The following is a 56055-nucleotide window of genomic DNA, read 5'->3' as shown; positions in this document are numbered from 1 at the left end:
CTCGGCCTCGGCGGCGGCCTCGGCGGCGGTCTCGGCGCGCTCCTTGGCCTCGGCCAGGGCGGTCGCGGCGCGTTCGATCTCGTCGTCGGCCGCGGCGGTGCGGCTGCGCAGGGACTCGACGCGGCCGTTGAGCCTGGCGAGGGACTCGCGGCGCTCGGCGGCCGCTTTGACGGCGCCGACGATCCGCTGCTCGGCCTCGGCCAGGGCGGTCTCGGTCTCCTCGCGGGTCTCCACGGCGGCCGACAGCCGCTCGGAGTCCTCGGCGATGCCCTCGCGCAGTTCGATCTCCTGCTCGCGGATGCGCTCGGCCTCGGTCTCGAGCATCTCGGGGTCGCGGCCGGGGCGGTCGTCGGCGGCGTCCTCGGAGAGGTAGCGGCGGCGCTCGGCGGCGAGCTGGGCGGTCGAGCGGAGGCGCTCGGCGACGGCCTGAAGGCGGTACCAGGTCTCCTGGAGGCGGGCCAGGCGCGGCTTGTCGGCGGCGTGGGCACCTTCGAGCTCGGTGATCTGGGCCGACAGCCGCTCGTGCTCCTCGTCGAGCACGTTTCGGCGCTCGCGCAGGGCCTGCTCGTCGGCCAGGTCCTTGGCGATGTCGGCGCGCAGGCCGGTGAGGTCGTCGGCGAGCAGGCGCAGACGGGCCTCGCGGAGATCGGCCTGGATGGTCTGGGCGCGGCGGGCGAGCTCGGCCTGGCGGCCGAGCGGTTTGAGCTGGCGGCGCAGTTCGGCGGTGAGGTCGGAGAGGCGGTCGAGGTTGCCCTGCATGCCGTCGAGTTTGCGGAGGGCCTTCTCTTTGCGCTTGCGGTGCTTGAGGACTCCGGCGGCCTCTTCGATGAAGGCGCGGCGGTCCTCGGGGCGGGCGTGGAGGTAGGAGTCGAGCTTGCCCTGTCCGACCAGGACGTGCATCTCGCGGCCGATGCCGGCGTCGGACAGCAGGTCCTGCACGTCCAGCAGGCGGCAGCGGTCGCCGTTGATCTCGTACTCGCCTTCGCCGGAGCGGAACATGCGGCGGGTGATCGAGACCTCGGAGTAGTCGATGGGGATGGCGCCGTCGGTGTTGTCGATGGTGAGGGTGACCTCGGCGCGGCCGAGCGCGGGGCGGCCGGTGGTGCCGGCGAAGATGACGTCCTCCATCTTGCCGCCGCGCAGCGACTTGGCGCCCTGCTCGCCCAGGACCCAGGCGATGGCGTCGACGACGTTGGACTTACCGGAGCCGTTGGGGCCGACCACGCAGGTGATGCCGGGTTCGAAGCGCAGGGTCGTGGCCGAGGCGAAGGACTTGAAGCCCTTCAGCGTGAGGCTCTTGAGGTACAACGGTCAACTCCGTGGCAGGGTCCGCGCGGTCAGGACTGTCCAAGACTACAAGGCCCGACCGACCGGCACGTGCATATCGACCTCGGACGGGGCCCGCGGTCGCCCGGTTCCCGGGCCCGCCACCGGAAGAGGGCCGCGATCGGTCAGGCGGTTCGGGGCCGCGCGGGGCGGGAACCCGGTCCGTACACGACAATGCGCGCCGGCTGTCGTGCAGCAGGCGCGCTCGTATTTCCATGCGCAGTGACGGCTAAGTCAACGCGGGCTCTTGCAGCCGCATCAACTCCTCGGCTTCATCGTGCTGAACCTCGTTCTCCCGGGCGCGAAGCTCGGCGAGCTCGGTCTCGAGGCTCCGTACCCGCGCACGTAGCTGGACCACTTCTTCGAGGAGGCGCTTGTTCGGGGCCTGCCCGATGTGGCCATAGAGGGCTTTCGCCATAGTTTCTCCTTGCGATCGCGTCGTTTGGTGACGGTGGTGTGCGCACCATGAATAACGTCGCATGTAGCTGAGTGAATTTTTCGCGATCGGGGCCAATTGCCCCGGCCTGGACCAGTGGAGCACTGCTCGTGAACACTGATCGTCTGTGAACATCATCCGCCTGCGCGACGGTTCCCGTCAAGCATTACACAGGCTTTGCCCTCCGGATTCGACAGGGGTCACACCTCGCGATCCGCGTCACCCCGCCTGACCTGATAGAGTGCCCGACAAACCGGAATAACCTTCGTGTAACTCCCCGTAACGAGGTCGCCACCACCGCATGAGCAGACCCAGAGGCGGGCGACACCGCAGCCCCGCCGCAGAGAGCCGACGCCGGATGTTCCTCGCGATACTCCTGGCCTTCGGCCTGAGCGGCGCCTCCACCTCACTATGGGCACTCGACTCGCCACAGGACGACACTTCCGCTCCATCGGATGACCGCGTCACCGCCACCATCGACGGCACGCCCGCCACCGGAGACGTCCCCGAGCTCGACGTCGACGACGCCTCGATCCAGACCCAGGAGGCCGAAGAGGAGCCGACCAGCGCCGAGCCCGAGCAGATCGACTCCAGCCCCGAACCCGACGACGACGGCGATGAGGGCGGCGACGGTGGCGGAGGCGGCGGAGACGACTCCGGCTCCCAGCCGGACCCCGGCCCCGCCGACGAGGTCCGGGCCCTGGTCGACGACGAACGGGCCCAAGCCGGATGCGGCTCGCTCGAATCCCAGTCCCAACTCGACGCCGCGGCCCAGGGCCACGCCGAGGACATGGCCGACAACGACTACTTCGACCACACCTCCCTCGACGGCCGCTCCCCCACCGACCGAGCCCGCGACCAGGGCTACCAGGGCGGCGTCGGCGAGAACATCGCCTACGGCTACCCCAACGCCGAAGAGGTCATGATCGGCTGGATGAACTCCGAGGGCCACCGCGCGAACATCCTCAACTGCGACTACCGGTACCTCGGCATCGGCATCGCCGACCGCGACGGCACCCTGTACTGGGTGCAGAACTTCGGATAGGAAGCCGAGCCCGGACGCGGCGGACAGCCCGGCCCGGCGCCGCATTATCGCAGCCAGACCGGCACCGAGAGGCCTTTTGTCGGCAAGCTGACTCAACTCTGGACGACTCCATTACCAGCAGTCATCCTGGGATAGCCGCCTGAATCGGCGCGCGTCTGGGGAGGCGAGGAGAAATCCGAAGGACGAGGTACCAACCGTGCGTGTCATGCTGTACGACCCCAACCAGGTGTTCTCTGCCAGCATCCGACCCCTGCTCAACCGCCGCGGCGACACCGCCATCGAGGCCAAGACGCTGAAGGCTCTCGCGACCAGCGACGAGAACATCGACTGCTGTCTGGTGGCGTTGGAAGCGGTCTCCAGGAACCGAGTCCTGGCCGACTGCCGCAGACCGGTATTCCTCATCACCGACAGAGAGGACGGCTCGGTCCTCCGCAAGGCCGTCTCGGTCTCGGCCTGCGGCATAGCCAACACCCACATACTGGCCCGCGACCTACTGCACGCCATCGACAGGGGCCTGGCCGATCCCCCCTACTACGATCCGCAGCTGCTCGAGGCCGCACTCCAGCCGGCGCCGCTGCTCGGGCCGCAGGACGCCCACGAACTGGCGCACCACCTCACCCCCCGCGAGGACGACGTGCTGCGCCGCATCGTCCGCGGCGAGCCGACCAGCCAGATGGCCATACAGATGGGGGTGTCGGTCTCCACCGTCCGCTCGCACGTCCAGAACGTGCTCGGCAAGCTCGGAGTGAACTCGCGCCTGGCCGCGATCGCGTTCGCGCTCAACTACGGCCTGGAGACCACCCTCCGGGAGCAGCACCCGCAGCTGTCGTGAGGATAATGGAGCCGTGCCTGAACTCCCCGAAGTCGAGACGGTCCGCCGCGGAGTCGACGCGGCATTCCGCGGCGGCCGCATCACCTCCGTCGAGGTCTACAACCCGCGCACCGTGCGCCGCCACATGCTCGGATCCGAGGACTTCGCCGCGACCCTGACCGGCCTGACCGTCACCGGCAGCGGCAGGCGCGGCAAGTTCATGTGGCTCGAACTCGATGACGGTCGAGCTCTCGTCTGCCACCTCGGCATGAGCGGCCAGTTCCGCGTCATGGACCCCGGCAGCGAGGCGCACCCGCACCTGCGGGCGCGGCTGCGATTCGCCCACGGACCCGAACTGTGGTTCGTCGACCAGCGCACCTTCGGCTTCCTGGAGGTCGCCGACACCGACGACACGCTCCCGAAGTCGCTCGCGCACATCGCCCCCGACCCGTTCGAAGCGGCCTTCGACGCCGACCGCGCCGTCGAACGGCTGCGGGCACGACGCATCGAGGTCAAGAAGGCCCTGCTCGACCAGGGCTGGATCTCCGGGGTCGGCAACATCTACGCCGACGAGGCGCTGTGGCGCGCCCGCATCCACGGCCGCCGCAAAGGCGAGCGGATATCGGAGGGCAAGGCCCACGAGCTACTGGACTGCGTCCGCGCCGTGCTGGCCGAAGCCATAGAAGCCGGAGGCACCTCATTCGACGAGCTGTACGTGCGCGTCAACGGCCAATCCGGGTACTTCTCCCGCGAACTGGCCGCATACGGACGCGCCGGACAGCCGTGCAGACGCTGCGGAACGCCGATCCGCAAAGAGGTCATCGGCGACCGCTCGGCGCACTACTGCCCGAACTGCCAGCACTGAGACCCTAGCGGGGATCGACCCCGAGCCGCTCGGAGAGCACCCGCCAGGCCAGCTCGGCCGCGATCTGCTCGGCGTCCTTCTTCGAACCGCCGGTGCCCTCGCCGAACTCCTCGCCGGCCACCACCGCCCAGGCGGTGAACTCCTTGGCGTGGTCGGGCCCGGACTCGGAGATGCGGTACTCGGGTACGCCCAGGCCGGAATCGGCCGTCAGCTCCTGGAGGCTGGTCTTCCAGTCCAGGGCCGCGCCCTGACCGGCCGCGCGCTCCATGAGGGGATCGAAGAAACGGTGCACCACCCGCTTGGCGGTCTCGACCCCGAACTGGAGGTAGACCGCGCCCAGCAGCGCCTCCACCGCGTCGGCCAGGATCGAGTTCTTGTTTCGCCCGCCCGAGGACTCCTCGCCCTTGCCGAGCAGCAGGTGCGGGCCGATCCCGCCGTCCCCCATGCGGCGGGCCACCTTGGCCAGCGCCTTCATGTTCACCACCGACGCCCGCAGGCGCGCCAGCTGCCCCTCGGGCAGGTCCGGGTGATTGCGGTACAGCGCGGTGGTCACGACCAGGCTGAGCACCGAGTCCCCGAGGAACTCCAGGCGCTCGTTGGTGGGGATGCCGCCGTGCTCGTAGGCGTAGGAACGATGGGTCAGGGCGAGACGCAGCAGTTCGGGGTCGAAATCCCGGACCCCGAACACCGCTTCGAAATGTTCAACTGCCTTGTCGCCCATGGGCAGAGGCTCTTAAGCCTCGAGAACCTGGCGGCCCTTGTAGGTTCCGCAGACCTCGCAGACCTGGTGGCCGCGCTTCATGGCGTGGCACTGCGGGCACTCGACCAGGCGCACCGGGGCAGCCTTCCACTGCGAACGGCGGTGCCGGGTGTTGGAACGCGACGTACGACGCTTCGGAACAGCCACTTCAGAACTCCATACTTATCCGCTGAGCTACTTCGACTCGCCGTCGGTGTCGGCGAACCGCAACTTATCCAATGCTGACCACCGCGGATCGACCGACTCGTGCCGGTGGTCTGCGGGCAGCTCGTCCCAGGGCGCGCCGCATTCGGCGCACAACCCCGGGCAGTCAGGTCGGCACAGCGGGGTGACCGGCATCGCCAGCACCAGCGCGTCCCGAACCGCGGGCTCCAGATCGAGCAGATCCCCCCGAAGCCGCAGAATCTCGTCGGCGTCAGTGGTCTCTTCGGTGACGGAGCCTTCATAAGCGTACAGCTCCTGCACCTCGACCCTGAGAGTGTCCTCGATCGGTGCGAGGCACCTCGCACACTCCCCCTCGACCGGGGCCTCGACCTCGCCGTCGACGAGGACGCCCTCGGAGACGGCCGTCAACCGGACGTCGACCGACAGCGGCGCCGAAGCCGGGACCTTGAACACCTCGATGCCCAGCGCCTCGGGAGCGTCGACCTCGCGCGAGACCTCACGGCTCACGCCGGCGCCACGCCCCATCTCCGCGGTGTCGACCACCAGCGGAGCGGCGGGATCCAGAGCAGTGTTCGTCATGGGTGAAAAGCGGTCCTAACTCAAAGGGAACTGCCTCGATCGAGGCCGACCGACAATGCTACATCAGCCCGATCGGCCAGCCCAAACTCGCCCTAGAACTGCGGAAGCGGCTTCTCGTCCTCGGACTCCCCCTGCGGCGGGGAGAACGAGCCGATCTCGCGCAGCGTGTGCATCTTGTCCCGGCCCCGCTCGACCCCCGACAGCGCGCGGTGCAGGAACTGCTCGAAGTTGGCGAGCGTGGTGTCCACATACTCGTCGACCTCGTCGCGCAGCCGCTGCGCCTCGCCGCGGGCCTCACCGATGATGCGGTTGCCCTCGTGCTCGGCCGAGACGGTCACCTCGTGGCGCGAGACCAGGCGCGCGTGCTCGGTCTCGGCCTCGCCGATGATCCGGTCGGCCTCCCGTTCGCCGGCCTCGATGATCTTGTCGCGCTCTTGCAGCATGGCCTCGGAGCGGCGGATGTCGGCAGGAAGCTCGCTCTGGAGCTCCTCGAGCATGCCGATCAACTCGGCCCGGTCCACCTTGCAGGCGCGGGACATCGGGACGGCCTTCGCCGCCTCCACATAGGCGATGATCTCTTCGATCCTGTCGAGCGGACCCACCGATTTGCTCCCGTCGATTTCTGTCATGGGGTTATTGTCCCTGATCGAGACCGGAATCACGGGTCAATCTTGACGCATGCGTTCCACCAGTCGCCGCTGGACGACCTCGGGGACGTGCGGGGAGATGTCCCCGCCCCACTTGGCCGCGTCCTTGACCATGGAGGACGAAAGAAAAGAGTACAGCGGATTGGTGGGCATCATCACTGTCTCAATACCCGCCAACCCATAGTTCATCTGGGCCATCTGCAGTTCGTAGTCGAAGTCCGATATCGCGCGAACGCCTCTGACGATGACACCGACGCCGTGCTCCTTGCAGAAGTCGACGACGAGCCCCCGGAAGGAGGCGATCTTCACGTTCGGCATGTCCTGGGTGGTCTCTCGCAGCAGCTCCACCCGTTCCTCGACGCTGAACACCGCATTCTTGGAGGCGTTGTGGAAAACCGCGACCCACACCTCATCGTACAGCTGAGAGGTGCGGCTGATGATATCGAGATGACCGTGGGTCACCGGATCGAACGACCCGGGGCACACCGCGTGCCGAGCTTCAGGGTTCACAAGCGGTGACCGTAGCAAAGTGCGGTGGTTCCGTATTTTCGGACACGGTCCTCTGAGACCTCTGCCGGCCACGGCACGGCCGCGTCCCTGCCCGAGCGTTCGATCACCACGTCGGCGTCCTCAGCGAGCCATTCGTTCGCCACCAGGGCCTTGAGCATCGAGGAGACCGCCTCGTCAGTGACCGCGTAAGGCGGGTCGGCGAAGACGATGTCGTACGGCTCACCGGGAGCCGAGGAGAGGACCTTCTCGACCGGGACCGACATCACCTCCGCGTCCTCGACACCGAGAGCGGCGACATTGCGGCGCAGCAGCTTCGCGGTCTGGAAATGAGACTCCACGAACAGGGCGTGCTCGGCGCCGCGCGAGAGCGCCTCGAGCCCGACCGCGCCGGAGCCCGCGTACAGGTCCGCGAAGCGGAAGCCGGTGAGATCCCCGCCGGGGGCGAGCGCGTTGAACAGGGCCTCCCGGACCCGGTCGGAGGTCGGGCGGGTCCGGTCGCCCGGCGGCGTGGCGAGACGGCGGCCCTTGAGCGAGCCGGCGATTATCCTGGTCACCCGACCAGTCTAGTCCAGGACTGCCGCTCAGCCCTTCTCCAGATATTCGCCGCGGTCGGCGGCCAGGTCGTCGACCAGGGCCGCGAAGAGCGGATGGGACGACATGGACGGGTCGGTGCCGACCAGCGCCGTCGCGTCGGCGCGGGCGGCCTCGATGATGTCGACGTCCTTCAGCAGCGAGAGCAGTCTGACGTGCGATTTCGTGCCGGACTGGGCGTCGCCGAGCACGTCGCCCTCGCGGCGCTGCTCGAGGTCGAGCTCGGCCAGCTCGAAGCCGTCGGTGGTGGAGGCGACCGCTTCGAGCCGCTCGCGGGAGGTGGAGCCGTCCGGAGCCTCGCTGACCAGCAGGCACAGTCCGGGGTGGCTGCCGCGTCCGACGCGGCCGCGCAGCTGGTGCAGCTGGGAGATCCCGAAGCGCTCGGCGTCGAGGATGACCATCGCGGTGGCATTGGGGACGTTCACGCCCACCTCGATGACGGTGGTAGCCACCAGGACGTCGATCCGTCCGTCGGCGTAGGCGCGCATGACGCGGTCCTTCTCGTCGGTGTCGAGGCGGCCGTGGAGAAGGCCGACTTCGAGGTCCCGAAGTGGCCCGGCGCGCAGCTCCTCGACCACGTCCACGACCGCCAGCGGTGGTCGGCGGTCGTCACCGGAGCCGTCCTCGGATCCGCTGTCTCCCACCCGCGGGCACACGACGTAGGCCTGACGCCCGGCCGCGACCTCCTCGCGGACCCGGCTCCAGGCGCGGCCCATCCAGCGCTGGTCGCGGTAGGGCACGACGTGGGTGGCGATGGGACTGCGCCCGGCCGGGAGCTCGGTGAGGCGGCTGGTCTCCAGGTCGCCGTAGACGGTCATGGCCACGGTCCTGGGGATCGGCGTGGCGGTCATGACGAGCGTGTGGGGAGGCCGCTCGGCCTTGGAGCGCAGGGCGTCGCGCTGCTCGACGCCGAAGCGGTGCTGCTCGTCGACCACGACCAGGCCCAGATCGGAGAAGTCGACGCCGTCGTAGAGGAGGGCGTGGGTGCCGACGACGATGCCGGCCGCGCCGGTGCGGACCGCTTCGAGGGTCTCGCGCCGCTGCGCGGCGGTGGCCGAACCGGTGAGCAGTGCGACGCGGGTCGCGTCCGGGGGCGAGGTGAGTTCGCCGCCGCGGGCGAGGTCGCCGAGCATTTCGGCGATGGACCGGTGGTGCTGGGCGGCGAGGACCTCGGTGGGTGCGAGCAGGGCGGCCTGGCCGCCGTGGGCGACCACTTGGAGCATCGCGCGCAGCGCGACGAGGGTCTTGCCGGAGCCGACGTCGCCTTGGAGGAGGCGGTGCATCGGGTGCTCGGCGGCGATCTCGGCGGCGATCTCGGCCCCGACCCGGACCTGCCCGGCGGTCAGTTCGAATGGCAGCGCGGCTTCGAAGGCGTCGGCGATCGCGCCGCCGGGCGGGTAGGGGGTGGCCGGTTCGACCGCGGCGGTGGCCTTGCGTCGCACGAGCGCAGCCTGCATGACCAGGGCTTCCTGCCACTTGAGGCGTTTCTTGGCCGCGCCGAGGGATTCGAAGGACTCGGGTCGGTGGATCTGGCGCAGGGCCGCGCCGTAGCCGGTCAGGCCCCTTTCGGCCCGGATCGGTTCGGGGAGCGGGTCGGGCGGGTCGGCGAGCAGGTCGAGGGCGATGCGGACGCTTTTGCCGATCTTCCAGGTGGGCACGTCGGAGGTGGCCGAGTAGACGGGGATGAGGGCCCCGGCGAACTCCTCGACCGCGTCAGGCCCTCCTTCGGCGTCCTCGTCGAGCAGTTGGTACTGGGGCGAGTTGAGCTGGAGACGGCCCCGGAACTGGGCGACCTTCCCGGCGAACAGGCCCCAGCGTCCGGCGGCGAGCTTCTGGGCCTGCCAGGGCTGGTTGAAGTAGGTCAGGGTGAGGGTGCGTCCGGCCTCGTCGGCGACGACGACCTCGGTGAGCTGCCGCCGCTGCGGCCGCCCGCCTCCGCCGGGCTTGCGCGGCAGGTCGCGGGTGGTGGCGGCCCGGACCTGGGCGACGACGGTGGCCTCCTCGCCGATCTGGAGCGAGCCCAGGTCGGTCTGCTCGCCGCGCCTGGCGTAGCGGAAAGGGTAGTGGCCCAGCAGGTCGCCGACGGTCTCGAGGCCCAGTCCCTTGTCGAGGGCAGCGGCGGTCTTGGCGCCCAACACGTCTCGCAGCCGGGTCTCCAGCTCGACTGTCATTCGGCTCCGATCAGGATCAGCGGATCGTCTTGGCCGGCGGGCAGCTGCTGGAGTTCCACCAGCGGCCACGCCTTGTCCACATGATCGCTCAGGGCTGTGACAGTCTCGGGATCCCACTCCGCGCCCGGCAGGAGCGTGATGAGCTCGGCCCCAGCCGAACAGAGGCGGTCGATCAGGTCGAGCGCGGCCACGGCGGGGTCGGTTCCGGTGTGGACGACATCGCCGTCGACCAGGCCGAGGACCTTCCCGGACCGGTAGCGGACCTCGCCGGTCCGGCAGGAGGCGGCGGCCTCGGCCATGGCGATGACGTCGTCGTCGAAGGGCCGGTCGGGGTCGTGGACGGCGAAGGCGGCCAGGCTCTGCATGATCGAGCCGGTGGGGATGGCCGCGACGCGGTAGCCGTGGCCGCGGGCGGCGTGGGCGGCTTCGCGTACGGCGTCGACGGCGTCGGGGTCGTCGACGAGCACGACGGCGTTGGGGCCGCCTCCGGCGCGGATGGCCAGCAGCACGTCCTCGGCGGTCCCGGTCGCGGCCACGCGGCAGCCCTCGGTCTCCAGCAGGCCCCGCAGCAGGGGCAGCGCGGTCACGGCGACCACGGCGCGGTCGAGGTCCTGCGTCTGGACCCTGGAGTAGGCGTCGTCGAAGCGGGTGACCGAGATCCGGTGGACGCGGCCGCTTTCGATCCCGGCCTCGATGGCGGCGCCGATGTCGTTGACGTGGACGTGCACGTTGAAGGTGGTGACGGCCTTGGAGGCGCGGGAGCCGATGATGACCACCGAGTCGCCCAGGGCGGCGAGGCGGTGCCGCAGCTCCGAGACCTGGTCGGCAGAGGATTCGAGCAGGTACTGGACCTCGTAGTCGTATTCCTCGGAGCCGGTCTCGCGCGGGACCTCCTCGAGCGGGGCCGGGCTGCGGGTGCGGTGGCGTTCGAGCAGGTCGAGCGCGCCGCTCGAGGTCGATCCGGTGAGCGTCTCGACCAGGGCCTCCAGCAGCAGCGCCAGGCCCAGCCCGCCGGCGTCGACGACGCCGGCGCGGGCGAGCGCGGGCAACTGCCCGGGGGTGGCGGCCACGGCCTGCGCGGAGGCCTCCGCGGCGGCGCGGGCGGCCGAGACGAGCCCGAACGGGGCGGCTTTGGCGGCCGCGGCGGCGGCGGACTCGGCGACGGTGAGGATGGTGCCGGCCGTGGGCACCGCGACCGCCGCGGTGGCGGCGTCGGTGGCGGAGCGCAGCCCGGCGGCGAAGGCCCTGGCGTCGACGGTCTCGGCGGTCCAGGCGTCGGCCAGTCCGCGCAGCATCTGAGCGAGGATCACCCCGGAGTTCCCGCGGGCCGACAGCAGGGCCCGCCCGGCGGCCTCGTCGAGCAGTCCGGGCAGCGACAGGTCCGCGGAGACGCCTTGGAAGGCGGCATGGAGGGTCGCGACCATGTTGGTCGCGGTGTCGGAGTCGGCCACGGGGAAGACGTTGAGCTCGTCGACTCCTCGTCGGTGGCGGGTCAGCGTGTCGATGCCGCGCGCGGTCCATTCGCGGACCGCGGCGGCGTCGAGGGCCACGGGGCTGGATTCGGGGATGGCTGCCACGGTCCGACAGGATACGCGCTCGGTGGACCGGACGGTTTGGCAGCTACATTTCGGGCTCGCCGAATTGGAGCGTCTGGCGCATGGCCTCGATGGCCTCGGTCTCGTCCTCATTGGTGGCGAATCCGGCGAATCCGGCGTAGGTTCCGTCGCCGAGGTCGATCACGGCGGCGATCACGGTGGTGTCGCCGACGGTGAAGGTGCTGAAGTTCGCCTGCCTGGCGTCGACCCAGTAGCCGACGGTCTCCGTGTCGGCGGCCTCGCCGCCGGCGGTGGCCGCGAGCGAGTCGCCGAACGCGTCGGACACGGCCCCGAGCGGATTGTCCTCGTCAGCGGCGTCTTCGGCTCCGATGGCCCCGAGGTCGATCAGGCCGACGGAGGCCGAGGCGTCTCCGGCCTGCACTCCGGTGCCGTTCGGCAGGGCTTCGGGTAGCTCACCGATCTCCTCTCCGGAGCCACCGGCGACGAAGTACACGCCGGCGTCGGGGTCGCCGACCGCGACGGGCTCCTCCTCGGACTGGTTCTCGATGGTGCCGGTCCGGTCGCCGTCGTTCGGTTCGCTCTGGTCGGAGTCGGGGTTGAACAGGATGAAGCCGCCCAAGCCGAGGGCTCCGGCGATCACGGCGATGCCGATCAGGAGGATCCACAGCGGCCCGCGGCCGCCCTTCTTCTTCTTGCGCTGGATCTGGCCGGGCTGGGCGCCGCCCCACGGCTGCCCGCCCGGTCCGGAGGAGACCGGCACCAGCTGGCCTCCCGGCGGACCGAACTGGCCCTGGCCCGGCGAGACGGGCATTCCCGAGGCGGGGACCGACGAGACCGGCGGCATGCCGGGGCCGTACCCCTGGGCGGGCATGCCGGAGGCCGGGATTCCGGATGCCGGCATCCCCGAGGCGGGGACTCCCGCCGGGGGCGCGTCGAACGGCGAGACCGGGACCCCCGGAGGCGGCCCGAAGGGCGCCTGCGGCTGGCTCGGATGCCCGGGGGGCTGGGTGTACTTGACCGTGCCTTCGTCTTCCATCGGCGGCTGCTGGCTGCCGGGGTGCCCCATCTGCTGGCTCTCCGGGGACCAGGGCGGCGGCTCCTGGCCGGGAGGCTGCTCGTTAGGCCGGTAGACCGGCTGCTCCTCCTGCTGCGGGGGAGAATTCGGCGGCTGCCACCCATCGGCAGGCGGCTGCTGGGGGTTGCTCATGATCGACTCACCAACGGGAATTCGGGCATCGGCACATCACTGTTTGTGGCTAGCCTACGGGATCAGCCCCAATCCTAGAGTGGCCCGAGGTGGGCGTGCGCGGCAGCCGCCACAGTGCACAGGAGTCCTGCTGGGAGAGGGCGTGTGACGCAGGCCCCCCGACCTGGGCGCGTCGCGGCTGCTCAGGTCCGTTAGAATTGCCGGGTTGCCCGCCGTGGGGGCGGGCCGATTCACGTCAATGCAGGAGTTTGGATTATGTCGAGCGTGTGTGAAGTCTGCGGCAAGCGCCCGGGCTTCGGCAACAACGTCCCGTGGTCCCACAAGAAGACCAAGCGTCGTTGGAACCCGAACCTGCAGACCATTCGCGTCGCTACCGGCTCCGGGGACAACAAGCGCCGCGCCAAGGTCTGCACCTCGTGCCTCAAGGCCAACAAGGTGTCCCGTTAGGCGTACAGGCCGGTAACGACAGACTCTGACGCCGCCAGGGCCCGGTCCTGGCGGCGTTTGTCGTGCCCGGCGCACGGCGGGCTCATTCCTGGAAGTGGTCCCATCCGGTCGGTCCGCTCCAGCGCTGGCCGTCGACGGTGACTCCGGTGCCACCGTCGACCGAGCCGATGCGCCTCCAGCCTTCGGGCAGGAGCACGTCCGGAGGAAAAGCCGCCGCGAGGGCATGATCTTCGCCTCCGGTCAGGAGCCATTTGCGGGGGTCGGCCCCGAGCGCTTCGGCGGCGTTGGCCATCGGTTCGGGGACCTCCAGGGCCGCGGAGTCGACGTCGATGGCCGCCCCGGAGGCGGAGGCGAGGTGGCCCAGGTCGGCCAGGAGCCCGTCCGAGACGTCGATCATCGCGTGCGCGCCCATCAGGGCGGCGTCGCGTCCGGCCGCGTACGGCGGCTGCGGGCGCCGGTAGGCGCCGACCAGGGCGCCCGGGGAGCGGAAGCCGCGCGAGAGCACCAGCAGGCCGGCGGCGGCCCAGCCGGTCCGGCCGGCAATGGCGATCACGTCTCCGGGTTCGGCCCCGGAGCGGGTGACCGGTTCTCTGCCCTCGAGGTCGCCGAGGGCGGTGACGGTGACCGTCAGCAGGCCGCCGCGGGTGGTGTCGCCGCCGATGACGGCCGCGCCGACGCTGCCGGCCTCGGCGGCCAGGCCCTGGGCGAGTCCTTCGAGCCATTCGGCGGGCAGGTCCTGCGGGGCCGAGACGGCGGCCAGCAGGGCCGTCGGGCGGGCACCCATCGCGGCGATGTCGGCCATGTTGGCGGCGGCGGCCTTATGGCCGACGTCGGCCGCCGAGGACCAGTCTCGCCGGAAGTGGTTGCCGTCGACGAGCATGTCGGTGCAGGCCACGACCCGGCCGTCGGGGGCGGTGGCGACGGCGGCGTCGTCGCCGGGCCCCAGCACGACGGCCTCGGTGGCGGTGAAGTGCCTGGAGAAGCGCTCGATCAGTCGGAACTCGCCGACCTCGGCCACGGTTTCGCTCACGTTGGATTCCAGTCCCGGAAAGTTGACGCTCGTGTAGTGACTGCGTAATCTTCGCTCAAGTGCGGTCGGGATACCGGTCAGCCCCGCCGGTGTCGCGTTTCGATCGCCCACCCCACGAGTGCCCGCGGGAGAGGGAGGCCTGTCATGGTGCAGGCGTACATTCTGGTTCAGACCGAGGTCGGGATGGCCCAGGACGTGTCCAGTGCGGTCGCCAAGATCGACGGCGTGGTGCGGGTCGACATGGTCACCGGACCCTACGACGTGGTCGTTCTCACCGAGGCAGCCACCGTGGACCAGTTGGGGGCCTTCGTGGTGAGTAGAGTCCAGCGAGTGCAGGGCATCACCCGCACGTTGACCTGTTCGATCCTGGAACTCTGAGGAGCGCCGTGGCCAAGTCGAGGCTTCCGGCCGTGGTCGCCACGGCCGTGGCGGTGCCGGTGGCGGCGGTCGTCGGCGTGCTGGTCTTCAACTTCATCTCCTCGGCCGCCGACGGGGACCGCTTCGAGGCCGACTGGGACCTGTCGCCGGTGGAGGTCGAGGTTCCGACGTTGGGCGACGAGGAGGCCGTGGTGTGTCTGGCGCTGACCTCGTCGGTGCCCGAGGAGGTCGCCGGGCTCCCGGCCCGCCCGGTCGAGGGCGGGGACCACGCCGCGGAGTTCGTGGTGGCCTTCGGCGACCCGGCGGTGGTGGCCACGTGCGGGGCCGAGCCGGTGGAGGTCGAGGACACCGAGGCGGTGTTCGGCCTCAACGGCGTGTGCTGGTACTCCGACGAGGACGGCGACGGCGAGCGCTGGGTGACCCTGGACCGGGAGGTGCCCGTGGGGGTGGACGTGCCCGGTGACTACCAGGCGCTCGATGTGCTCAATGGGCTCTCGCCGGTGGTGGCCGACAAGGTTCCGGCCGCCGAGGACGCCCCGACCGGGTGCTCGTGACGCCGCGGGGGTTCTTCGAGCGCGACCCGGTCGAGGTGGCTCCCGAGCTGCTCGGCCGTCTGGTGGTGTCCGGTGGTGTGACGGTGCGGCTGACCGAGGTGGAGGCGTACCGGCAGGACGATCCGGCTTCGCATTCGTTCCGGGGGCCGACGGCGCGGACGGCGGTCATGTTCGGTCGGGCCGGGCATCTGTACGTCTACTTCACCTATGGGATGCATTTCTGCGGCAATCTGACGTGCGGGCCGGTCGGGTTCGGGGCGGCGGTGCTGCTGCGGGCCGGGGAGGTCGTCGGCGGGGTCGAGGTCGCGCGGGAGCGGCGCGGGGAGCGGGTGGCGTTCCGGGATCTGGCGCGCGGTCCGGCGCGGCTGGCGCAGGCCATGGGCTGGGACCGGTCCGATGACGGCGTCGACATGGTGGGCGCGGTCTCGGACGGGTCGGGGCCGGTGGAGGTTGCTTGCGGGCCTCGGACGGGCATCATGCGGGCCGCGGAGGTGCCGTGGCGGTTCTGGATCGCCGGGGACCGGTTCGTCTCGCCGTACCGGCGGCATCCGAAGGCGTCCTCGTTATTCGAGTTTCACGTCGAACAGTTCCGAGGCCATGAGGTCGCGGTAGGCCTCGAGCGCGTCGGGGTCGGTGTCGACTTCGGAGTCTCTGCCTTCGGCGTCGGGTGAGGAGAAGTAGACGACGGCCTTCAGTCGCGGGTAATAGGCGAACTGCTCGGCGGCGGAGCGGAAGACCGTCTCCTGGTGGTCGGGGTGGCCGTCGGTTTTGAACACGCCCCATTCGGCGAGCATGAGCGGTTTGGTGGGGTGCTGCTGGCCGACCCAGTGGTAGTAGCCGGGCCAGGTGCCGTCGTCCTTGGTCTGGTCGACGATCTCGGTGAAGTCGGAGTGCCCGTCGTCGTTGAGGGATTGGCCGTAGCCGGAGACGCCGATCCAGTCGACGACGTCGTCGCCGGGGTAGAGCTGGTCGTGCCAGGGGACCTCGGTCCATTTGAGGTAGCCCATGTAGTTCATGACGGTGACGAGGTTGTCGGCTCCGGCCGAGCGCAGGAAGTTCACCACGTAGCGGTACATCTCGCGGTAGTCGCCGGGTTGCATGCCCGAGCCGGGCCGGTTGATGACGTCGTTCTCGGGTTCGTGGTGGACGGTGAAGAAGAACGGCTGGTCGAAGTTCTGGTCGATGTGGTCGGCCAGGCGGGTCAGGTAGCGGTCGACGTCGGGGTCTCCGGCGGCGATCTCGGCCCAGGTGGCCATGCGCGGCTTCCAGTTGATGAACAGGGTGCGCGGATTGTCGGGGTCGGTGGCCAGGTCGATCTGCTTTCGGGTGGGGAACAGGCGTCCGTCGGCGCGTTCGTAGGCGTGGTAGATGTGCTGGGTGCGGCCGACGGTCTGCTCGAATTCGAGGAAGGCGTCCTCTTTGGGGCGGCTGGTGTGGGCTCCGGCGGCGGCTCCGGTGAGGGTTCCGCAGGTGGGGATGAGTTTCTCGTCGGTGCGGCAGGTGCCGTAGGTGGTCTCGGCCTGTCCCGCTTCGGGCGCTGCCGGCCGCGGGTCGGGGTCTTGGCCGGGGGTCGGGGACGGGTCGCCGGTCGGGCTGGGGGTCGGGTCGGGGGTGGACTCGGTGAGCAGGGACGGGCCGTCGCCGCCGCCGGTGCCTTCGAATTCGAGGTAGGCGTCTCGGTTGGGGGTGGTGACGGCGAATCCGTAGCGGCCCGGCGAGTCGATCGCGCCGGTGAGGTCGAAGGTGACTTCGGTGGTGGTGGAGTCGGTGAGGGCCGCGTCCCAGACGCGGCCGTAGGGGGGTGCGGTGTCGGCGCTGAGGGCGCACAGGCAGTCGACCGGGCGCACGGAGGCGATTTCGAGCACGACCGCGTCGTCTTGGGGCGGGAGCAGCATCGACAGTCGCAGCCTGGCGGTGTGGTCGGGCGGGACGGTGGATTCGTCGACGACGAATTGGAGGTGGGTGACGGTGATGCCGAGGTCTTCGGAGGTGCCGACGGGGAGCACGGCGGACTGTTCGGGGGCCGGTCCGTTCATGTCGGTGGCGGTGAAGGAGGCGACGGTGGGGGCGTGCTCGTGGCGGGCGTTCTGCTCCCAGGCTTCTGTGGCGGTGCCGGCGCGGCGCTCGTGTTCGGTGCCGACGCCGTAGCCGATGACGAAGCCGGACATGACCAGCGGCACGATCGCCAGAAGGGTGATCAGTCCCCGGCCGGCCCTCAGCGGCAGTCCTCGCCGCGCGTTCGAGTTGCTCATCTGGTCCCACCTCACGGGCGTTCGCGTCCGTCGCGATCAGATACCGCGAATCACGACATTGTCCAACATATTGCTTTTTAATGTCTGGTTGGCTCGAAATCAACCCTCGTTTCAGCGAAGGACGGGTAGGGGCCGTCACCGGATCGTGCGGTGCCTCGTTATTCCAGCGAAAGCCCGTGGACGAGAAAGGCATTCACCTTGAGGACCCCTGCCGCCCGCACGCTCGCCGACTACGGCACCATCGCCCGCCGTTCCTGGTGGCTCATCGTCGGCACCGTGCTCGCCGCCGCGGCGGCCGGCCTCGGCTACACCGCCGTCACCGAGCAGGTCTACCAGTCCACGGCCTCCGTCCTGATCCTGCCGACGGCCGCCGACACGTCCGTGGTCGGGGCCCGCACCTCCGGGCAGGTCAACCTGGACACCGAGGCGCAGCTGGTGAAGTCCACAGAGGTCGCCGAGGTCGCCGCCGAGACGCTGGGGTCCGCCTCGGTCGCCGAACTGGAGGAGCAGGTGTCGGTCTCGGTCCCGCCCAACACCTCGGTGCTGGAGATCAGCTTCCGCGCCGACGGCCCCGAGGCCGCCAGGGAGGGGACGGTCGCCTTCTCCGAGGCGTACCTGGCCCACCGGCGGGACGCCGCCACCTCCTCGATCGAGAGCGCGATCTCGGCTCTGGAGCCGAGCCTGGACGACGGTGGCGAGGCCGCCCGGGAGGCCGAGGCCCGGATCGAGGAGCTGGAGGCCCAACGGGAGTCGGTCGTCCCCGGCCGCGTCATCAACGAGCCGACCGCTCCGGAGTCGCCGGTCTCCCCGAACCCGCTGTTCAATCTCGCCGCCGCGGTCGGGGCGGGGCTGCCGCTGGGCCTGGCCCTGGCTTGGGCGCGCCACCGGCTGGCCCGCCGCATCCACTACCCGGGCGACCTGGTCGAACGCTGCGAGCTCGATGTGCTCGGCTCGGTGCCGAAGGCGGTCAGGTTCCAGCGGCGCGAGGTCTTCGGCGCCTACAGCCCGGGCGGGCGGGTCTTCGCCCAGATGCGCAACGTGGTCTCCTCGCAGTTGACCGGCGGGCAGCGGGTGGTAGTCGTCGCCGGGGTCGCGCCCGGCCCGGCCGCCGGCGTCGTCGCCGCCAACCTGGCCACCGCCATGGCCCGCGCAGGGGACCGGATCACCGCCGTGGAGGCCAACCCGTCGACCACTGTGGGCCTGCCCGAGCTGCTCGGCACCGAGCCCGTCCCGGGCCTGTCCGACGTGTGGTCCGGCCGGGTCGACCTGGCCGAGGCGACGCAGGCGGCGCCGCGGCAGCCGAGCCTGTCGGTGGTCGGCCCGGGGGCCGCCGCCCGCGCGGCCGGTCCCACCAGTGAGGCCACTCTCGACACCTTCACCAAGCTCGCCGAGTCCTGCCGGTTCGTCGTAGTCGACGCCCCGCCGCTGTCGTGCTCGGCCGACGCCCAGCTCCTGGCCGGGCACGCCGACGCGGTCATCCTGGCCGTCCAGTCCGGTCGCGACACGGTCGCCGAGACCGCGGCGGCGGCCGAGGCGATCCGCCAGGTCGACGCCGCGCTGCTGGGCGCGGTGCTGCTGCCGAACGCGCTGGGCCCGATGAACAACGTGCCGATGCCGAGCGCGCGGCACGAGAGCGCCCGCCCGCCGATGCCGTCGATCCCGGCCGACGAGACGCCCACCGACTCCCTGGAGGCGATCCAGGAGCCCAAGCGGGCGGCCGAGACCCGATGACGCTCGCGAGCGCGGTCGGGACCGCCCGGTCCCCCCGCGACGGCCGTGCCGCCTCCAGGGAGGGCGCGGCCCTGACCTGGCTGCTGGCCGCCTATCCGCTGTGGTGGGCGCTCGGCATGGGGGTTCTGGTCATCCCGCTGGTGGCCGCGCTCGCGGCCGTCAGGCTGCTGCGCCGCAGGGCCGTCGCGGTGCCGCCGGCCTTCGGCTGGTGGCTGCTGTTCCTGATCGCGGTAGCCCTCAGCCTGGCCAACCTCGGGGTCGACCCGCCCGGGACCGTCCCCGGGTCGTGGGTCTCCAACCTGCCCGGCGCGACCTTCCGGCTCGGCTTCTACTGCTGCTGCACCCTGATCGCGCTGTGGGCCTTCAACCTCGTCGCCGAGGGCGTGTACCCGAGGCGGCGGCTGCTGCGGCTGCTGGCCTGGCTGTTCGTCGTCACCGTCGCCGGGGGCCTGCTGGGCACCTTCGCCGGGGCCTTCGAGTACACCTCGCCGGTCGAGGCGCTGCTGCCCGAGTCGGTCGCGAGCGACGGGTTCGTGCAGTCCCTGGTGCATCCGTCGGCGGCGCAGACGATGGACTTCCTCGGCTACGAGACGCCCCGGCCCTCGGCCCCGTGGGGCTACACCAACACCTGGGGCAACAACTTCGCCATCACCGTGGTGTGGCTGGTCGTGGCCGCCTTCTGCATGCCCGTGGCAACCCGCTGGCGCGTGGCGGCGACCGTGCTGCTGGCCGTCTCGATGGTTCCGGCGGTCTATTCGATGAACCGCGGCCTGTGGCTGGGCCTGGCCGCGATCGCGGTGTTCGCCGCGATCAGGCTGCTCATCTCGGGCCGTCCGGCCGGGATGATGGCCCTGGCCGGGGCCGGCTGCGCCGCGCTGCTGCTGATAGCGCTGACGCCGCTGGGCTCGATCGTGCAGGCGCGCATGTCGAACGGGCACTCCGACGACGGCCGCGCGTTCTCATCGGTACGGGCCACCGAGCTGACGGTCGAGCACTCGCCGGTCCTCGGCTTCGGGTCGACCCGCAAGACCCTCGGTTCGGGCGATTCGATCGCCATAGGCCCCTCGCCCGAATGCCCGCGCTGCGGAGGACGCACCCTCGGCGGCAACGGGCAGCTGTGGCAGGTCCTGTTCTCCCACGGCCTGGCCGGGATCGTCACCTATATCGGCTTCATGCTGGCGGCCCTGTGGCGCTTCCGATCCGACCACTCGCCGATCGGCATCGCCGGTTCGGCGGTGCTCGGGATGTCCCTGCTGTCGATGTTCTACTACAACGCCCTGGTCACCCCGCTGCTGCTCACGCTCCTCAGCTACGTCCTGCTGTCGACCAACGAACCTGTGGAGAAGCAATGAGCCGAGCCCTGCAAACCGCGGACGACCTGCGGCGGCGCGCGAACTATCTGGCCGAGGTGGTCGACCAGCTCTACCCGCGCGCCGACGCGGCCGCGACCCGCCGGGCGCCGGAGGGCGGCGACCCGCGCTCGTACATCGTGGTGCCCAACCGTCGCAAGCCTCGCGTGCTGATCCCCGCGGCCGACCGGAAGGTCGCCGCCGGGGCCCTGTCGCGCTACTCGCGCCCGGCCTCCCGGGGCGCACGGGCCAAGCGCGACGCGGCCGTGTGGGCCCTGCGGCTCGGCCTGGACCGCCTGCTGCTGCCCCACCGGCTCCAGGTCGCCGCGGCCGAGGGCGTCGACGACCACCTGGCGGCCGTCCTGGGCCACGAGGTCCACTTGAGCATCCACATCGGCCCGGCCCGGGCGAACCGGAAGCCGGTCCTCCAGGTCCTCGACGACCGGGCCCGGACGGTGGCCTTCGCCAAGCTCGGGGTCAACGAGCTCACCCGCGAACTGGTCGAGGCCGAGACCGAGGCGACCAGGTACCTCAGCCAGGACTGCTCGCTGCGATGCCTGCGGGTGCCGTCGCTGCTGCACGCCGGGAACTGGCGGGAGCACAACCTGATGGTGACCTCGGCGCTCCCGGCCTGGTCCGAGCCGGTCGCCGGGGGCGAGACCCGCCGCCTGGAGGCGATGCGCGAGCTGGCCGGCGTCGCCGGCGTGAAGCGCTCGCCGCTGGGCGACTCCGACTACTCCGCCCGGCTGCGCGAGCGCCTGGCGCGCCTGGCGGGGCGGGCCGATTCCGACGCGGCGACGCTCGCCTCGGCGGGGTCGGCGCTGCTGGACCGCTACGCGGCCACCGAGCTGTCCTTCGGGTCCTGGCACGGCGACTGGACGCCGTGGAACACCTGCGAGGCCGCCGAGGCGATCTACCTGTGGGACCTCGAACGGTTCGAGACCGGCGTCCCGATCGGGTTCGACGCGGTCCACTACCAGCTCCAGGACGACATCGTCACGCACCAGGTCGACCCGACCACCTCGGTGCTCCTGCTGGTCGCGGGCGCCTCGGCGTCCCTGGCGCCGATGAACGTGGCCCCGTCCGAGGCCGAGCCGACCGTGCTGCTGTACCTGGTCGACCTGGCCGCCCGCTACATGGGCGACCGGGCCGAGCAGGCCGGGGCCGCGCTCGGAGCGCTCGGCCGGTGGCTGCTGCCGACGCTGCTGCGGCATATCTCGCGGCAGCGAGAACTATGAGCACGGCTCGCGGAAGCGAGAGTCACGAGCACAGCTCCCGCCGGGGAGCAGTACGAGCACCCTCCCGAACCCGATCCGCCGACTGTAAGGAATCTCGTTGAGCCAGCGCACACTGCGGGAGCGAGTCCCGTCCCCGGTCAGGGCCGCCGTCGGCCGCTCCACCCGCACCTTCGGGCGCCTGACCGCCGCGTCCCGCATCCTGCCGGGACTGCTGATCTGCGGCGGCCAGCGCTGCGGCACCACCTCGCTGTACCGCGCCCTCGCCCAGCACCCGGCGATGCTCAAGCCGGTGTGCCACAAGGGTGTCCACTACTTCGACACCTCGTATGACCGGGGGCTGTCGTGGTACCGGGCGCACTTCCCGACCAAGGCCACCGCTCGCCGCGTGGCCGCCGGCACCGGGCTCGCCCCGATCGGCTTCGAGTCCAGCCCGTACTACCTCTACCACCCGCTCGCCGCGCAGCGATTCGCCCGCGACCTGCCCGGCGTCAAGGTGATCGTGCTGGTCCGCGACCCGGTCGAGCGGGCCTGGTCCCACCACGCGCACGAAGTGGCGCGCGGCTTCGAGACCGTCGCCGACTTCGCGGAGGCCGTCGCGGCCGAGCCCGAGCGGCTGCTCGGCGCCGAGCAGAAACTGCGCATCGACGAGCACCACTACAGCTTCGACCACCAGCACCACGCCTACGTCGCCCGCGGCCAGTACACCGACTACCTGGAGCCGCTGGCGGACGTGGTCGGACGCGACCGGGTCCTGGTGCTCGACTCCGGCGAGTTCTTCACCCGCCCCGAGGACGCCTTCGAGCGCGTCCTGCGGTTCCTGGGCCTGCCGTGGCTCGGCGAACCGGCCTTCGCCCGCCACAACGCCCGCGGCCGCCCCTCCCCCATGTCAGAGGAGCTGCGGCGCAAGCTCAGCGGCCACTTCGAGCCGTACGACGCCGCGCTCACCGAATGGCTCGGCGGGGCACCGAGTTGGCGACGCTAGCCGAGCGATCCGCGGCCGAGACCGACACCACCGGGATCCGCGGGACCGCGCGCGGCGGCCTGGTCAACCTGGTAGGCGCGGCCGTCGCCGGGGTCGGCGGCCTCGCGATCACCTGGCTGGTGGCCGTCGTGCTCTCGCCGGAGCAGGCCGGAGCGTTCTTCGCGGCCACGTCGGTGTTCCTGGTGGCCGCGGCCGTGGCGCGGCTGGGCACGCCCACCGGGCTGGTCTACTGGGTGGCCCGGCTGCGGCAGACCGGTCGGGAGGCCGCGATCGGGTCGGTGCTGCGCGGGGCCCTGATCCCGGCCGTCGTCGTCTCCGCGGCGGCCGCGGTGGCGCTGGCGGCGTCGGCTCCGCTGTTCGCCAGCGCGGACCTGGTGCGGCTGCTGGCGCTGTTCCTGCCCGCCTCGGTGGCGCTGGAGGCGCTCCTGGCGGCCACCCGCGGCTACCGGCTGATGGGCCCGAGCGTGATCATCGACAAGCTCGGCCGCACGCTGGCCCAGCTCGGCTCGCTCGCGGCGGTGGCCCTGACCGGCTCGGCCTCCGCCGCCGCGGTCACGGCCGCCTGGGCGCTGCCGTACCTGCCGGCGGCGGTCGCCGCCGGGTGGTTCCTCTACCGCCGGCGGTCGGCCGACCCTCCGCCGGATCCGGGCTTCCCCGACCGGGTCGGGGCGCGGGCGTTCTGGGGCTTCACGGCCCCGCGCGCGGTCGCCGGGGTGGCGCAGATCGGCCTCCAGCGGGTCGACATCGTGCTGGTCGCGGCGCTGGCCGGGCTCGGTCCCGCCGCGGTCTACACCGTCGCCACCCGGTTCGTCATCATCGGGCAGCTGGTCTCGGGCGCGGTCGGGCAGGCCGTGCAGCCGAGGGCGGCCGCGGCCATGGCCGCGGGCGAGCCGGTCTCGGCCGGGCGGCTCTACCAGGAGTCGACGGCGTGGATCGTGGCGCTGACCTGGCCGTTCTACCTGACCGTGGCATTGGCGGTGGACTGGTACCTGCGGCTGTTCGGCGGCGCCTACGACGGGGCCGGGGCCCGCGAGGTGGTGTGGATCCTGGTTCCGGCGATGATGGCCTCCGCGGCGTGCGGGGTGGTCGACTCGATGCTCGCTATGGCCGGGAAGACCTCCTGGCAGCTGATCGACGTGCTGATTTCACTGTCCGTCAATGTGGCGTTGAACCTGGCTTTGATTCCCTCCCTCGGCGTCGTCGGCGCGGCGATCGCGTGGTCGGCGGCGATCGTGGTGAATAATCTGATTCCACTCGCGCAGCTGTGGCGGACCTACGGTCTGCACCCGTTCGGCGGTTCGGCCCGGCGGGCCCTGGTCGCGTGCGGCATCGCCTTCGGCGCTCTGCCCGCGGCGGCCGGGCTGGTCGGCCCCCCGTGGACTCTGGCCGCGCTCGCCGCGGCGGGCGCCGCGTGGACGGCGGTGCTGCTGCGCTTTCGACGCAGGATCTAGATCTCCACTTGGAGGGGACGCGTGCCCAGCAACTACACAGAGGTGTTCCAGGACCCGGACGCGGTCGAGAAGTACGCCGAGCGCACCTACGCGCCGGGGACGTTCTCGTCGATCGTCAGTTCTCGCCAGACCAGCTGGCTGCGCGGCTTCGTGCCCTCGGCGTTCGCGCTGCCGCCGGTCCACCACGACTTCGCCTGCGGGACCGGGCGCGTGGCCCGGATGCTCGCGGGGCTGGTCGAGGTCTCGCACGGCTACGACACCTCCGAGGCGATGCTGGTCAAGGGCCGCGAACTGGGCACCCCGGGCGTGGCCCACCTGGTCGGCCCCGGCGGGGCCGTGCCGGAGATAGCCCCGGGCCGCCCGGCGCTGGTGACGGCCTTCCGGTTCGTGCTCAATGTGGACGACGAACTGCGCGGGCAGCTACTCGAATTCGCCGCGGCGGCGCTGCCCGACGCCGACGCGGGGATGCTGCTGATCGAGAACCACGGCAACGCCTCGTCGCTGCGCCGCATGCGCCGGACCTTCGGCCGCCTGGACGCCGACACGTGGTTCCAGGAACTCTCCCACGACCACATGCTCTCCCTGCTGGAGCGCCACGGCTTCGAACTGGTCGGCGTCCAGGGGTTCACCCTGTTCACCCAGGGCTGCTACCGGAGGCCGGTGTCCTGGCTCGCCAAGGGCGTCGACGCGGTGTTCGCCTCGTCGCTGTCCAAATGGGCCACTGACGTCGTCTACATCGCCCGGCGGCGCTGACCGGCGGCGTCGGCGAGCAGCCGCACCGCCACGGGCAGGTCGGTCAGCAGGTAGCGGCGGGCCAGTCTCCGCGGCTCGGAGGCGAGCCGGAACAGCCACTCGGTGCCGCTGCGCTGCATCCACTTCGGGGCGCGGCGGCGGTATCCGGCGATGAAGTCGATGCTCGCCCCGCACCCGAGGAACCAGGCCCCGGGCGCCACCGCCCGCAGGCGCGCGATCACGTGCTCCTGCTTGGGGAAGCCCAGCCCCACGTAGACCAGGTCGGGGTCGGCCGCGCCGAAGCGGTCGACCAGGGCCCGCCACTGCGACTCGTCCCGGTCGAAGCCCATCGGCGGGCACCAGGCGCCCACGGCCTTCAGGCCCGGATAGCGGGCCTCCAGGATCTCGGCGGCGTGCTCGGTCGGCCTGGCGGCCCCGTCGGGGGTGCCGCCGAGCAGGGCCACCTTCAGGCCGCGCTCGGCCGCGGCCTCCGAGAGGCTCCAGACCAGGTCCGATCCGGCCACCCGCTGCGGGAGCGGCGTCCCGGCCAGCTTCGAGGCCCACACCAGCGGCGCGCCGTCGGCCACGGCCAGTTCGGCGGCCTCCACCAGGGCGCGCGCCGCCCGGCTGCGGCGCGCGGCCGCGAGGATGTCGACGTTCGGGGTGACGATCTGGCCGCCGCGCCCCGACTCCAGGGCCGCCATGACCCGCTCGACCGCCTCCCTTTCTGAGACCGGATCGATACCGATGCCGCCGATGCGAATCCGGGAGGCGAGGCGATTCGGGCAATGATTCGGCGTCGAGCCGTAACGCTCCATGCCATCAGACGGTAAGGGCCGGGACGCGCTTTTCCGGGATTTTTCACCTCAGGGCGTGTCCTCGACCCCACCCACAGTCGTTAATCCCACCGGAAGCGACGAACGATCGAGTAGAACCGGGAGTGTCATCAGTGAGCGTCAAGATCGCCGACACGGCCGAGAAGTCCGAGAACCCCGTACGGGTGGTGTTCATCGGAGGCCTCGGCCGAAGCGGCACGACGCTCCTGGAGCGCCTGCTCGGCCAACTGCCCGGGGTCGTGCCGCTGGGCGAGATCACCCACCTGTGGGAACGGGACCTGGTCGGCGACGAGATGTGCGCCTGCGGGGCGACCTTCTCCTACTGCGAGTTCTGGCAGCGGATCGGCAAGGCCGCCTTCGGGTCCTGGGAGGATGTCGACGTCGAGCGGCTCGCCGCGCTCAAGGCCACCGTCGACCGCACCCGGCACATCCCGGCGCTGGCCTCCAAGAAGCTGGCGAGCGACCAGCACCAGCTGGTCACCGAGTACGCCTCCTACTTCGAGAAGATCTACCGCGCGGCCGCGGCCGACACCGGCGCGCGCGTGGTGGTCGACTCCTCCAAGCACGCCTCCCTGGCCTACTGCCTGCGCTGGGCGCCCGGCATCGATCTGCGGATCATGCACGTGGTGCGCGACTCGCGCGGCGTGGCCTACTCGTGGACCAAGCAGGTGCGGCGGCCCGAGTCGCCCACCGGCGACCAGATGACCCGCTACTCCCCCGCCAAGGCCGCGATGCTGTGGAACGCGCAGAACGCGGCGTTCAGCCTGCTGGCGCGCCGGGGCGTGCCGGTGCGGCGGGTGCGCTACGAGCGGATCATCCAGCGTCCCCGCCACGTCATCGCGTCCCTGGCCCGGTTCTGCGAGCTCGACCTGGTCGAGTCGGACCTGAACTTCATCGGCGAGGGCTGCGCCGACCTGGGCCCGAGCCACTCGGCGGCCGGCAACCCGATGCGGTTCACCGTGGGCCGCATCCCCATCCGCCACGACGAGGCCTGGGCCGACGAGCTGCCCGAGAGCACCCGCCGGATGGTCTCGACGCTGACCCGGCCGCTGCTGGGGCGCTACGGCTACCTGCGGGAGGACGAGGAAGCCGAACTCCCGCGGGAGGTGGCCGCCGGTGAGTGACTGGCCCTCGGTCGGGGTGGTGATCCCGACGCACAACCGCCCCCAGCAGGTGCGCGAGGCGCTCCGCTCGGTCCTGACCCAGTTCTACCCGGGCCGGATCGAAGCGGTGGTCGTTTTCGACCGCGCCAAGCCCGACGAGGAGCTCGTCTCAGAGGGAGACCGGCCGGTGCGGGTGGTCAAGAACGACCGCACCCCGGGCCTTTCCGGGGCCCGCAACACCGGCATCACCGCCCTGGAGACCGAGCTGATCGCCTTCCTCGACGATGACGACGAATGGCTCCCGGGCAAGCTGGCCGCGCAGGTGGCGGCCCTGGGCACCGAGGCCGAGATGTGCACGGCCGCGATCGAGGTCGACTACCGAGGGCGCCGCAATCCGCGCCTGGCCGGGCAGGCCACGGTCCGGCACGCCGACCTGCTGCGGTCGCGGATGATGATGCTGCACTCCTCGACGTTCCTGTTCCGCCGCTCGGCGCTCATGGGCGGGCTCGGACTGGTCGCCGAGGACGCGCCGGGCAGCCAGAACGAGGACTGGGACATGCTGCTGCGGGCCGCGAGACGCCGCCCGATCGCGCATGTGGACACCCCGTACGCGCTCATCAACTGGGCCGGCTCGCACTTCGAGACCCGCTGGGACACCAAGATCTCCTCGCTGCGCTGGATCCTGGACCGTCATCCGGAGATCCACGGCAGCCCGGAGGGAGCGGCCAGGGTCTACGGCCAGATCGCCTGCTGGCACGCGGCGATAGGCGACCGGCGGGAGGCATTGCGCTGGGCGATGCGGGCCACGAGGGCGAACCCGGGGGAACCGAGGGCGGCCGTGGCGGCAGCGGCGGCGGCCGGAATCGTGGGAGTCCCGACGGTGATGTCGGCCCTCCACAGGCGCGGACGAGGGCTGTAGGAGTCCGATCGACACTTGCCATAGAGCAAACGGCCTCGGTGCTCGATCGAGCACCGAGGCCGCAGCGCATCGCGCTAAAGGTTCATACCGGGGGACGCCACCGGAATACCGTGTTCCTGAGCGCCTTTGAACAGGCGCCGGTCGTAAGTGACGAACGCAGTCAAATATTCCGCGATGCTGAGCGCGGTCGCGAGATGCAGAGCATCATGCGAACGGATAGCCCGCGGAATAGTCGATCCGATCTCGATGATCTCCTCGGTTACCGCGAATTCAGCGTATCTGGAGCGCAACTCCGCGAGCAGATTCGGATACTGACCGTACTCGGCAGCGCCCCGGACTGTCTCCATGAAACCGACGGCACTGCATCCGAGCGGGTCGTTCGGGTGCTGCTTGATGAAATCTACCAACTCATCGACCGGGTCCCTCTGCACACTCAAGGCGATGAGAGCGCAAGCGTCGAGATAAATCACTTTCCTGCTTTCCACCTAGCAGTCGGTGCATCTCCTCTTCCCGTTCGGCGTCCTCTTCTCTCATATCGAGGATGGTCTGCATTGGGCTTCCCGGCCGATCTGTCTTGTACCTCGGGAAATCCTCGATGTCCTTTCCGGTGTACGGAGCCAGCCGAAGCTTGCCTTCCGCCACCAACTTCGCGTACTTTCCGAGGTTGCCGCTGGCAGGCACAACCACTGCCACCGGCTGGCCGTGCTTGGTCACCGTCACCGACTCACCTCGTTCCGCCAATGCGAAGAATGCGCTCGGATTCCGTGAGAATTCTCGAACTGTCACCTCACTCATCGTGTCCACCCCCAGGCCACAGTGATGTACGTACATGATCGTACCACGGATTGCGGGGCTCGGCCGCCTCCAACCGGCTCAGCCCAGGTCGGGCAGTTCGGTGGCCAGGATCGGGGCCAGGTACTCCGAGTAGGTCTGGTTGAAGTGGTGATTGTCGCGGAAGGTGAGCATGTTGCCCACGATCGGCGGGCAGAAGCTCTCGGTGCAGAACCACGGCCGGACGTCGACGGTGTGCACGCCCATACCCTCGGCCGTCTCCAGCACCCGCAGCTCCCGCTCGTGGTTGGTCAGTGCGTCCTCCGGCGCGGCGCCGCACACCGACGGGTCGTCGAGGTTCTGTGAGACGCAGTCGGGGATGTTCTCCTCGAACGTCGGCGGGTTGGACGGCAGCACGATCTCGGCCCCGGACTCCTGGAGTCGCTCGATGGTCCGGCCCCAGCCGTCGATCCAGACCTCGTCGGGGTCCTCGCCCTCGTCCGTGATCGGGTTGTTGCCCTCGCTGGAGCCGACGACGATCAGATCCGGCCGCTGCTCGACGATCCGGTCGAGGGCCGCCTCCCGCCACTCCTCGCATTCGGTGTAGCGACCGCCGACCACCTGGGCGTTCTTGGCGATCATCGGCGCCGGGCAGGCGCTCTTGGTGTAGATCGTCAGCTCCCAGCCGTTCTCTTCGGACAGCCGCTCCAGCGCGGGGAACCACGAGGCCGCGTGGGAGTCGCCGAACAGCGCCACCTCGATCTCGCTGCCCTCCTCGCCATAGGTGCAAGCGGTCACCTCGGTGTCACGGAAGTACGCGTTGCAGCCGTTGCCGTAGATCTCGGCGAGGTCGTCGGCCGCTTCCAGCGGCGGCGGAGTGACGTTCTCAGGGGTGCCCTCGTAGCCGACCGACTCGGCGATCAGCGCGCTGAGCTCCTCGACCGTGTCCACCTGGGACACGGTCACCGGCTCGCCGTCACCGGTCGCGTCAGGGGCCAGCACCGATCCGGCGGCGAATGCCAGCGCGGCGGTCGACCCGGTGAGCGCCATGCCCAGCCCGACGCCGCGCCACGGGAAGCGCTTGAAGAACTTCGCGAATCTGACCGGGTTCTCGATCACCTCGTGGGTGATCGCGGTCAATCCGAGCGCGGCGGCGGCCAGGACCAGGTTGAGCCGGACGGTCGCCTCCAGGCCCAGCGCGGCCGGGCCGATCATCAGGATCGGCCAGTGCCACAGGTACAGGCCGTAGGAGAGCCTGCCGAGCACCTGGAAGGCCGGGAGCGCGAGCAGGCCGCCCGCGCCGAGGCGCGGCGACGCGCAGCCGCCGGCTATGGCGGCGGCCGTTCCCAGGACCGGCACCGCGGCGGCGGTCCCGGGGAACACGGTGGACTCGTCGAAGGCGAGGGCCGACCATACGACCGCGGCCAACCCGCCCCACATGAGCGCCGCGGCCAGCAGGCGGGGCGCCCTGGCGAACGCGGACGCCGCGACCGCGACCAGTGCCCCGATCGCGAGTTCCCAACCGCGGGTATGCAGCCCGAAGTAGGACCAGACCGGGTCCTCGGGCGTCAGGACCGCGCTGGCGGCGAACGTCGATCCGGCGATCGCGATGAGCACGACGGTGAGCCCGTCGCGCACGAGTTCGGGCCGACGGCGCAGCAGCAGCGCCACCGCCAGGAGCAGCAGCGGCCAGACCAGGTAGAACTGCTCCTCGACGGCCAGGGACCAGAAGTGCTGAAACGGCGAGGGGTCCTGCTCGGCGTTGAGGTAGTCCGTTCCTTCGACGGCCAACCGGTAGTTCACCGCGTACAGCGAGCTGGCCAGCGCGTCGCCCGCGATCGATTCGAGCCGGGCGGGTGGCAGCCACAGCCACGCCGCCGCCAGCGTGGCCACCGTGACCGTGGCGGCCATGGGCAGCAGCCGGGTGGCGCGGCGGGCGTAGAAGCCCACCACGGAGATCCGACCGGTGCTGGACAGCTCGCGCAGCAGCAGCGAGGTGATCAGGAACCCGGAGATGACGAAGAAGACGTCGACGCCGACGAAGCCGCCGTCCAAGAACGGGAGGCCGGCGTGCCCGAGGACCACCAGGCCGACCGCGATCGCCCGCAGGCCCTCGATGTCGGGCCGGAACACCGGCTTGTCCTTCGGCGCCGCCGGCGCTTCGGTGCGGCGCGGCGCGGGCCGCTCCGCTAGCTGGGTCATGCCCTGCCTCGGCTGCCGAACAGGCGGTTCTTGGTGCGCTGGCCCACGATGCTCAGCAGCGACTCGCTCCGATCGGCCTCGGGCCGCTGTGTGCCCTGCTCCTTCATGGCCACGGTCATGCACCCGAGGACGGCCTGGACGGCGACCTCGGGGTCGACCAGCGGCCGCCCGGGCTCGGCCGGCTTGACGTCCTCGCCGCGCAGCAGGTCGAGGTCGCCGACGACTCGGACGCCGGAGGCGGCGATGGACTCGGCGATCTCGCCGCCGATCTCGGCGGCGCGCTCGAGCGCCCAGCTCGGGGTCGCGATCTTGGGCTCGTCGGGCCCCGGCGTCCGGGCCGTCTTGACGCGCGGCACGACGCCGTAGCGGACGTACTCGCGGAACAGCTGCTTGGACCAGCCGCGCCGCTCGAATTCGGCGGCCAAGAGGCGGACGGCCTCGGTCTCCCCGGAGGTCAGGGAGCGGTTGGTGGCGTTCTTCTTCTTTCGGAGGGTGTCCTCGGGCAGACCGAGGAGCGTCTCGAAGTCGCGCAGGAGCTGCTCGGGCCGGGAGTCGTCGACCACGAGCACGGTGACCCGCTCGGGGTCGGCCGCGGCGGCCCACCGCTCGGTGAACCGGTCGTGGCGGTGCCGCTTCCAGAACGACTTGGCCGACTTGGTGCCGCTGTGCTCGTCGAACAGATCGGTCAGCCACTCCTCATAGGGCGTGGACTTCCCGGACTGGACGTGCTGCTGCCACTGGGAGGGCATGATCTTGGCCAGCGGGCGCAAGGTGATCAGGATTCGCACGCTCGGTCCGCCCAGTTCGGCGACGACGCGCCGGGCGGCCGTGTCGTCGGCGTCGGCGAAGAACTCGCTGGAGAGCACTCCGATGCGCTCTCCGGTCTCGTCGAAGGCGGCGGCCAGTTCGCTCCAGGCGGAGTTGTTCGGTTCCATCGACCTGGTCCCGCTGCCCTGCCGCACGGCCATGACGGGATTGCGCTCGGAGCTCGGTAGCCAGACACCGTGCTCGGCCAGCCGCTCCCGGGCCGCGTGCAGCGCCCCCTGAACGGCCGTCGTGCCGGTCTTGTGCGGTCCGACGTGGATGATCCGGGATCCGATGGGGAATGACGTTTCGGGAGGGCCGGACGGTTGCTCGGTGGGAGATTGATGCGTGTCACGCATCGCCCGAGGTTAGCAGAGAAACACGAGGTGAACTGGGAAGCAGGGCCGACATGAGACCGGCCCTCGAACCCGTGCGGGTCCGAGGGCCGGATCGTTCGACCGCAGTGGCGTACTATGCCTGCTTGCGGAGCTTCTCCTCGTTGCGGTGGAGGTCTTCGAGGCCACCGCACATGAAGAACGCCTGCTCGGGGAAGTGGTCGTACTCACCCTCGGCGATCTTCTTGAAGGCCTCGACGGTCTCCTTGACCGGCACGAAGGAACCGTCCACGCCGGTGAACTGCTTCGCCGCGTACGTGTTCTGCGACAGGAAGCGCTCGATGCGGCGGGCCCGGCCCACGACCAGCTTGTCCTCTTCCGACAGCTCGTCCATGCCGAGGATCGCGATGATGTCCTGCAGCTCGTTGTACTTCTGCAGGATCTCCTTGACCTGGCTGGCCACGGCGTAGTGCTCGGAGCCGACGACCTCGGGCTCGAGGATGCGGGAGTTCGACGCCAGCGGGTCGACCGCCGGGTAGATGCCCTTGTCCGAGATCTTCCGCTCGAGGTTCGTGGTCGCGTCCAGGTGGGTGAACGCGGTGAACGGCGCCGGGTCGGTGTAGTCGTCCGCGGGGACGTACACCGCCTGCATCGAGGTGATGGCCTTGCCGCGCAGCGAGGTGATGCGCTCCTGCAGCTCGCCCATCTCGTCGGCCAGGGTCGGCTGGTAGCCCACCGCCGAGGGCATGCGGCCCAGCAGGGCCGAGACCTCGGAGCCGGCCTGGGTGAACCGGAAGATGTTGTCGATGAACAGCAGCACTTCCTCGTTCTTGACGTCGCGGAAGTACTCGGCCATCGTCAGCGCCGACAGGGCCACGCGCAGACGCACGCCCGGCGGCTCGTCCATCTGGCCGTAGACCAGCGAGGTCTTCTCGAGCACGCCGGACTCGTCCATCTCGAGGATGAGGTCGTTGCCCTCGCGGGTGCGCTCGCCGACGCCGGCGAACACCGAGGACCCGCCGAAGTTCTCGGCGACGCGGATGATCATCTCCTGGATGAGCACCGTCTTGCCCACGCCCGCGCCGCCGAACAGGCCGATCTTGCCGCCCTTGACGTAGGGGGCGATGAGGTCGATGACCTTGATGCCGGTCTCCAGCATCTCGGTCTTCGGCTCCAGCTCGGCGAAGGCGGGTGCGTGACGGTGGATCTCCCAGTGGTCGTCGGCCTGGATCTCCTCACCCTCGGCGAGGTTCAGGCACTCGCCGATGGCGTTGAAGACCTTGCCCTTGATCCCGTCGCCGACCGGCACCGTGATCTGGCTGCCGGTGTCGCTCACTTCGGCGCCCCGGACCAGGCCGTCGGTGGGCGCCATGCAGATCGCGCGGACCAGGTTGTCGCCCAGGTGCTGGGCCACCTCCATGGTCAGCGTGCTGGCCGCCTCGCCCTCGCCGATCGTCGCGTGCAGCGCGTGGTAGATCTCGGGGATGGCGTTGCGCGGGAATTCGACGTCGACGACCGGCCCGATGACCCGTACGACGCGTCCCACTCCATCAGTGTCAGTCATCGTTACTCTCTTCCTGCGGCGGAAAGGGCACTGGCCCCGCCCACGATTTCGCTGATCTCCTGGGTGATCGCCGCCTGCCGCGCCGCGTTCGCGCTCCGCCGCAGGGTCTTGATCAATTCTTCGGCGTTGTCCGTGGCCGCCTTCATGGCTCGGCGCTTGGCCGCCAACTCGCTCGCCGCGGCGTCGATGAGAGCCGCGTAGATGCGGGTCGTCAGATACTTCGGCAGCAGCGCGTCGAGCAGTGCCTCCGGGTTCGGCTCGAAGTCGTAGTCGGGCAGGAGCACGTTCTCGTCGAGCTCGTGCTCCTCGACCTCCTCGACCTCCAGGGGTGCGAGCTGGCGCGGCTCGGGAGACTGCGTCAGCAGCGAGACGAACCTGGTGTGGACGATGTGCAGTTCATCCACTCCGAGGATACCGTCCTCGCCCGGATCGTCACCCTCGTCGTCCGCGCCGGCCATGAACGCGGTCAGCAGCGTGCGGGTGATCTCCTGGGCGTCCGAGACCGAAGGCTTCTGCGAGAAGCCCGTCCAGGACGCCTCGATCGGGCGGCCGCGGAACCGGTAGTACTCCACACCCTTGCGGCCGGCCACGTACAGCACCGGCCGCTTGCCCTCCTCGCTCAGGCGCGTGATCAACTGCTCGGCGGTCTTGACCGCGTTGGCGTTGTACGCCCCGCACATGCCCTTGTCGGCGGTGACCACCAGGACTCCGGCCCGCCGCACGTTCTCGCGCGGCTGCAGCAGCGGATGGTTGATCGAGGCGTTCGACGCCAGCGAGGTCATCACCGAGGTCATGGACCGGGCGTACGGCAGCGAAGCCGCCACCCGGTCCTGCGCCTTGGAGATGCGGCTGGTCGCCACCAGCTCCTGCGCCTTGGTGATCTTCTTGATGGACTGGGTCGACCTCAGCCGCTTCCGCAACGTACGAAGCTGCGCTGACATGGCTAACCCCTCTTGACGCGCTTGACGGTCTCGACGTCGACGTCGCCCTCGAGGGCGTCCTCGGGCTCATCGCTGACATGCAGGTCGTCGGCCGAGGCCTTGAACATCTGCTTGAACTTGGCGATGGCGCTCTTGAGGGTGTCCTCGAGGTCGCCCTCGACCTTCTTCGATCCCTCGTTGAAGGTCGCGATGACGTCGGCGTGGTTGGACCGCATGTAGGTGAGGAACTCGCTCTCGAAGCGGCGCAGCTCACCGACCGGGATGTCGTCGACCTGGCCGGAGACGCCGGACCAGATCGAGATGGTCTCCTCGCCCATCGGGAGCGGCTCGGCCACACCCTGCTTGAGCAGTTCGACCAGGCGCAGACCCCGCTCGAGCTGGGCCTTGGAGGCCGCGTCCAGGTCCGAGGCGAAGGCCGCGAAGGCCTCCAGCTCGCGGAACTGGGCGAGGTCCAGACGCAGCGATCCGGCGACCGAGCGCATGCCCTTCGGCTGGGCGGCGCCGCCGACTCGGGAGACGGAGGTTCCGACGTTGATCGCCGGGCGCACACCCGAGTTGAACAGGCCCTCTTCGAGGAAGACCTGGCCGTCGGTGATCGAGATGACGTTGGTCGGGATGAACTGCGAGATGTCGCCGGCCTTGGTCTCGATGATCGGCAGTCCGGTCATCGAACCGCCGCCCATCTCGTCGGATAGCTTCGCGCAGCGCTCCAGCAGGCGGGAGTGCAGGTAGAACACGTCGCCGGGGAAGGCCTCGCGGCCCGGGGGGCGGCGCAGCAGCAGCGACACGGTCCGGTATGCCTCGGCCTGCTTCGACAGGTCGTCGAAGACGATCAGGACGTGCTTGCCCTGGTACATCCAGTGCTGGCCGATGGCCGAACCGGTGTAGGGGGCCAGGTACTTCAGGCCCGCCGGCTCGTCGGCGTTGGCCGTGACGATGGTGGTGTACTCCATCGCGCCGTGGGCCTCGAGCATCGCCTTGACGCCGGCGACGGTCGTGCCCTTCTGGCCGATGGCGACGTAGATGCAGCGGAGCTGCTTCTTCGGGTCGCCGGACTCCCAGTTGGCGCGCTGGTTGATGATCGTGTCGATCGCGACCTGGGTCTTGCCGGTCTTGCGGTCGCCGATGATGAGCTGGCGCTGCCCCCGGCCGATCGCGGTCATCGAGTCGATGGCCTTGATGCCGGTCTCGACCGGCTCCGTGACCGGCTGGCGGCTCATGACGTTGGGGGCTTGGAGCTCGAGCTCGCGGGTGCCCTCGGTCTCGATCTCACCCAGGTCGTCGATGGGGTTGCCCAGCGCGTCGACGACGCGGCCGAGGTAGCCCTCGCCGACCGGCACGGAAAGGACCTTACCGGTGCGCTTGACCGTCTGGCCCTCGGCGACCTTGACCGGGTCGCCCATGAGGACGACGCCGATCTCGCGGACGTCGAGGTTCAGGGCCAGGCCCATCACGCCGCCCTCGAATTCGAGCAGCTCGTTGGCCATGGCCGAGGGGAGGCCCTCGACGATGGCGATGCCGTCGCCGGCGCTGGTGACGGTACCGACCTCTTCGCGCGTGACGTCCGGCCGGTACGACGAGACGTAGTCGTCGAGAGCACTACGAATCTCGTCGGAGGAGATGGTCAATTCAGCCATCTGAACGTTTCCCTTTCTTCTGGTTACCGGCTGGAACTCAGCGTCCGGCCAAGGCTTGGCGGGCCTCATCGAGGCGACGGGACACGGTCCCGTCCCAAAGGTCCGAGCCGACCTGGACCCGGATGCCGCCGACGATCGCGGGATCGACGGTGGCCTTGACCCCGACGGGTCGGCCGTAGACGAGGCTGAGCTTGGCGGCGAGCTTGCGCTCACCGGACTCGTCCAGCGGCGTGGCCACTGTCACATACGCCACGGCCTCGTCTCGGGCCGCGGCGGCGGCCTCGACGAGGTGGGCCAGCGAGCCGTGGAAGCTGCGCCCGCCGATGCCGTGGCACGCCGCGGCGGCCAGCTTGACCGCCACCGGCTCCGCCTTGCCGTCGAGCAGGCGGACGACCAGCTGGGCCCGGCCCTTCGGGTCGGTCCCGGCCGCATCCAATACTGACGACAATTCGGCGTCACCGTCAACCAGGCGCCCGAAGCGGAACAGCTGGTCTTCGATGCCGGCGAGGGTTCCCTCCTTGGAGCCGACGCCGAGCAGCGCCTCGACGGCGAGCTGCTCGCAGCCGTCGACGAGGGCGGAAGGACTGCCCCAGCGGCCTCGCACCAGCGCGGCCACGACATCGCTCGCGGCCGCGCCGACCTGATCGGCGAGCAGTCGCCGGATCAGGCCCTCCCGGTCGTCCGCCTCGCGGGCGGGGTCGGACAGGGCGCGACGCAGCCGAGGCTGGTCGACGAGGAACCTGGTCACCTCCAGCAGCTGGTCGCCACACTCGGTGAGCTGCTCGGCCGTGGCCCCGGAGGCGAAGGCCTCCAGGGTGGCCCGGCCGGCCTCGATGCTTTCGCGTCCAGTCGTCGACATCAGCGCGCTCCGCTCGCTTCGCCGGCCGTGTCGTCGCTCATCTCTGTCAGGAACTGGTCGACGGTGCGCTCGATGTCGGCGTCGTCGGCCAGTCGCTGGGAGATGATCTTTCCAGCCAGGTCGACGGCCAGGTTGCCGACCTCTCCGCGCAGCTCGCGGACGAGCTGCTGGCGGGAGGCTTCGACATTGGCGTGCCCGGCGGCGATGATGCGGTTGGCCTCCTCGCGGGCGCTCACCAGGATCTCCTCCTTGGCGGCGACCGCGTCGGCGCGGGCCTCGTCACGGATCGCCGCGGCCTCTTCCTGGGCCGTGGCGAGCTTGCGGCGGTACTCCTCGAGCGTCTGGTTGGCCTCTTCCTGGGCCCTCTCAGCTCGCTCGATTCCCCCTTCGATCGCGTCTACTCGTGCCTCGAACGTCTTCTCCATGCGGGGGAAGACGAACTTCATGAGCACGAAGCACAGCAGACCGAAGGCGATCGCCCCGATGACGATCTCTTGCCAGACCGGGATGAGGATCCCGGCCCCTCCTTCGGCGGCGGTAATCATGATCGCTCCGTTTGGTTCCGGCTATACGGGCAAGACGAAGGCGAGGACCAGGCCGAACAGGGCCAGAACCTCGACCAGCGCGAAGCCCATGAACAGCATCGGGCGGGTGATGCCGGCCGACTCGGGCTGGCGGGCCGTGGCGGTGATCCACGCGGCGAAGATGAGGGCAACACCGATGCCCGGGCCGATCGCAGCGAGGCCGTAACCGACGACGTTGAGAGTGCCTTCCATGGCGTCTTTCTCCTAGGTGTCAGCGTGGCGTGTCCGTCACGCGCACGATTTTGTTCAATTCGAAATCTAAATGCGGGGGCTGGTCATCCGCTCTCGGCGGATTGAGCGGGATCAGTGCTCGTCCGCGAGGGATCCCTGGATGTAGAGGGTCGTCAGCAGGGTGAAGACGTAGGCCTGCAGCAGGATGACGATGAGCTCGAAGAAGGTCATCGCGATGGCGAACGCCCAGGAGACGACCGAGACGCTCTGGATCAGGAAGTTGTCCGAGTTGAGCAGGACGAAGCCGCCTAGGCTGAAGACCAGCAGGATCAGGTGGCCGGCGAACATGTTCGCGAACAGTCGCAGGGCCAGGGTGACCGGGCGCAGGATGAGGTTCTGCAGGAACTCGATCGGGACCAGCAGGGGAAGGATGAACCCGGGCGCGCCCGGCGGCACGCAGGTCATCTTGAGGTAGCCGACGAAGCCGTGCTTCCTGACGCCCACCCAGTTGTAGATGAGCCAGGTGATGATGCCCAGCGTGGCCGGGAAGGCGATGTGGGAGTTCGGGGAGATCTGGACGGCCGGCACGATGGCCCAGAAGTTCATCAGGACGATGAACAGGAACAGCGTCGTCAGATAGGGGGCGAAGCGCACTCCCTCGCGCTTGCCGAGCACCTCGATGGAGACGGTGTTGCGGATGAAGCTGTAGGCCGACTCGGCCAGCCACTGCCGCTTGGTGGGGACGATCTGCGGCTTGCGGTTGGCCCACAGGAAGAACACGATAAGGATCGCGACCGTCAGCCACACCGCGAAGGTGATGGTGGTGAACATGTCGGCGAAGGCCGTGTCGCTCAGGCCCGCGAACCAGTCCCGGAAGTTGAAGCTGTCCGTACCGGGCGGGAAGTGCAGATCTTCGGCCAGCACATTGGCTGAGTCGGTCACCGAGTCACGCCTCTCAGTCAGTGTCGGTCAATTAGTTCGACATCTGCTTGATCAGCAGGTACATACCTGCTGCAGCACCGACAAGCATCCCTACCAGGAGCCCGACTTTGGGCAGTCCGAGCCACAGGTCGACGAGATAGCCGACACCACCCCAGAAGATGATGCCGGACAAGAGATATCCCAAAGCACGGTAGCCCGCATCTGAACCGTTGGACTCGGACTTGTGGTCATCGGGGGAATTCCTGTCGGCCATGTCGGGATGAACTCTAACAGGAAGTGCGCCGTAAGCGCCCGCCGGGCTCGCGCAGGTGAGCAGCGTCGGTGAGGGTTTGTCAACCTCAATGAAACATGTCGCGCGAGGCGTTCAGGCGCCGTTTTCGAGTTCGATATAGGGGATTTTAGCCCGATACAACCAGATTGCTTGAGTGGCGAGCCACGCGATCGCGCCGCCGATGACTCCGAAACCCATCGGCAGCAGCGCGTCCCAGGGACTCGCCTCGACGATTCCGAGCACGATCGCGAACAGCATGAGCTTGAACACGTACGTGACCAAGGCCACCGGGAGAGTGAGACGTATATCAATCTTTTCCGCTCCGGCGATCGCCCACACCGAACCGGTGAAACCGAGAGCGGCGAGCGCGACGCCCGCCGGAGCTCCGGTCGCGCCGTCCACACCGCCGAGCAGAGCACCGGCGACCGCCGCCACGACGACCGCCGCTCCGGCGACGGCGAAGCAGGGCCTCAGGAACCCGCGAGCGGCCCGCATCAGCTCTCCTCCAGCGCCTCAGCGACCGGTTCGAGGGCCTCGACGAGCTGGTCGGCGATCTCGGCGTAGACGCCCCGGTCCATTCCCCACGGGTCGGACAGGTCGGGCGCCAGGTACTCGCCGCGCAGCTTCGCGGCCTTCTCCACCAGGGCCCGGCCCCGCGCGGCCGCGTCGCCGTCACCGAGCTCGGAGGCTATGCTGGCGGCGATCCGGCCGAACTGGCGCACCAGGAAGGTCCTGTCGCGGGCGTCGGGGAAGCGGTCGGCGATGTACTCGAGGTGGCCGCCGGTGGCGACCAGGATCAGGTCGGAGGACTCGACGTGGGCGCGCTCGATCTGGCGGGCGCGGTGCCCGTCGGCGTCGAAGCCGCGATCGGCCAGCTCCAGGCGCGAATTGGTCTGCATGTCCTCGCCCTGGTGCCAGTTCCCGGTGCCCGCGCCGTGGTTGAACACCTCGTCTCCGGTGAGCCCGTCGAGGATCCGCTCGGACATCGGAGAGCGGCAGATGTTGCCGGTGCACACGTGGAGGACGCTGAACGGCCCGCTCATCCGCCCTCGCCTCCGAACTCCTCTTCGTCGGCGACCTCGGCGTGGGGCTCCTCGTCGGGTCCGTAGCCGTCGGCGTCGAGGACGCCGGGGACGACCTTGCGGATCTGCTCGACCGTCAGCGCCCCTTCGCGCAGGACCTGCGGAGGCTCGGCGGTGCAGTCGACGATCGTGGAGGGGACGTTCATCTCGCTGGGCCCGGCCTCGAGGTAGACCGAGACTTCGGAGCCGAGCTGGGCCTTGGCGTCGGCGGCGGTCGCGGCCGGGGGCTGGCCGTGCTTGTTGGCCGAGGACACGGCCATCGGGCCGGTCTCCTTGAGCAGTTCGAGCGCCAGCGGATGCAGCGGCATGCGCACCGCGACCGTGCCGTCAGTGTCGCCGAGGTCCCAGGTCAGGGTCGGGTTGTAGGGGACGACGACGGTCAGCGGCCCGGGCCAGAACGCGTCGATGAGCTCCTTGGCCTCGCCGGAGATGTCGGAGGCGATGCCGTCGAGAGCGCGCTTGGAGCCGATGAGCACCGGTGGCGCCATGTCGCGCCCCCGGCCCTTGGCCGCCAGCAGTGCGCGTACGGCCTTGTGGTCGAACGCGTCGCAGCCGATCCCGTAGACGGTGTCGGTGGGGATCACCACGAGCTTGCCGCTGTTGACCGACCTGCCGGCCGACTTGAGCCCGGTGGCACGGTCCTTGATCTTCCTGCAGTTGAACAGCCTCACGGCGTCAAGCCTAGCCTTCCGGTGGAATAGCGCGGTCGGCCCGCCAGGTCCCTGTGGTCGGTCGCATCGGTGAAACCGGCGACGCGCAGGAGGTCGGGGGCGGCCCGGCTGTGGGAGTCGTCGTGTTCGAAGCCGAACCAGCCGCCGGGCTTGAGCCAGCGGGCGGCGCGGGAGGTGAGGGGCTGGATGACGCCCAGTCCGGCCCCGGAGGCGTAGACCGCTCGGGAGGGGTCGAACTTGACTTCAGGCGTCACTTCCATCTCCATGGGCACGTACGGGGGGTTGGCCACGACCAGGTCGACCGTCCCGTCGAGCTCGGCGAGGGTCTCGTCGGCCACGGCGTCGGCCAGGACCGGGTGCGCGCCGGTGCCCTGGAGGTTCGATTCCATCCACTCGAAGGCGTCCGGTGAGATCTCGACGGCCCACACGTCCGCGTCGGGCCGCTCGGTGGCCAGTGCGTGGGCGATCGCGCCGGAGCCGGAGCAGGCGTCGATCACCAGCCCGCCCTGCGGCAGGTGCTCCAGGGCCCAGTCGACCAGCAGTTCGGTCTCGGGGCGGGGCACGAACACGCCGGGTCCGACGGCGATCTCGCCGTAGCGGAACGGGGCGGAGCCGGTCAGGTGCTGGAGCGGGACTCGTTCGCGGCGGCGCTCGACGAGGGCGTCGAACTCCGCGGCCTGGTCGGGCGTGGGAGCGTCGGCGGCCAGGAGCCGGCTGCGCTCGAGCCCGGAGATGTGGGCGGCGAGCAGTTCGGCGTCGACGCGCGGGGAGGCCACGCCGGCGTCGGCGAGGCGGCGCGCGGCGATCTCGACCAGCCGCGGCCAGTCACCGATGCTCATGGGCCCACCCTTGGTCCGTTCGCCGGCTCACGACTGCCCTCCGGCCATACGCTCGGCGCGGTCGGCCGCGGCGAGGGCGTCCAGCAGTTCCTCGAGCTCGCCGTTCATGACGTGGTCGAGGTTGTAGGCGGTGTATCCGATGCGGTGGTCGGTGATCCGATTCTGCGGGAAGTTGTAGGTGCGGATCCGCTCGGAGCGGTCGGCGGTGCGCACCTGGGAGCGGCGGGCCGCTCCGGCGGCGGCCTCGGCCTCCTCCTGCTGCTTGGCCAGGAGCCTGGCGCGCAGGACGCGGAGGGCCGCCTCCTTGTTCTGGAGCTGGCTCTTCTCATTCTGCGAGGTGACGACGATGCCGGTGGGCTCGTGGGTGAGCCGCACGGCCGAGTCGGTGGTGTTGACCGACTGCCCGCCGGGGCCCGAGGAGCGGTAGACGTCCACGCGGACCTCGTGCATGTTGAGTTCGACGTCGACCTCTTCGGCCTCGGGCATGACCACCACGGCCGCGGCCGAGGTGTGGACGCGGCCCTGGGACTCGGTGACCGGGACGCGCTGGACCCGGTGGACGCCGCCCTCGAACTTCATGCGGGACCACACGCCGTTGCCGCCCTCGGGCGTGCCCTTGGTGCGCACGGCGATCGAGGAGTCCTTGATCCCACCCAGGTCGGTGGGGACCATCTCGAGGGTCTCCACGGTCCAGCCGTGGTGCTCGAAGTAGCGCTGGTACATGCGCATGAGGTCACCGGCGAACAGCCCGGACTCCTCGCCGCCGGCCCCGGCCTTGATCTCGATGATCACGTCCTTGGAGTCGTCGGGGTCGCGCGGGATCAGCAGCTCGGCGAGCTTCGACTCCAGTTCGGGGATGACCTTGCGGAGCCGCTCGACCTCCTCGCCGAAGTCGGGGTCCTCGCTCGCCAGCTCCTCGGCGGTCTCGAGGTCCTCCTTGGCGGAGGCGATCTCGGCGGCCGTCTTGGCGACCGGGGTCAGCTCGGCGTAGCGGCGGCCGACGCGCTTGGCCTGCACCTGGTCGGCGTGCAGTGCGGGGTCGCCCATCTGGGCCTCGAGATCGGCGTACTCGGCCAGCAGGGACGCCAGTCGGTTGTCGGCGGCGGTGGTCATGGTGCGGTGCTCCCTTTGGGGCAGGACGGCTGAGGCGGATACGAAAAGGTGCAGCGCCCGTGCCGAAGACACGGACGCTGCACCGCCAAGCTACTGGTTCGCCTCGGCCTTCCCCTGGGCCTTGGCGTAGCGGGCCTTGAACTTGGCCACGCGTCCGCCGGTGTCGAGGATGCGCTGCTTGCCCGTGTAGAACGGGTGGCACTTGTTGCAGGTCGCGGCCTGGATCTTGCCGCTGGTCTCCGTCGAGCGGGTGGTGAAGCTGTTCCCGCAGGAGCAGGTCACCTCCGTGACGACGTACTCAGGGTGGATACCCTGCTTCATCTGTTTCCCTTTCTTTCGGTCGCCGGGTCGGCCGGGCCGATCACTCGCGAGCCTCGCGAGTTCGGACGGGCCGTGAACCGGTACCGCATCGGGCCCCGAAGGGTTCGGAACCGTTGGACTATCTCCGTGCGCGACCTGCGCACCAGCATTCGATGATAAGCCGTGAGGCCGCTCTCAGAAAGCGCGGCCTCGCCGGCGGCCGGGCTACTCGCCTCCGGGAGCGGTCTGCTTCACGATCGACATCAGGAACTCGGCGTTGGTCTGCGTCTTCTTCAGCCGGTCCAGCAGGACCTCGATCGCCTGCTGCGACTCCAGGCCCGCCAGGACCCGGCGGAGCTTGAGCATCACCGCCTGCTCCTCGGAGCTCATCATGAGCTCGTCCTTGCGGGTGCTCGACTGGTGGACGTCGATGGCCGGCCAGGTGCGCTTCTCGGCGATCTTCCGGTCCAGCTTGAGCTCGGCGTTGCCGGTGCCCTTGAACTCCTCGAAGATGACCGTGTCGCCCATGGAGCCGGTCTCGACCAGCGCGGTGGCGATGATCGTCAGCGAGCCGCCGTGCTCGATGTTCCGGGCCGCGCCCAGGAAGCGCTTGGGCGGGTACAGCGCGGTCGAGTCGATGCCGCCGGACAGGATGCGACCCGAGGCGGGCGAGGCGTTGTTGTACGCCCGGCCCAGGCGGGTGATCGAGTCGAGCAGCACGACCACGTCGTGGCCCAGCTCGACCAGGCGCTTGGCCCGCTCGATGGCCAGCTCGGCGACCGTGGTGTGGTCCGACGGCGGGCGGTCGAAGGTCGAGGCGATGACCTCGCCCTTGACCGAGCGCTGCATGTCGGTGACCTCTTCGGGCCGCTCGTCGGCCAGGACCACCATCAGGTGGCACTCCGGGTTGTTGGTGGTGATCGCGTTGGCGATCGCCTGGAGCACCATCGTCTTGCCGGCCTTGGGCGGGGAGACGATCAGGGCCCGCTGGCCCTTGCCGATCGGCGCCACCAGGTCGACGACGCGGGTGGTCAGCTTGTTCGGCTCGGTCTCCAGGCGCAGTCGCTCCTGCGGGTAGAGCGGAGTGAGCTTGTAGAACTCGTCCCTGCTCTTGGCGTCGTCGGGGCTCATGCCGTTGACGGTGTCGAGGCGCACCAGCGGGTTGTACTTCTCGCGGCGCTTGCCGCCGCCACCGCCGCCGTTGCCTTCCTCGCCGCGGCCGGGCTTGACGGCGCCGGTGATGGCGTCGCCGCGGCGCAGCCGGTACTTGCGCACCTGCGACATCGACACGTAGACGTCGTCCGGGCCGGCCAGGTAGCCGGTGGTGCGGATGAACGCGTAGTTGTCGAGGATGTCGAGGATGCCGGCGACCGGGACGAGCGATTCGTCGTTCTGGTTGCCGCTGCGCTCGACGTCGTCGCCGCGGTTGTTGCTGCGGCGCCGGTCGGAGCGGTCGCGACGCTTGCGGCGGCGGCCGTTGCCCTCGCCCTGCTGGTCGCGCTGCTGGTCACGGGGCTGCTCGCGCTGCTGGTCCCGTTGCTGGTCCCGCTGGTCGCCGCGCTTCTCTGCGGGCTTGTCGGTCTCGCCGCTCTCGGTCTCGACCTGCTCGGCGCGGCCCTCGCCGCGCACGCGGCGACGGCGGACCGGAGCGGGCTCTTCGGAGCCGTTCGACTTGTCGTCCCGGGCCTCGGGGCCCTTGGCGTCCTCGGAACCGGTGTCCTTGGCCTGGTCGCGGTCGTCGCTGCGACGACGCGGCTGCGGCGGTCCCGCCGGGCGGGTGGCGCGGCGAGTCGCGGAGACGCTCTCGCTCGCGGCGCTATCGGCCGGTTCGGGCGCGGGCGCCTCTTGGACGACCGCTTCGGTCTCGGTGTTCGATGATTGTTCGGAGTCAGGCACTGGCGGGGCCTCCTGTTCTGCGCTGGCACCGCCGGTCCCCGGGCCGCCTCCCTGCTTTTCCTGGATGGCCGCAATGAGTTCGCTCTTGCGCATCCGGCCAACGCCGGTGATGCCGAGCGATTGCGCCATCTGTTGGAGCTCGGGCATCAGCAGAGATGCCAAACCGGTTCCTGCCCGGCGACGCTTCTTGGTCTCCGGGAGAGTGCCCGGAGCCGACGCCGCACTGTTCCGGTCCGACGTCGTGCCGGTGGTGTCGCTCAATGGATTCCTTCCCTGGCGGTGAACTTCGTTCGAAGGATCTTCGAGGAGTTCCCGCTTCTTTCAAATAGCCGCAATGCCGATGTTCTGGTTTGCGTCCCGCCATCGCTTCGCCCACCGCGCGTCGATCCACTGATGCGGTGGTTGTGGTGCAACAGCTGGTGCGTGGGTTCACCCCGGTTGCGATCCAAGCCGGATACAGAGCCCCCGGTGCTACACAGGAACTTCACGAGCGCGAAGTCGGAACTGTGCCATGTCACGCTAGAGCTATGCAAAGTCACAAATCCACGATTGAGGGTGAAATAAACCCATACAGAGATCAGGCGTGCGCTGGATGCGCCGCAGCTGTTGTGACTACAAGCATAATCAAGGCTTCAAGCAGTCACGACACCGGGTGGTCGTCTTACCGGGAATGGTAGCGCATGATTCCCACACCTACCAACGGACCCGCGGATCACTCGCAAACCGGTCTCGGCCTCGCACGCGAGCCATAAGTCCGCGCTGGTAGCGGTGATTGCGGCCCCCGAGACGACCTCGAGACGCATGGCAGAGAAGCCTTCGGATTCGACCGGAGCGGTCTCACCGTCGACGCAAAGCGCTATTACGGTGGGCCCGGCTCCCGATACGGCCGCCGCGATGCCGGCGGTGCGCAATCGGTCCAACAAGCGGGTGCTCTCCGGCATTCCCGCCGCCCGCTGGGATTGGTGGAGCCGGTCCTCGGTCGCGTCGAACAGCCGGGACGGCTTGCGGGTGATGGCCTCGACCAGGAGCGCGGCCCGCGAGAGGTTGAAGACCGCGTCGGCATGGGGGACGGCGTCGGGCAGCGCGGCCCTCGCCTCGGCGGTCAGCCCCTTGGCAGAGGGCACGAACACCCACGGGTGCAGGCGCGGCGAGGGCTCCACGGAGACCGCCTTCGCGCCGTCCTCTGTGGTGTAGGCGATGGTGAAGCCGCCCAGCAGGCACGGGGCCACATTGTCCGGATGGCCCTCGATCTCGCTGGCCAGCTTCAGCTTCCGGGCGCGGGTGAGCCCGCCTCCCGCCAGCTCGTCGGCCAGCATGATTCCGGCCACAATGGCGGCCGAGGACGAGCCGAGGCCGCGTGCATGGGGAATCCGGTTGCGGCACTTCAGGCGCAGCCCCGGCGCCGCGACGCCGAGGGCCTCGAAGGTGCGCAGCATGGACGAGGCGACCAGGTGGCGCTCGTCGGCGGCGACGGTGCCGGCGCCTTCGCCGGTCACCTCGACCCGCACGCCGAACTCGACGGTCTCGGCGGTGACCTCGTCGAAAAGGCCGAGCGCGAGCCCGAGGGAGTCGAAGCCGGGGCCGAGATTGGCCGAGGTCGCGGGGACGGCGACGGTCGCGGACCTGCTCATAGGCCGAGCGCGGTCGCGGTCTGGACGACGTCGACCGGGACCGTCTGGGGCTGCGGGGCGGTGGAGACGGCCCAGTCGGGGTCCTTGAGCCCGTTGCCGGTCACCGTGCAGACCACCGTCTGCCCTCTCTCGAGCCAGCCGGACTCGGCCTGCTTGAGCAGCCCGGCCACGGACGCGGCGCTGGCGAGCTCCACGAACACGCCCTCGCTCCGGGCCAGGAGCATGTAGGCGGAGTGGATCTCGCGGTCGGTGGCGGCGATGATCTTCCCGCCGGACTCCTTCTCGGCGTCGAGCGCCTTGGTCCAGGAGGCGGGGTTGCCGATGCGGATGGCGGTGGCGATGGTCTGCGGGTGCTCCACGACGTGCCCGTTGACGATCGGGGCCGACCCGGCGGCCTGGACGCCGAGCATCCGGGGCCGCTTGGTGGCCGTCCCTTCGCCTGCGTCCTCGTTGTAGCCCATCCAGTAGGCGGTGATGTTCCCGGCGTTGCCGACCGGGAGGCAGTGGATGTCGGGGGCGTCGCCGAGGACGGAGACGACCTCGAAGGCGGCGGTCTTCTGGCCGAGGATGCGGTTGACGTTCAGGTGGTTGACCAGGGTGACCGGGTAGTCCTGGGAGAGCTTGTCGGCTATGGCTAGGCAGTCGTCGAAGTTGCCGTCGAGCTGGAGGAGCTTCGCGCCGTGGACGAGGGCCTGGGCGAGCTTGCCGAGGGCGATCTTCCCGGCCGGGACGAGCACGGCGCAGGTGATCCCGGCGCGGGCGGCGTAGGCCGCGGCCGAGGCCGAGGTGTTGCCGGTGGAGGCGCAGATGACGGCCTTGGAGCCCGCCTCGACGGCCTTGGAGACGGCCAGGGTCATGCCGCGGTCCTTGAAGGAGCCGGTCGGGTTGAGCCCTTCGACCTTCAGGTAGACGTCGCAGCCGGTCTTCTCGGACAGGACGGGAGCGGGAAGCAGCGGCGTGCCGCCTTCCTGGAGGGTCACCACCGGGGTGGCGTCGGTGACCGGGAGTCGGTCTCTGAACTCTTCGATCAGTCCGCGCCATCCCGGGCGCATGGTGGGCATGCCAGATTCGGACATTATGTCCTATTCTCCTTCGACGCGCATGACGCTGGTGACATTGAAGACCGAGGCCAACTTCGAGAGTTCCTCTACGGTGTCCGCCAACTGCTGGTCGGCGGCGCTGTGGGTGACGACTACGAGCTGGGCTTCGTCGCCCCGCCCGGACTGATGGACTGTAGCGAGGCTGACCCCGTTGTGGGCGAATGTGGCCGCCACGCGGGCGAGCACGCCGGGCTCGTCATCGACGTCGAGACTGACGTGGTAGCGGGTGCGGGCCTCGCCGATGGGTTTCACCGGTAGGTCCGAGTAGGCGGCCTCGGGCCGGAACGCCGTCATGCCGCCGCGCTTGTTGCGCGCCACGGCCACGATATCGCCGAGCACGGCCGAGGCCGATTCCGTGCCTCCGGCACCGGCGCCGTAGAACATGAGCCGCCCGGCCGCTTCGGCCTCGACGAAGACGGCGTTGTAGGCGCCGTGGACGTTGGCCAGCGGATGGGTCGCCGGGATCATCGCCGGGTGGACGCGCACCGAGACGCCGTCCTCTTCGCGGGTGGCGATGCACAGGGACTTCACCACGCGGCCTTCGGTGGCGGCCGAGGCGATGTCGGCCTGGCTGACCTGCGTGATGCCCTCCCGGTGGACCTCGCCGAGGTCGACGTGAGTGTGGAAGGCCAGCGAAGCGATCAGCGCGGCCTTGGCCGCTGCGTCGTAGCCGTCGATGTCGGCGGTCGGGTCGGCCTCGGCGTAGCCCAGCTCGGTGGCCTCGGCCAAGGCCTCCCCGAAGCTGGCGCCTGTCTGGGACATCTGGCTGAGGATGTAGTTCGTAGTCCCGTTGACGATGCCGAGCACCTGGTTGATGGTGTCGCCGTGCAGCGATTCGCGCAGCGGGCGCATCAGCGGGATTGCCGCCGCGGCGGCGGCCTCGTAGTACAGGTCCGCGCCGCCGGCCTTGGCCGCTGCCGCGAGCGCGGGCATGTCCTCGGCCAACAGGGCCTTGTTGCCGGTGACCACGGACTTGCCCTCGCCGAGGGCGGTGAGGATCCAGCTGCGGGCCGGTTCGATGCCGCCGGCGACCTCCACGACGATGTCGACGTCGTCGCGTTTGATCAGGCCGAACGCGTCGGTGGTGAAGATCGAGGGGTCGACCGGCAGGTGCGAGCGGTCCCTCCCGGCCCGTCTGACGGCGATGCCGGCGATCTCGACCGGCTCCCCTACTCGGGCGGCCAGCTCTTCCCCGCGCGTTCGCATGAGGCGCACGACTTCACTGCCGACGGTGCCGCATCCGAGTAGCGCGAGTTTCATCGCTGGTTACCTTCCGAGTTCAGTGCAGGTGACTGGTGCTATCCGACGTCGAGGCGCAGCAGGTCGTCGACCGTCTCGCGGGCGAGGATCACGCGGGCCTGTCCGCCGCGGACCGCCACGACGGGCGGGCGGGGCACGTGGTTGTAGTTCGAGCCCATGGACCGGCAGTAGGCGCCGGTTCCCGGCACGGCGAGCAGATCGCCCGGAGCGACGTCGGCGGGTAGGAACTCATCTTTAACAACAATGTCGCCCGCTTCGCAATGCTTTCCCACTACTCGGGCCAGAGCCGGGGCCGCCTCGGAGGAGCGCGAGGCGACCGTCGCCGAGTAGGAGGCGTCGTAGAGCGCGGGTCGGATGTTGTCGCTCATGCCGCCGTCGACCGAGACGTACAGGCGCGAGGCGCCCGCCGACAGCTTCACGGGCTTGACCGTGCCGACCTCGTAGAGGGTGAACACGGCCGGGCCGATCAGGGTGCGGCCGGGCTCGATCGACAGGCGCGGGGCGCCGATCCCGGCCGCGGCGCACTCGGTCTGGACGATCTTGCCCAGGGAGGCGGCGATGTCGACGGGGGGCTGCGGGTCGTCCTGGCTGGTGTAGGGCATGCCGAAGCCGCCGCCGAGGTCGAGGTCGGCCATGGGCTCGTCGATCTCTTCCTGGAGCCTGGCGAACAGTCGCACCAGGCGAGCGGCCGAGACCTCGAAGGCGGAGGTGTCGAAGATCTGGGAGCCGATGTGGGAGTGCAGCCCGGCCAGGTACATGTGCTCGGAGGCGGCCACGCGGCCGGCGGCCTCGTAGGCGTCGCCGTCGGCCAGTGAGAACCCGAACTTCTGGTCCTCGTGGGCGGTGGCGATGTACTCGTGCGTGTGGGCCTCGACGCCGACGTTGACGCGGACCATCACGTGCGGCCGGATGCCGAGTTCGGCGCCGATCGAGGCGATGCGCTCGATCTCGGTGTAGGAGTCGGCGACGATGCGGCCGACGCGCAGCTCGATGGCCTGGCGCAGCTCGGCCGGGGACTTGTTGTTGCCGTGGTAGCCGAGGCGGTAGGGCTCGATCCCGGCGGCCAGGGCCACGGCCAGCTCCCCGGCGGTGCAAACGTCGACGTTCAGGCCCTCCTCGACGGCGGCGCGGAGCACCGCCTTGGAGCAGAATGCCTTGGCGGCGTAGAACACGTCGGCGCCGTCGAACGCCTCGGCCCAGGCGCGGCAGCGGGCGCGGAAGTCGTCCTCGTCGAGGACGTAGGCGGGGGTGCCGAACTCCTCGGCCAGGTCGGCGACCGACAGGCCGCCGAGGCGGACCACGCCGTCGTCGGAGCGGGCGACGTTGTTGGCCCACAGCCGCGGGAGCAGGGCGTTGACGTCGTCGGGCACGCCCAGCCAGCCGGGGCGCAGGGAGGCGAAGTCGCCGTGCATGGCACCGGCTTCGTGAATGTGCATTACATCCGCTCCGGGGCCGCGACGCCGAGCATGCCGAGCGCGTTGGCGAGGACGACGCGGGTGGCCTCGACCAGCCACAGGCGGGCCCGGCCGGTGTCGGTCATCTCCTCGCCGGGGTAGGGCAGGACGCGGCAATCGTTGTAGAAGCGGTGGTAGGACGCGGCCAGGTCCTCGGCGTAGCGGGCGACGCGGTGCGGTTCGCGCAGCTCGGCGGCGGCGGCGACGGTCGCCGGGAACTCGGCGAGTGCCTTGAGCAGGTCGCCTTCCCTCGGGTGCGACAGGAGCGCGGCGTCGTACTGCTCGCCCTTGTCGATGCCCAGTTCGGCGGCGTTGCGCAGGACTCCGGCGATGCGGGCGTGCGCGTACTGCACGTAGTAGACCGGGTTGTCGTTGCCGTGCTTGGTCCACAGGTCGATGTCGAGGTCGATCGGGCTGTCGGCCGAGTAGCGGGTGAGCGCGTAGCGGGTGGCGTCGACGCCGATCGCGTCGACCACGTCGTTGAGCGTGACCACGTTCCCGGCCCGCTTGGACAGACGGATCGGCTCGCCGTCGCGCATCAGGTTCACGAACTGGCCGATGAGGATCTCCAGCGTGCCCGGCTCGTCCCCGTACGCCTGGCTGATCGCCTGCATGCGGCCCACGTAGCCGTGGTGGTCGGCGCCGAGCATGAGCACGAGCTTGTCGAAGCCGCGCTGGCGCTTGTTCAGGTAATAGGCGCAGTCGGAGGCGAAGTAGGTCCAGGCGCCGTCACGCCGTTTGAGCACCCGATCGCGGTCGTCGCCGAACTCGGTCGTGCGCAGCCAGACGGCGTCCTCGGCCTCGTAGACGTGGCCGAGCTGGGAGAGCCGGTCGACGGCGGCGTCGAGCTCGCCGCTGCTGTGCAGGTCCTGCTCGCTGAAGTACACGTCGAAGTGGGTGCCGAAGTCGGTGAGCGTGCCCTTGATCTCCTCGAGCATGAGCCGGAGGCCCTCGGTCCGGAAGATCCCGAACGGGTCCTCGGCGTCGAGCGAGTCCGGGTGCCGCTCGATGACGCGGGCCGCGATCTCGTCGACGTAGGCGCCCACGTAGCCGTTCTCAGGGACCGCCTCGCCCTTGGCGCGGGCGAGCAGGGAGGCGGCGAAGTTGTCGACCTGGGCGCCGGCGTCGTTGACGTAGTACTCGGAGGTGACCTTCGCGCCCGAGGCGCGCATGACGCGGGCGAGGGCGTCGCCGATGGCGGCCCAGCGGGTGCCGCCGGCGTGTATCGGGCCGGTCGGGTTGGCCGAGACGAACTCGAGGTTCACCTCCTGGCCCTCCATCGACTCGTTGTAGCCGTAGGTGGTCCCGGCGGCCACGATCCGCTGGGCGATCTGCCCGGCGGCGGCGGCCTCGACGGTGATGTTGAGGAAGCCCGGCCCGGCGATGTCGACCTTGGCGACGCCTTCGGCCTCGCCGAGGGCGCCGGCGATCTCCTGGGCGAGCGTGCGCGGGTTGGTGCCGGCCTTCTTGGCCACCTGGAGCGCGATCGTGGAGGCGTAGTCCCCGTGCTCGGGGTTCCTGGGTCGCTCCAAGGTCGCCTGCGGGGGCAGGGCGGCTGTGTCGAGGTCGAGGGCCTCGAATGCGGCGCGCGTTGCGGACAGCACTTTCTCTGCGAGCGTCTCAGGAGTCACCCGCCAATCGTAGACGCCGCGCTTTCGCACCTGCGAGTGATAAACGCTGGTGTGGCCCGCCGGGCGGCGTGATCCGGAGCTCTCTGGCCGTAGGCGTCTGAGGGCGACGGGGTATGGTGACGTACGCGAGTGAGATTCACTGGGTCGAACCCGGCAATCCGCCCGTCCATCCCGCACTCGACGAATAAGGCTATCCGCGCGACATGTCATCGAAGAAGAAAAAGCAGCAGCCGAAGGCGTTCAAGGACCGGCAGAACTCGGGCCGCACGACTCGCGCGGTCCAGGTCAAGCAGCCCAAGCCCTGGGGCATGATCATCACCTTCTCCGTCGTCGGCGTGGTCGCCCTCGGGCTGATCGGGGCCGCCGCGTTCGTCGTGTGGGACCGCGGCCAGCCGCCGTCGGGCATCACCAGCTTCTACGAGCCCTACGGGAGCTACCAGGAAGTCCAGACCGCCATCTCCGACGGCGAGGTCACCGAGGAGGACCTGGACAGCCCCTGGGTCGTGGAGCAGAACCACGTCGACGCCGCCGAGGACTGGGACGGCACCATGCCGACCTACGACCTCGACCCCCCGGCCGGCGGGAACCACCTGAGCCAGTGGCAGACGTGCACCGGAATCGTCTACGACGCCCCGGTCGAGAACGGCAACGCCGTCCACTCCCTCGAGCACGGCGCAGTCTGGCTGACCTACGACCCCGAGGCGCTCAGCGAGGACGAGATCGCGTCGCTGAGCGACAAGATCGAGGGCCGCGACTACAGCTTCATGAGCCCCTATCCCGGTCAGAGTTCCGCCGTTTCCCTCCAGGCGTGGGGCACTCAATACCAGACCGACGACCCTTCGGACTCTACGATCGACGAGTACCTGAACTTCGCGATCCAGAACAGCGACAACCTGGCCGAGATGAACGCGACCTGCTCCGGCGGCGTCTCGACCACCACCGCTGACACCGCCCCCACCGGAGGGTAGACCGAATGAACCTGTGGCGCAGGCCGGCCGTGCTGATCGCGGTCGCGGCGGTGCTCATGCTCGCAGGAGGAGTCGCGATCGGCTGGGTGGCCGGTTCGGCCACCCCGGGGGACGACTCCCCCGAGGCCGGGTTCGCTCGCGACATGCAGACCCACCACCAGCAGGCCGTCGAGATGGCCATGTACGAGTGGCAGAACGGCCAGGACGAGGCGATGCGCGCGATCGCCTACGACATCGCCACGGCCCAGAGCGCCGAGATCGGGATGATGCGCTCGTGGCTGGTGCGCTGGGACGTCCAGATGACCACCGGCGACCTGATGGGCTGGGCCGACGAGGACCACGCCGCCGACATCCTCGAGGGCGACGGTCTCATGGCCGGCATGGCGACCCTCGAGGAGATGAACGAGTTCAAGACGCTCACCGGGACCGAGGCGGACATCATGTTCGCGAACATGATGATCGAGCACCACATCGGCGGGATCGAGATGGCCGAGGTCTACCTCGAGCTCGGCGACGACCCGACCGTGGTCGACGCGGCCACGCGGATGGTGCAGGTGCAGCGCACCGAGATCGCGGATATGGAAGAGCACCTTGATCGAATCGAGTCGAGCGTCGAGGAGTAGCGGATGAGCTACGGGTGGGGCCCCAGTTACGGCGATCCTTCGCATCCGACCACGAACGAGCTGCCGCAGGTCGGCAACGGGGTCAAGGGCACCGGCGAATTCGGCACGGTGCAGATCGACCTCCAGGCGGACCCGGACGCGCGGCGGAGTCCGGGACCGGTCGAGCCCGCGGGGCGGCACGGCCGGCCCGATCCGAGCCTGCGGCAGGGCTGGCAGGACGCGACCGGGGAGATCCGCGTCGGCAACGGCCGGCGCGGCTCGGTAGGCCCCGTGTCGGTCCAGGTCGACCGCGCCGCGGCCCCGGACCCGCTCGGCGTCAAGGGCGACACGCAGCTGCTCCCCCGCTTCATGCCGAAACCCGAGCCCGAGCCGGAGGCGCCCGCCGCCGAGCAGGCCGCTCAACCGGACATCACGACCTCCCGCAGCATGCCGGTCCAGCGCCGCCAACTCGGACCGGACTGGACCCAGATGCCGTTGCGCCTCTTGGCCGCGGCGGTGGTGACCATGGCGGTCCTGGGCCTGTCGGCCGCGAGCCTGATCTACATCGCCGAATGGATCAACCCCTAGCACCAGTTTAGAAGCCGCTTGCGGATTCATCTCGGTTCGAAGAGACTGTCGCAGTGACCGATACAGACACCCTTCCCGGCTGCCTGCTCATCACCGGTACACCCGGCGCAGGGAAGACGACCGTGTCCCGGCTCGTCGCCGAGCGCCTGCCCCGCGCCGCCCGCCTCGACGGCGACGTCTTCGCGATGATGCTCGTCAGCGGCTGGGTGAACATGCTCGATGCCGACGGCAACTGGAATCCCGGACCCGAAGGGCAGCGCCAGCTGCAGTTGCGCACGATCAACGTGTGCTCGACGGCCGACAACTTCGCCGAGGCGGGCTATACCCCGGTGGTCGACCACATCATCGAGACTCGCGCCGAGCTCGAGCTCTTCGCCCAGCGCCAGAAGACGCGGCCGCTGATGCTCGTGGTCCTCTGCCCGCCTTTGGAGGTCGCCCGGCATCGGAATGAGACGCGCGACCCCCAGACTCGGGTCGACTACGACTTCGCTCCGCTCGCACAGAATCAGCGGCGCGAGTTGGGCGGCCTCGGCTGGTGGCTCGACTCCGGTGAGCAGCGGCCCGAGGACACCGCCGACCTGATCGTGGCCGAGGCCGCGAAGCGGGCCGTCGTGTCTGAACTGGATCTGGGCCGTGCCTGACGAGCGGGAGAGCCTCCAATTGGCTTTTTGTGCTGCAACGAAACCGAACACTGGAGGCTCCAAGTGTCAGAGGTACCCGCTCACGCAGCGCTCACCGACTAGAAGTGGAAGCGCCTGCGCGAGCGGATCCCGACGCCAGCGGCGACCCGGCAGCCGGTCGCCAGGTCACGGCGAGTGCCGCTCGACGGGATCGCCTGGTGCGTCCGCATCGGATAGCCCTGGCGGTTCGTTCCCGAGCCCGCATTCGAGCCCGGGGAGACGGTGTACTGGCTCTTCCGGACTTGGCAACTGGGGGGCATCTGGCTGATACTGCTCATGACCCTCCTCGGCGCCTCGGACCGCTTGACCGGGGATGTCAGCAAAGTCCCAGTTCCGTTCCCTGCTGGAACCGAATACGAGTACCCCGGCCCAGGCTGGGTCGGCTCCGTACTCGACCTCGCAGGGCCATGGCCGATCGGGCCTGTGACTCCCGCCGGAACCGCGCCTACCTGAGCAGGCACGGCATCCAGGCGGTGATCCCCGAGAAAAAGGATCAGCGGCGGAACGGACAGGCGAAGGGCCCGGCCGGTGGCATGCCCCCAACATCCGACCGCGAAGCCCACGAGGACCGAAACACCGTTGAGCGTTATTTCAACCGGCTCAATCGATTCGGGCTGACGCGACCCGATACGACAATCTCGCCCTCCGGCAAGAGGCCACCGTCCAGGTCGCGATGATCCTCGACAGGAAACCGTGGCTTCTCAAACAGGCGCCAGTGCCGGCCCCTAGCGCCGGCCCTTAACGTAAGCACCAAGCGCCGCCTCCACCGTGGGGGCAATTGGTACTCGATTTTCGAGGGCCCCAAAGGTCCGTACCCAACCCCTCTCGAGCGGATCGGCGTCGACGCCCCAGAGGAACCGACTCCATCACCGGCGAGATGCGACCACGAGGCCGGAAGTGATTCGGGTTCGGTCTTCGGCTGCGGTGTCCGATGGGGTCAGTCTTCAACCGGTCAGCGACAGCGAAGTGTGTGGCGGACGGGGCTTGGTGTGCGGTCTTTCGGTCGAATCGGGTCGAGGCCCAACCGCTCAGCGACGGCCAGCCGTGGGTGGCGGCTCGGGATCGGTAGCCGGAATCTGGCATGACGAGGGGCCCGACTCCGCTCTGGGGGTTCGGGCTGGAGCGCGGTATTGGTTACCCACTCCCTGTCGGTAGGGCAGGGTGGCTAAGGCAAGAGCCCGGGTGCAATCGGGCGGCGACAACGAGGTGCGCGGGGGCTGGGGTTGGTGTGTCGGGGCCGGGCGCGACAGGGGGCCCGACCTCCGGTGGGGTTCGGGCTGGAGTCTCTGGTGTGCGGTCCCCCGCTGCGGGTACCTCCCGCAGCGGGCGTCCTAAGAAGGGCGGTGGTCCCGGATCGCTGGTGGTGCAAGCGGGTTCGAGTGGCGACGCGGATTCATCTTCAAGGCCGGGCGCCGGTCCGGTCCCTTCGGCGGTGAATCTGGCTCGCGCTTGGGCTCGGGCGGCGCGTGCGGCGGCCCAGGCGGCCTC

General features: G+C 69.9%; 57 protein-coding genes and 1 pseudogene (1 of these 58 only partly in view). 19 read left to right on the top strand and 39 right to left on the bottom strand.

What is annotated here, in order from left to right; all coding sequences use genetic code 11:
• Both smc and JFB92_RS10275 read right to left on the bottom strand, forming a co-directional pair.
• A pseudogene (gene smc, locus JFB92_RS10280) lies at window positions 1-1308 on the bottom strand (chromosome segregation protein SMC); its annotated part reaches 2301 nt to the left of the window's first position; the annotation flags it as partial.
• Between the two features lie 247 nt (window positions 1309-1555).
• Window positions 1556-1744, bottom strand: a complete 189-nt coding sequence (locus tag JFB92_RS10275) for a hypothetical protein (protein WP_199037753.1) — start codon at window positions 1742-1744, stop codon at window positions 1556-1558.
• Window positions 1745-2063: 319 nt separating this feature from the next.
• Here JFB92_RS10275 and JFB92_RS10270 point away from each other — a divergent pair, with 319 nt between their 5' ends.
• The 3 genes from JFB92_RS10270 (at window position 2064) to mutM (ending at window position 4483) form a co-directional block, all read left to right on the top strand.
• Entirely contained in the window at window positions 2064-2807 is a 744-nt protein-coding gene (locus JFB92_RS10270; RefSeq protein ID WP_199037751.1) for a CAP domain-containing protein, read from the top strand.
• Window positions 2808-3012: 205 nt separating this feature from the next.
• Window positions 3013-3639, top strand: a complete 627-nt coding sequence (locus tag JFB92_RS10265; RefSeq protein ID WP_233162881.1) for a helix-turn-helix transcriptional regulator — start codon at window positions 3013-3015, stop codon at window positions 3637-3639.
• A gap of 13 nt (window positions 3640-3652) precedes the next feature.
• Window positions 3653-4483: a bifunctional DNA-formamidopyrimidine glycosylase/DNA-(apurinic or apyrimidinic site) lyase gene (mutM, locus tag JFB92_RS10260; protein ID WP_199037747.1), complete on the top strand. Its 831-nt coding sequence runs from the start codon at window positions 3653-3655 to the stop codon at window positions 4481-4483.
• Window positions 4484-4487: 4 nt separating this feature from the next.
• Here the strand turns inward: mutM and rnc are convergent, their stop codons facing one another.
• From rnc to JFB92_RS10215, 9 genes are all read right to left on the bottom strand, one after another.
• Window positions 4488-5204, bottom strand: a complete 717-nt coding sequence (gene rnc, locus JFB92_RS10255; RefSeq protein ID WP_199037745.1) for a ribonuclease III — start codon at window positions 5202-5204, stop codon at window positions 4488-4490.
• Window positions 5205-5216: 12 nt separating this feature from the next.
• Window positions 5217-5390, bottom strand: a complete 174-nt coding sequence (rpmF, locus tag JFB92_RS10250; RefSeq protein ID WP_199037743.1) for a 50S ribosomal protein L32 — start codon at window positions 5388-5390, stop codon at window positions 5217-5219.
• Between the two features lie 27 nt (window positions 5391-5417).
• A complete protein-coding gene (locus JFB92_RS10245; protein WP_199037741.1) occupies window positions 5418-5987 on the bottom strand; it encodes a YceD family protein in 570 nt (189 codons plus the stop codon).
• Between the two features lie 92 nt (window positions 5988-6079).
• Window positions 6080-6589: an SPFH domain-containing protein gene (locus tag JFB92_RS10240; RefSeq protein ID WP_372451617.1), complete on the bottom strand. Its 510-nt coding sequence runs from the start codon at window positions 6587-6589 to the stop codon at window positions 6080-6082.
• A gap of 63 nt (window positions 6590-6652) precedes the next feature.
• The gene (gene coaD / locus JFB92_RS10235; RefSeq protein WP_199037737.1) at window positions 6653-7144 is read right to left on the bottom strand and encodes a pantetheine-phosphate adenylyltransferase; all 492 of its coding nucleotides are present in this window, start codon (window positions 7142-7144) and stop codon (window positions 6653-6655) included.
• Window positions 7141-7698, bottom strand: a complete 558-nt coding sequence (gene rsmD / locus JFB92_RS10230; RefSeq protein WP_199037735.1) for a 16S rRNA (guanine(966)-N(2))-methyltransferase RsmD — start codon at window positions 7696-7698, stop codon at window positions 7141-7143. The genes coaD and rsmD overlap by 4 nt, the downstream gene beginning before the upstream one ends.
• Window positions 7699-7725: 27 nt before the next feature.
• Entirely contained in the window at window positions 7726-9906 is a 2181-nt protein-coding gene (recG, locus tag JFB92_RS10225; RefSeq protein WP_199037733.1) for an ATP-dependent DNA helicase RecG, read from the bottom strand.
• Window positions 9903-11483 (bottom strand): DAK2 domain-containing protein, encoded by a 1581-nt coding sequence (locus tag JFB92_RS10220; RefSeq protein WP_199037731.1) that lies wholly within the window; start codon window positions 11481-11483, stop codon window positions 9903-9905. Before JFB92_RS10220 ends, recG begins: the two co-directional genes overlap by 4 nt.
• Window positions 11484-11526: 43 nt before the next feature.
• Window positions 11527-12669, bottom strand: coding sequence for a chromosomal replication initiator protein DnaA (locus JFB92_RS10215; RefSeq protein ID WP_199037729.1), 1143 nt, complete (start codon window positions 12667-12669; stop codon window positions 11527-11529).
• Window positions 12670-12924: 255 nt separating this feature from the next.
• Here JFB92_RS10215 and rpmB point away from each other — a divergent pair, with 255 nt between their 5' ends.
• A complete protein-coding gene (gene rpmB, locus JFB92_RS10210; RefSeq protein ID WP_199037727.1) occupies window positions 12925-13116 on the top strand; it encodes a 50S ribosomal protein L28 in 192 nt (63 codons plus the stop codon).
• An 82-nt stretch (window positions 13117-13198) separates the two neighbouring features.
• On the opposite strand, the gene JFB92_RS10205 is transcribed toward rpmB, so the two are convergent.
• On the bottom strand, window positions 13199-14146 hold the full coding sequence (locus JFB92_RS10205; protein WP_199037725.1) for a thiamine-phosphate kinase: 948 nt from the start codon (window positions 14144-14146) through the stop codon (window positions 13199-13201).
• Window positions 14147-14290: 144 nt separating this feature from the next.
• Between JFB92_RS10205 and JFB92_RS10200 the strand changes: the two genes are divergently transcribed.
• From JFB92_RS10200 to JFB92_RS10190, 3 genes are read left to right on the top strand one after another with little or no spacing between them, the layout of a single operon-like run.
• Window positions 14291-14524, top strand: a complete 234-nt coding sequence (locus tag JFB92_RS10200) for an Lrp/AsnC ligand binding domain-containing protein (RefSeq protein ID WP_199037723.1) — start codon at window positions 14291-14293, stop codon at window positions 14522-14524.
• An 8-nt stretch (window positions 14525-14532) separates the two neighbouring features.
• The gene (locus JFB92_RS10195) at window positions 14533-15078 is read left to right on the top strand and encodes a DUF3515 family protein (protein ID WP_199037722.1); all 546 of its coding nucleotides are present in this window, start codon (window positions 14533-14535) and stop codon (window positions 15076-15078) included.
• Window positions 15069-15749, top strand: coding sequence for a DNA-3-methyladenine glycosylase (locus tag JFB92_RS10190; protein WP_199037720.1), 681 nt, complete (start codon window positions 15069-15071; stop codon window positions 15747-15749). The genes JFB92_RS10195 and JFB92_RS10190 overlap by 10 nt, the downstream gene beginning before the upstream one ends.
• Here the strand turns inward: JFB92_RS10190 and JFB92_RS10185 are convergent.
• Entirely contained in the window at window positions 15642-17330 is a 1689-nt protein-coding gene (locus JFB92_RS10185; RefSeq protein ID WP_199037718.1) for a glycosyl hydrolase, read from the bottom strand. The genes JFB92_RS10190 and JFB92_RS10185 overlap by 108 nt on opposite strands.
• A gap of 198 nt (window positions 17331-17528) precedes the next feature.
• Between JFB92_RS10185 and JFB92_RS10180 the strand changes: the two genes are divergently transcribed.
• The 6 genes from JFB92_RS10180 (at window position 17529) to JFB92_RS10155 (ending at window position 24834) form a co-directional block, all read left to right on the top strand.
• Window positions 17529-19061 (top strand): Wzz/FepE/Etk N-terminal domain-containing protein, encoded by a 1533-nt coding sequence (locus JFB92_RS10180; protein ID WP_199037716.1) that lies wholly within the window; start codon window positions 17529-17531, stop codon window positions 19059-19061.
• Window positions 19058-20413 carry a hypothetical protein gene (locus JFB92_RS10175; RefSeq protein WP_199037714.1) on the top strand — a complete coding sequence of 452 codons (1356 nt, stop codon included), beginning with the start codon at window positions 19058-19060 and terminating at the stop codon, window positions 20411-20413. Before JFB92_RS10180 ends, JFB92_RS10175 begins: the two co-directional genes overlap by 4 nt.
• Window positions 20410-21648 carry a hypothetical protein gene (locus JFB92_RS10170; protein WP_199037712.1) on the top strand — a complete coding sequence of 413 codons (1239 nt, stop codon included), beginning with the start codon at window positions 20410-20412 and terminating at the stop codon, window positions 21646-21648. Before JFB92_RS10175 ends, JFB92_RS10170 begins: the two co-directional genes overlap by 4 nt.
• A gap of 97 nt (window positions 21649-21745) precedes the next feature.
• Entirely contained in the window at window positions 21746-22630 is an 885-nt protein-coding gene (locus tag JFB92_RS10165; RefSeq protein WP_199037710.1) for a sulfotransferase family protein, read from the top strand.
• Window positions 22618-24081 (top strand): lipopolysaccharide biosynthesis protein, encoded by a 1464-nt coding sequence (locus JFB92_RS10160; RefSeq protein WP_199037708.1) that lies wholly within the window; start codon window positions 22618-22620, stop codon window positions 24079-24081. The genes JFB92_RS10165 and JFB92_RS10160 overlap by 13 nt, the downstream gene beginning before the upstream one ends.
• A 21-nt stretch (window positions 24082-24102) precedes the next feature.
• Window positions 24103-24834, top strand: coding sequence for a class I SAM-dependent methyltransferase (locus tag JFB92_RS10155; protein ID WP_199037706.1), 732 nt, complete (start codon window positions 24103-24105; stop codon window positions 24832-24834).
• Here JFB92_RS10155 and JFB92_RS10150 read toward each other — a convergent pair.
• A complete protein-coding gene (locus tag JFB92_RS10150) occupies window positions 24813-25631 on the bottom strand; it encodes a WecB/TagA/CpsF family glycosyltransferase (RefSeq protein ID WP_233162853.1) in 819 nt (272 codons plus the stop codon). The genes JFB92_RS10155 and JFB92_RS10150 overlap by 22 nt on opposite strands.
• Window positions 25632-25762: 131 nt before the next feature.
• Here JFB92_RS10150 and JFB92_RS10145 point away from each other — a divergent pair, with 131 nt between their 5' ends.
• Window positions 25763-26773 carry a sulfotransferase gene (locus tag JFB92_RS10145; protein WP_307789097.1) on the top strand — a complete coding sequence of 337 codons (1011 nt, stop codon included), beginning with the start codon at window positions 25763-25765 and terminating at the stop codon, window positions 26771-26773.
• Window positions 26766-27671, top strand: a complete 906-nt coding sequence (locus JFB92_RS10140; protein WP_199037704.1) for a glycosyltransferase family 2 protein — start codon at window positions 26766-26768, stop codon at window positions 27669-27671. The genes JFB92_RS10145 and JFB92_RS10140 overlap by 8 nt, the downstream gene beginning before the upstream one ends.
• Window positions 27672-27745: 74 nt before the next feature.
• Here JFB92_RS10140 and JFB92_RS10135 read toward each other — a convergent pair whose 3' ends face one another.
• The 24 genes from JFB92_RS10135 to argS form a co-directional block, all read right to left on the bottom strand.
• Window positions 27746-28156, bottom strand: coding sequence for a PIN domain-containing protein (locus tag JFB92_RS10135; RefSeq protein WP_307789096.1), 411 nt, complete (start codon window positions 28154-28156; stop codon window positions 27746-27748).
• Window positions 28080-28466 (bottom strand): type II toxin-antitoxin system Phd/YefM family antitoxin, encoded by a 387-nt coding sequence (locus JFB92_RS26920; RefSeq protein WP_199037700.1) that lies wholly within the window; start codon window positions 28464-28466, stop codon window positions 28080-28082. The genes JFB92_RS10135 and JFB92_RS26920 overlap by 77 nt, the downstream gene beginning before the upstream one ends.
• A 78-nt stretch (window positions 28467-28544) precedes the next feature.
• Window positions 28545-30644, bottom strand: a complete 2100-nt coding sequence (locus tag JFB92_RS10125) for an acyltransferase family protein (RefSeq protein ID WP_199037699.1) — start codon at window positions 30642-30644, stop codon at window positions 28545-28547.
• Window positions 30641-31807, bottom strand: coding sequence for a hypothetical protein (locus JFB92_RS10120; RefSeq protein ID WP_199037697.1), 1167 nt, complete (start codon window positions 31805-31807; stop codon window positions 30641-30643). Before JFB92_RS10120 ends, JFB92_RS10125 begins: the two co-directional genes overlap by 4 nt.
• A gap of 112 nt (window positions 31808-31919) precedes the next feature.
• Entirely contained in the window at window positions 31920-33347 is a 1428-nt protein-coding gene (gene atpD, locus JFB92_RS10115) for a F0F1 ATP synthase subunit beta (RefSeq protein WP_199037695.1), read from the bottom strand.
• 2 nt (window positions 33348-33349) lie between these two features.
• A complete protein-coding gene (locus JFB92_RS10110; protein ID WP_199037694.1) occupies window positions 33350-34288 on the bottom strand; it encodes a F0F1 ATP synthase subunit gamma in 939 nt (312 codons plus the stop codon).
• A 2-nt stretch (window positions 34289-34290) separates the two neighbouring features.
• Window positions 34291-35925, bottom strand: coding sequence for a F0F1 ATP synthase subunit alpha (atpA, locus tag JFB92_RS10105; protein ID WP_199037692.1), 1635 nt, complete (start codon window positions 35923-35925; stop codon window positions 34291-34293).
• Between the two features lie 37 nt (window positions 35926-35962).
• Window positions 35963-36784, bottom strand: a complete 822-nt coding sequence (locus tag JFB92_RS10100) for a F0F1 ATP synthase subunit delta (protein ID WP_199037690.1) — start codon at window positions 36782-36784, stop codon at window positions 35963-35965.
• The gene (locus JFB92_RS10095; protein WP_372451616.1) at window positions 36784-37332 is read right to left on the bottom strand and encodes a F0F1 ATP synthase subunit B; all 549 of its coding nucleotides are present in this window, start codon (window positions 37330-37332) and stop codon (window positions 36784-36786) included. Before JFB92_RS10095 ends, JFB92_RS10100 begins: the two co-directional genes overlap by 1 nt.
• Before the next feature lie 18 nt (window positions 37333-37350).
• Window positions 37351-37560, bottom strand: coding sequence for an ATP synthase subunit C-like protein (locus JFB92_RS10090; RefSeq protein ID WP_199037686.1), 210 nt, complete (start codon window positions 37558-37560; stop codon window positions 37351-37353).
• Window positions 37561-37671: 111 nt separating this feature from the next.
• Window positions 37672-38481 (bottom strand): F0F1 ATP synthase subunit A, encoded by an 810-nt coding sequence (gene atpB, locus JFB92_RS10085; protein WP_199037684.1) that lies wholly within the window; start codon window positions 38479-38481, stop codon window positions 37672-37674.
• Between the two features lie 31 nt (window positions 38482-38512).
• Window positions 38513-38734: an AtpZ/AtpI family protein gene (locus JFB92_RS10080; RefSeq protein WP_199037682.1), complete on the bottom strand. Its 222-nt coding sequence runs from the start codon at window positions 38732-38734 to the stop codon at window positions 38513-38515.
• Between the two features lie 111 nt (window positions 38735-38845).
• On the bottom strand, window positions 38846-39247 hold the full coding sequence (locus JFB92_RS10075) for a Cg1360 family ATP-synthase-associated protein (protein ID WP_199037679.1): 402 nt from the start codon (window positions 39245-39247) through the stop codon (window positions 38846-38848).
• A complete protein-coding gene (locus JFB92_RS10070; protein WP_199037677.1) occupies window positions 39247-39795 on the bottom strand; it encodes an arsenate reductase/protein-tyrosine-phosphatase family protein in 549 nt (182 codons plus the stop codon). Before JFB92_RS10070 ends, JFB92_RS10075 begins: the two co-directional genes overlap by 1 nt.
• Window positions 39792-40505: an L-threonylcarbamoyladenylate synthase gene (locus JFB92_RS10065; RefSeq protein ID WP_199037675.1), complete on the bottom strand. Its 714-nt coding sequence runs from the start codon at window positions 40503-40505 to the stop codon at window positions 39792-39794. The genes JFB92_RS10070 and JFB92_RS10065 overlap by 4 nt, the downstream gene beginning before the upstream one ends.
• Window positions 40502-41344 (bottom strand): peptide chain release factor N(5)-glutamine methyltransferase, encoded by an 843-nt coding sequence (prmC, locus tag JFB92_RS10060; RefSeq protein ID WP_199037673.1) that lies wholly within the window; start codon window positions 41342-41344, stop codon window positions 40502-40504. The genes JFB92_RS10065 and prmC overlap by 4 nt, the downstream gene beginning before the upstream one ends.
• Before the next feature lie 27 nt (window positions 41345-41371).
• Window positions 41372-42457: a peptide chain release factor 1 gene (gene prfA / locus JFB92_RS10055; protein ID WP_199037671.1), complete on the bottom strand. Its 1086-nt coding sequence runs from the start codon at window positions 42455-42457 to the stop codon at window positions 41372-41374.
• A 90-nt stretch (window positions 42458-42547) separates the two neighbouring features.
• The gene (gene rpmE, locus JFB92_RS10050) at window positions 42548-42778 is read right to left on the bottom strand and encodes a 50S ribosomal protein L31 (RefSeq protein ID WP_199037669.1); all 231 of its coding nucleotides are present in this window, start codon (window positions 42776-42778) and stop codon (window positions 42548-42550) included.
• Between the two features lie 204 nt (window positions 42779-42982).
• Window positions 42983-44815 (bottom strand): transcription termination factor Rho, encoded by a 1833-nt coding sequence (rho, locus tag JFB92_RS10045; RefSeq protein ID WP_269847882.1) that lies wholly within the window; start codon window positions 44813-44815, stop codon window positions 42983-42985.
• A 470-nt stretch (window positions 44816-45285) separates the two neighbouring features.
• Window positions 45286-46284 carry a homoserine kinase gene (gene thrB / locus JFB92_RS10040; protein ID WP_199037667.1) on the bottom strand — a complete coding sequence of 333 codons (999 nt, stop codon included), beginning with the start codon at window positions 46282-46284 and terminating at the stop codon, window positions 45286-45288.
• Window positions 46281-47336, bottom strand: coding sequence for a threonine synthase (thrC, locus tag JFB92_RS10035; protein WP_199037809.1), 1056 nt, complete (start codon window positions 47334-47336; stop codon window positions 46281-46283). Before thrC ends, thrB begins: the two co-directional genes overlap by 4 nt.
• A gap of 30 nt (window positions 47337-47366) precedes the next feature.
• Window positions 47367-48644 carry a homoserine dehydrogenase gene (locus JFB92_RS10030; protein ID WP_199037665.1) on the bottom strand — a complete coding sequence of 426 codons (1278 nt, stop codon included), beginning with the start codon at window positions 48642-48644 and terminating at the stop codon, window positions 47367-47369.
• Between the two features lie 38 nt (window positions 48645-48682).
• Window positions 48683-50080 (bottom strand): diaminopimelate decarboxylase, encoded by a 1398-nt coding sequence (gene lysA / locus JFB92_RS10025; RefSeq protein WP_199037663.1) that lies wholly within the window; start codon window positions 50078-50080, stop codon window positions 48683-48685.
• Window positions 50080-51729, bottom strand: coding sequence for an arginine--tRNA ligase (gene argS, locus JFB92_RS10020; RefSeq protein ID WP_199037661.1), 1650 nt, complete (start codon window positions 51727-51729; stop codon window positions 50080-50082). Before argS ends, lysA begins: the two co-directional genes overlap by 1 nt.
• Before the next feature lie 203 nt (window positions 51730-51932).
• Here argS and JFB92_RS10015 point away from each other — a divergent pair, with 203 nt between their 5' ends.
• From JFB92_RS10015 to JFB92_RS10000, 4 genes are read left to right on the top strand one after another with little or no spacing between them, the layout of a single operon-like run.
• Window positions 51933-52697 (top strand): thioredoxin-like domain-containing protein, encoded by a 765-nt coding sequence (locus JFB92_RS10015; protein WP_233162848.1) that lies wholly within the window; start codon window positions 51933-51935, stop codon window positions 52695-52697.
• Window positions 52698-52702: 5 nt separating this feature from the next.
• Complete coding sequence (locus JFB92_RS10010; RefSeq protein ID WP_199037659.1) at window positions 52703-53320, top strand: DUF305 domain-containing protein; 618 nt, start codon at window positions 52703-52705, stop codon at window positions 53318-53320.
• A 3-nt stretch (window positions 53321-53323) separates the two neighbouring features.
• The gene (locus JFB92_RS10005) at window positions 53324-53887 is read left to right on the top strand and encodes a hypothetical protein (protein ID WP_199037657.1); all 564 of its coding nucleotides are present in this window, start codon (window positions 53324-53326) and stop codon (window positions 53885-53887) included.
• A gap of 53 nt (window positions 53888-53940) precedes the next feature.
• Window positions 53941-54528, top strand: coding sequence for an AAA family ATPase (locus JFB92_RS10000; RefSeq protein WP_199037655.1), 588 nt, complete (start codon window positions 53941-53943; stop codon window positions 54526-54528).
• 98 nt (window positions 54529-54626) lie between these two features.
• Here JFB92_RS10000 and JFB92_RS09995 read toward each other — a convergent pair whose 3' ends face one another.
• Entirely contained in the window at window positions 54627-54845 is a 219-nt protein-coding gene (locus tag JFB92_RS09995) for a hypothetical protein (RefSeq protein WP_199037653.1), read from the bottom strand.
• Between the last annotated feature and the right edge of the window lie 1210 nt (window positions 54846-56055).

The sequence above is a fragment of the Glycomyces salinus genome (assembly GCF_016428645.1).
Taxonomy (GTDB): domain Bacteria; phylum Actinomycetota; class Actinomycetes; order Mycobacteriales; family Micromonosporaceae; genus Glycomyces; species Glycomyces salinus.
Note: the sequence above shows the minus strand (reverse complement) of the source record. Positions and strands in the feature narration are given on the sequence as shown.

What these genes read in the sequence shown, in the direction of transcription:
- JFB92_RS10275 (WP_199037753.1), bottom strand. Translation starts at nt 1,744, where the DNA reads ATGGCGAAAGCCCTCTATGGCCACATCGGGCAGGCCCCGAACAAGCGC.
- JFB92_RS10270 (WP_199037751.1), top strand. Translation starts at nt 2,064, where the DNA reads ATGAGCAGACCCAGAGGCGGGCGACACCGCAGCCCCGCCGCAGAGAGC.
- JFB92_RS10265 (WP_233162881.1), top strand. Translation starts at nt 3,013, where the DNA reads ATGCTGTACGACCCCAACCAGGTGTTCTCTGCCAGCATCCGACCCCTG.
- rnc (WP_199037745.1), bottom strand. Translation starts at nt 5,204, where the DNA reads ATGGGCGACAAGGCAGTTGAACATTTCGAAGCGGTGTTCGGGGTCCGG.
- JFB92_RS10245 (WP_199037741.1), bottom strand. Translation starts at nt 5,987, where the DNA reads ATGACGAACACTGCTCTGGATCCCGCCGCTCCGCTGGTGGTCGACACC.
- recG (WP_199037733.1), bottom strand. Translation starts at nt 9,906, where the DNA reads ATGACAGTCGAGCTGGAGACCCGGCTGCGAGACGTGTTGGGCGCCAAG.
- JFB92_RS10215 (WP_199037729.1), bottom strand. Translation starts at nt 12,669, where the DNA reads ATGAGCAACCCCCAGCAGCCGCCTGCCGATGGGTGGCAGCCGCCGAAT.
- rpmB (WP_199037727.1), top strand. Translation starts at nt 12,925, where the DNA reads ATGTCGAGCGTGTGTGAAGTCTGCGGCAAGCGCCCGGGCTTCGGCAAC.
- JFB92_RS10200 (WP_199037723.1), top strand. Translation starts at nt 14,291, where the DNA reads ATGGTGCAGGCGTACATTCTGGTTCAGACCGAGGTCGGGATGGCCCAG.
- JFB92_RS10185 (WP_199037718.1), bottom strand. Translation starts at nt 17,330, where the DNA reads ATGAGCAACTCGAACGCGCGGCGAGGACTGCCGCTGAGGGCCGGCCGG.
- JFB92_RS10175 (WP_199037714.1), top strand. Translation starts at nt 19,058, where the DNA reads ATGACGCTCGCGAGCGCGGTCGGGACCGCCCGGTCCCCCCGCGACGGC.
- JFB92_RS10170 (WP_199037712.1), top strand. Translation starts at nt 20,410, where the DNA reads ATGAGCCGAGCCCTGCAAACCGCGGACGACCTGCGGCGGCGCGCGAAC.
- JFB92_RS10150 (WP_233162853.1), bottom strand. Translation starts at nt 25,631, where the DNA reads ATGGAGCGTTACGGCTCGACGCCGAATCATTGCCCGAATCGCCTCGCC.
- JFB92_RS26920 (WP_199037700.1), bottom strand. Translation starts at nt 28,466, where the DNA reads ATGAGTGAGGTGACAGTTCGAGAATTCTCACGGAATCCGAGCGCATTC.
- JFB92_RS10125 (WP_199037699.1), bottom strand. Translation starts at nt 30,644, where the DNA reads ATGACCCAGCTAGCGGAGCGGCCCGCGCCGCGCCGCACCGAAGCGCCG.
- JFB92_RS10120 (WP_199037697.1), bottom strand. Translation starts at nt 31,807, where the DNA reads ATGCGTGACACGCATCAATCTCCCACCGAGCAACCGTCCGGCCCTCCC.
- atpD (WP_199037695.1), bottom strand. Translation starts at nt 33,347, where the DNA reads ATGACTGACACTGATGGAGTGGGACGCGTCGTACGGGTCATCGGGCCG.
- JFB92_RS10110 (WP_199037694.1), bottom strand. Translation starts at nt 34,288, where the DNA reads ATGTCAGCGCAGCTTCGTACGTTGCGGAAGCGGCTGAGGTCGACCCAG.
- atpA (WP_199037692.1), bottom strand. Translation starts at nt 35,925, where the DNA reads ATGGCTGAATTGACCATCTCCTCCGACGAGATTCGTAGTGCTCTCGAC.
- JFB92_RS10100 (WP_199037690.1), bottom strand. Translation starts at nt 36,784, where the DNA reads ATGTCGACGACTGGACGCGAAAGCATCGAGGCCGGCCGGGCCACCCTG.
- JFB92_RS10090 (WP_199037686.1), bottom strand. Translation starts at nt 37,560, where the DNA reads ATGGAAGGCACTCTCAACGTCGTCGGTTACGGCCTCGCTGCGATCGGC.
- JFB92_RS10080 (WP_199037682.1), bottom strand. Translation starts at nt 38,734, where the DNA reads ATGGCCGACAGGAATTCCCCCGATGACCACAAGTCCGAGTCCAACGGT.
- JFB92_RS10075 (WP_199037679.1), bottom strand. Translation starts at nt 39,247, where the DNA reads ATGCGGGCCGCTCGCGGGTTCCTGAGGCCCTGCTTCGCCGTCGCCGGA.
- JFB92_RS10070 (WP_199037677.1), bottom strand. Translation starts at nt 39,795, where the DNA reads ATGAGCGGGCCGTTCAGCGTCCTCCACGTGTGCACCGGCAACATCTGC.
- prmC (WP_199037673.1), bottom strand. Translation starts at nt 41,344, where the DNA reads ATGAGCATCGGTGACTGGCCGCGGCTGGTCGAGATCGCCGCGCGCCGC.
- prfA (WP_199037671.1), bottom strand. Translation starts at nt 42,457, where the DNA reads ATGACCACCGCCGCCGACAACCGACTGGCGTCCCTGCTGGCCGAGTAC.
- rpmE (WP_199037669.1), bottom strand. Translation starts at nt 42,778, where the DNA reads ATGAAGCAGGGTATCCACCCTGAGTACGTCGTCACGGAGGTGACCTGC.
- thrB (WP_199037667.1), bottom strand. Translation starts at nt 46,284, where the DNA reads ATGAGCAGGTCCGCGACCGTCGCCGTCCCCGCGACCTCGGCCAATCTC.
- thrC (WP_199037809.1), bottom strand. Translation starts at nt 47,336, where the DNA reads ATGCGCCCGGGATGGCGCGGACTGATCGAAGAGTTCAGAGACCGACTC.
- JFB92_RS10030 (WP_199037665.1), bottom strand. Translation starts at nt 48,644, where the DNA reads ATGAAACTCGCGCTACTCGGATGCGGCACCGTCGGCAGTGAAGTCGTG.
- lysA (WP_199037663.1), bottom strand. Translation starts at nt 50,080, where the DNA reads ATGCACATTCACGAAGCCGGTGCCATGCACGGCGACTTCGCCTCCCTG.
- JFB92_RS10015 (WP_233162848.1), top strand. Translation starts at nt 51,933, where the DNA reads ATGTCATCGAAGAAGAAAAAGCAGCAGCCGAAGGCGTTCAAGGACCGG.
- JFB92_RS10010 (WP_199037659.1), top strand. Translation starts at nt 52,703, where the DNA reads ATGAACCTGTGGCGCAGGCCGGCCGTGCTGATCGCGGTCGCGGCGGTG.
- JFB92_RS10005 (WP_199037657.1), top strand. Translation starts at nt 53,324, where the DNA reads ATGAGCTACGGGTGGGGCCCCAGTTACGGCGATCCTTCGCATCCGACC.
- JFB92_RS09995 (WP_199037653.1), bottom strand. Translation starts at nt 54,845, where the DNA reads ATGAGCAGTATCAGCCAGATGCCCCCCAGTTGCCAAGTCCGGAAGAGC.